Here is a 57,671-nt window from a genome sequence, read left to right on the forward strand (position 1 = left end):
GCCTGCACCTCGCCGCGACGAGCGTTCATGCCCGCAAGCCCGATCGGCGCGAGCGCCACCGGCAGCGCCATCTTGCGCCCGAACAGCTCGGTGGAGGGGTCCAGCGTGCCGATGTCGCGCAGCACCCGCTGGCGCAGTTGCACCTCGCGCAGGTCGGACAGGTTCCGGCCCAGCGTCGTCTCGCTATACGATCCCCCATCGATATACTCGAACAGGAACGGCGGAAGGCGGCGGTGCGCCAGTTCGCGGAAGTCTTCGGTCGAGGCGACGATGCTCATGCACTCGAACCCACTTATTGCAGGTTCACGAAGGCACCGCCGTCCACCAGCAGCGCCGCGCCCGTGACGTAGCGCGCCATGTCGGACGCAAGAAACATGATCGGCCCCGCCAAGTCTTCGGGCTCGCCCAAACGGCCCAGCGGCACGCGCGCCGCCATGCGGTCCCGCTTCTCCGCATCCGCGAGGTCTTCCCGATTGATCTCCGTCAGGATGGTGCCGGGTAGGACGGAGTTGCACCTGATCCCATGGCGGCCGAGCGCGATCGCGGCGGATTGCATGAGCGAATGCACGCCGGCCTTTGTAGGTGTGTAGTGGGTCTGGAATTCACCGCCGACGAGCGCCGAAATAGAGGACACCGCCACGATGGAGCCGCCCTGCCCCTGCTCCACCATCCGGTTCGCGGCAGCCTGGACCATGTAATAGGCGCCATGCAGGTTGACGCGCATCGTGCGCTCGAAAGTCTCGGCAGGCATGTCGAGAAAAGAATGAAACGGGCAAATGCCGGCGTTGCTGACAAGTGTGTCGACCCGTCCCAGCGCCCCCACGGCGGTCTCCACGAACGACTCAGCCGTACCGCGCTCCCCGACGTCGCCCTTCAGCGCCAAACCGCGGCGGCCGAGCGCCTTGATCTCGGCCACGCACGAATGGGCGGCATCGTCGTTGCCGAGGTAATTGATTGCGACATCCGCGCCCTGACGCGCCGCCTCGATCGCGGCAGCACGACCGATGCCGGTTGATCCGCCAGTAATCAGCACCGCCTTGCCATCAAGCAGCCCCATATTCGCCTTCTCCTTTATCCCGACCAGCCGAGTTCCCGGCTGACCGCGCCCGCCGCGTCCCGCACGTCCTGGGCAAGGTCCGCCATTCGATCATCGGACATGTACTGCGCGGCGCTGGACACGCTGATCGCCGCCACGATTGCACCCCCGGCGCCCCGGATCGGCGCCGCCACGCAGCGGATCAGGTCTTCATTCTCTTCCAAGTCAAAAGAATGACCAGACTGCGCATAGGCCCGCATCCGACCCTCCCAGACCGCATAGTCCATTGCCGGCGCCCCTGCGGCCTGGTCCTGCGCAAACAGGACAGCCCAGTTCTCGGGCGCGTGGTCGATCAACAATGCCTTGCCAAGTCCGGTCGAGGTCAGCGGGTGACGGTCGCCGACGCGGCTGCGGATATCAACCCGGCGGCGCCCAGCAATCTTGTCGAGGTAAAGCGCGCGTTCGCCGTCCAGCACGCCCAGGTGGACCGTGTCCTCCGTGGTCGCCGCTAGTTCCTCTAGGTGCGGGCGCGCAACCTGGACGATGTCCGTCTGTCGTTGTGCCAGGAAACCAAGTTCCAGCAGCTTTGGTCCGAACTGGTATCCGAGCCGAGGCGTGAAGGTGAGATAGCGGCGTTCGATCAGGGCGGTGGCCAGCCTATGAGTGGTGGATCGGGTCAGGCCCAGCCGCACGGCGAGATCGGGCAGGGTCACGGGCCCATCACCCATCGCCTCGATTACATCCAGTCCGCGCAGCAGCGTCTGACTGCCAGTGGACGCCTTGGCTTCGCCCTCCACGGACGCGCCGGCAACCTTGCGGGCGACCAAATCAGGATTTGACGGAGCGTTTCTCATCTTATAACACTCTTTCCCATAATATGGAATTTCAGTGACGGCAAGGATCACGGACATCTGGGAGACGGCATGAACCATCGCCGGGAACCGAGTACCAGATAGTGGTACGGATGCCGCTTGTCTTTGCGGTCACTGAAGGAGGGGGTCGATGACGCTACCCAAAATCAGGCATGTGCGCGCCTTCACGGTGCGCGGCGGCGGCGCTGATTATCACGACCAGGGCGCGGGTCACTGGATCGACGACCATATCGCGACCCCGATGGCGCGGTATCCTGAGTACCGGCAATCGCGGCAAAGCTTCGGGATAAACGTACTCGGGACCCTTGTGGTCGAATTGGAGGCCGATGACGGCACGATCGGCTTTGCCGTGACGACCGGCGGCGAGCCTGCCGCCTTCATCGTCGAAAGGCACCTCGCCCGCTTTCTCGAGGGCCGCAGCCCGGTCGACGTCGAGAAGATCTGGGACCAGATGTACTTTTCCACCCAATATTATGGGCGCAAGGGTCTGGTGGTGAACGCCATTTCAGGCGTCGACCTGGCGCTTTGGGACCTGCTCGGCAAGTTGCGGGGGGAACCCGTCTACCACATGCTTGGCGGTGCGGTACGCGACGAGCTCACCTTCTACGCCACCGGCGCGCGGCCTGACGTCGCGAAAGAATTAGGCTTTGTCGGCGGCAAGCTGCCGCTCCACCATGGTCCAGCCGAGGGCATCGAGGGGTTGCACAAGAACATCGCAGCCCTCGCCGACATGCGCTCCGGCGTGGGTGATGATTTCTGGCTGATGCTCGACTGCTGGATGAGTCTCGACCTTGATTATGCGACCCGCCTTGCAGCGCGCGCATGGGACGAGTGCGGGCTGAAGTGGATCGAGGAAGCGCTCTCCCCCGATGATTACTGGGGATACGCCGACCTGAAGCGCAACGTTCCGCCCGGCCTGCTGGTCACAACGGGCGAGCATGAAGCGACGCGTTGGGGTTTCCGCATGCTCATGGAGATGGACTGCTGCGACATCATCCAGCCGGACGTGGGCTGGTGCGGCGGGATTACGGAGCTGATCAAGATCGCCAACTATGCCGACGCGCGCGGCGTACAGGTGATCCCGCACGGCTCCTCTGTCTACTCCTACCACTTCGTGATTACCCGGCATAACAGCCCGTTTGCCGAGTTCCTGATGATGCATCCCGGACCGACCGAGGTGGTGCCGATGTTCGCACCGCAGTTGCTGGGCGAGCTGGTGCCGGTAAATGGCCGCATCCGCGCGAGCGAGCTGGACCAGCCCGGCTTTGGCGTCGAGCTGAACCGCGACATTCCCCTTCACCGCCCATATACGCACTGAGGACCGTTATCCCATGAAGCTTTGCCGCTACGGCCCGCGCGGCGCCGAGAAGCCCGGCATCCTCGACCAGCAAGGCCGTATTCGCGACCTGTCTGGTACAATCGATGATCTGACACCCGCCACTGTCACGCCCCAGCAGCTGGATCGCCTCCGCGCGATCGATGTGGAGGGTCTGCCGGTGGTCGAAGGCCAGCCCCGCCATGGCGTTCCGGTTGCCGGGATAGGCAAGTTCATCGCGATCGGCCTCAATTATGCCGACCACGCGCGCGAAGCCGGACTGGAGCCCCCGCCAGAACCGATCTTCTTCACCAAGGCGATTTCCTGCCTATCCGGCCCGAACGACCCGGTGATGATCCCGCGCGGGTCCGAGAAGACGGATTGGGAGGTGGAGCTGGGCGTCGTGATCGGCCGCACCTGTCGCTATGTCGAGCAGGCGAGCGCGCTGTCCCATGTTGCCGGCTATGTGCTCGCCAACGACTTGTCCGAGCGCGCGTTCCAGAAGGAGCTCGGCTCGCAGTGGGACAAGGGCAAGGGCTGCGATACCTTCGGTCCAGTCGGCCCCTGGCTGGTGACGCCGGACGAGATCGGCGACCCGCAGGCGCTCGACATGTTCCTCGATGTGAACGGTCGCCGCATGCAGACCGGCAACACCGCCACCATGATCTTTCCAGTGGCAGAGTGCATCGCCTATGTCAGCCGCTTCATTACCCTGCATCCGGGTGACCTGCTGATCACCGGTACGCCGCCAGGGGTGGGCGAAGGGCAAAAACCCGACAAGATCTTTCTTCGCCCGGGTGACACGATGCACCTCGGCATCGCGGGCCTTGGCGAACAGCGCCAAGAGGTCGTCGCCTTCGACCTCGATCGCCTGAACGATGGGGCACGGGCGTGATCACTTTCGAAGGCCGCTTCAGTGGACGGGCCGCCATCGTCACCGGCGGCGCATCGGGCCTTGGGCGAGATGTCGCAGCCCGGATCATCGCCGAGGGCGGGCAGGTTTCACTGTGGGATGTGAACGCGGAAGCCCTAGAAGCTGCACGCCAGGAAACCGGGGCCGCTCATAGCCGCGCCATCGACGTCTCCGACCACGCCGCAGTCGCACATGCCGCGGCGGAGACCGTCGCCGCACTGGGTCGGATAGACGTCCTAGTCTGCTCGGCCGGCATCACCGGCGCGACCGCGGCCGTGCAGGACTATCCGATCGACAGCTGGCTCCGGGTATTCGACATCAACGTGAACGGGCTGTTCTATTGCTGCCGCGCGCTCGTGCCGCACATGGTGGAAGCGGGATATGGCCGGATCGTCAACGTGGCTTCGGTCGCCGGCAAGGAAGGCAATCCCAACGCGTCGGCTTATTCCGCGTCCAAGGCGGCCGTGATCGGCTTCACCAAGTCGCTCGGCAAGGAGCTGGCCGACAAGGGCGTCGTCGCCAACACGCTCACACCCGCCACGTTCGACAGCCCGATCCTGGAGCAGCTGCCGGCAAGCCAGGTCGACTACATGCGCTCCAAGATCCCGATGGGGCGGCTCGGCAATGTCGAGGAGTCGGCCGCCATGGTCTGCTTCATGGCATCCGAAGAGTGCAGCTTCACCACAGCCGCGACCTTCGATACGTCCGGGGGACGGACCACCTTTTGATGACACCGGGTGGGGTCCCCTTTGTCGATGCGCACGTCCACCTGTGGGACCTGTCGCGGCACCGTTATGCATGGCTGACCCCGCCTTTCGCGGACGACGGGCCGAACGGCAACGTATCGACCATTGCCGCCACCTACCTGGCAGCCGACTATGCGCGGGAGGCGGCGAACTGGCCGGTTGCAGGCTATGTCCACGTCGAGGCCGGTGCCGATGCTACCCAGGCACTGGACGAGACGAGCTGGCTTGAAAGCCTGGACGACGGCCCTGCCGGCATTGTCGCCTTTGCGGCGTTGGACCATCCAGACCTGGACAGGTTGCTGAGGGCGCAAAGCGCTCACCGCCGGGTGCGCGGCGTGCGACACATCGTCAACTGGCACCGCGATTCACGCCGGACCTACACACCCCGCGACGTGACGGGCGACGAGGGCTGGCAGCGTGGCTTCTCAATGCTCGCGGACCACAATCTATCCTTTGACTGCCAAGCCTACCCCGGCCAGTTCCGGCGCCTCGCCTCGCTGTTCGATCGTCACCCGGACATCCCCGTGATCGTGAACCATGCCGGCATGGGCGTTGAGATCGACGCGCAGGGTGCCGCCGAGTGGCGGGACGGCATGATCGCCCTCGCCGCCCTGCCCCATGTCGCGGTAAAGATTTCCGGTCTTGGCTTCGTCTGGCGCCCGATGGATCGGTCGGCCGCCCTCGGCCGTGTGCGCGAAACGATCGACTTCTTTGGTGCGGACAGGGTGCTGGTCGCCAGCGATTTTCCGACCGACCGGCTCTTCGGCAGCTTCGATGACGTCCTAGGGCTGATAGCCGAAGCGACCGTCGACCTGTCCGACGCCGACCGGCGCGCCGTCTGGGGCGGTAACGCCAACCGCCTGTACCGCCTTGGCCTGAGCATCTGAGGAACACGCCGTGACACCCAATCCCCTGACCGGCGTCGCCTTTCACTGGCTGGGTGGCCTCGCCTCCGCCAGCTTCTATGTACCCTACCGCGGCGTGAAGCGCTGGTCGTGGGAGATCTACTGGCTCACCGGTGGGATCGTCTCCTGGCTGGTCGCGCCCTGGTTTTTGGCCAGCCTGCAGACCCGCGACCTGCTCGGCGTGCTGTCCGCCGCGCCGACGCCTGCGCTGGTCTGGCCGATCGTTTTCGGGGTGCTGTGGGGATTTGGTGGTCTCACCTATGGGCTGACGATGCGTTATCTCGGCCTGTCGCTCGGCATGGCGGTGGTGTTGGGGCTGTGCACCGTGTTCGGCACGCTGATCCCGCCCATCTTCCAGGGCGATTTCGCGTCCAAGCTGCTGGACACGCCGAGCGGCAATATCATCCTGCTCGGCCTTGCCATCACGCTCGCCGGCATCATCGTCGTAGCGCTGGCTGGCGCGGCCAAGGATCGCGCCGTTTCCGCAGAAGAAAAGGCCGCGGCCGTGGCGGAATTCGATTTCCGTCGTGGTGTATGGGTCGCGGTCTTCTCAGGCATCATGTCTTCCTGCTTCGCTTTCGGGTTGGCTGCGGGCGAGCCGATCAAGGCCCTGTCCGCGGCTGCCGGGACCGGACCGCTCTGGACCGGGCTGCCGGTCCTGTGTCTGGTCATGTTCGGGGGCCTGCTGACCAACGCGGCCTGGTGCGCGTACCTGATCGTGCGCAATCGCAGCGCGGGTGAATGGTTCGGCCGCGTGGCCGCGGACGAGAACTCCCCCGCTGGCGCCAGCACGACTGCGGACCGCCCTACCCCATTCGAGCCTGCTTACCTCGGCGATAGCACGGTGACGCCGGGAAAACCGCCGCTCGCCCGCAACTTCCTGCTCTGCGCAGTGGCGGGCGCCGCCTGGTATTTCCAGTTCTTCTTCTACACCATGGGCGAAAGCCAGATGGGGCGCTTCGGCTTTTCCAGCTGGACGCTCCACATGGCATCCATTATCATCTTTGGCACCCTCTGGGGCTTTGCATTTCGCGAGTGGCGCGCCGCCGCACCCCGAGTGCGCGCGACCGTCTGGAGCGGCGTCGCGCTGCTGGTCGGGGCGACGGTGGTGATCGGCTATGGCAACATGCTGGGGGCCTGAGTCATGCGGTCTCGCCTCCTGCTCGCCGCTGCCGCTCTCGCGGCCAGTTCCGCACCGGCCTCTTCTGCACCAAACGCCGCGGCCTATACCAATCCCATCCTTTACGCCGACTATTCGGACCCAGACGTGATCCGCGTTGGCCGTGACTATTATCTCGTCTCGTCCTCGTTCCATTTGTCGCCGGGCATTCCCGTGCTGCACTCGCGTGACCTGGTGCATTGGCGGATCATCAGCCACGTCCTGCCCCGCCTGACGTTCGCGCCCGAGTACGACATGCCCGGCCCGCACACGCTGAACGACAGCATATCCAAGCCGGTCGGGGGTACGCGCTATGCGGGCGGGGTCTGGGCGCCGTCGATCCGGTTCCACAAAGGCCTGTTCTACGTTTATTGGGCGACGGTCGACGAGGGCATCTTCATGGCGACCGCCAAGGACCCTGCCGGTCCCTGGAGCAAGCCGGTCAAGGTCGTCGACGAGCGCATGCTCGAGGACCCCTGTCCCTTCTGGGACGAGGACGGCACCGCCTGGCTGGTCCATAGTCGGCACGGAGCAGGTCCCCTGATCCTGCATCGCATGAGCCCCGACGGCCGCCGCGTGCTGGACGCGGGAAAGGTGATCGTGGAGGACAAGGCCAATCTGCCGATCCTGGAAGGCCCCAAGGTCTATAAGCGCAACGGGTGGTACTATATTCTCGCCCCGTTCGGCGGGGTCGAGAAAGGCGCGCAGGCAGCACTCCGTTCACGCAGCATCCAGGGGCCCTATGAACAGCGCGTTGTCCTGGCCCAGGGCAGCACAGCGCTGGCGGGCCCGCACCAGGGTGGTTGGGTGGAGACACCTTCGGGCGAAGGCTGGTTCATCCATTTCAGTTCAACCGGCGCCTTTGGCCGGATCACCTATCTGGAACCGCTGCGTTGGGTCGATGACTGGCCGTTTATCGGCGATCCGGTGCCCGGCCAGACCTATGGCCAGCCGGTCGCGACCCACGCCATGCCCAATACGGGATCTTCGCCCACCGCAGATGCCATCCAGACGTCTGACGAGTTCTCGGACGCGCAGCTGGGGCTGCAATGGTCCTGGAACCACAACCCCAACGATCGGGCCTGGAGCCTGACCGAACGGCCCGGCTTCATGCGGCTGACCGCACTGCCTGCTCAGCACCTGGTTACGGCGCGCAACACGCTGACCCAGATATTGCATGGGCCAGCCAGCCGCATCACCACGCGCCTGGACGCAAGCCGGATGGTGGACGGGCAGCGCGCGGGCCTGACCCTGTTCGGCGTTCGCCCGAGCTGGATCGGCCTGGCGCGCGAGGGTGGCGCAACCCGTATCACGCTGGCGAGCGAGGGACGGGAAACGCCCGGCCCCATCCTCTCCACCGCCACCGTCGTCCTGTCGGCCGAGGTCACGCCCGACCAACACGTTCGCTATGCCTATAGCCTGGATGAGGGGAAAAGCTTCGTGACGTTGGGCGAGCCGGTCCAGCTTGCGCGCTTTTCCTGGTGGAAAGGATCACGGCCGGCGCTGTTCACCTTCACGCACGGCAAGACCAGCGGGGTCGTGGATGCCGACTGGTTCCGGGTGGCGCGATGATCGATCGCCGCTTCTTTCTCGCTGGATCGGCAGCGCTCGCCGCCTCGGGACCGCTGCGGGCCGCACAGCAGGCGAGCGAGCCGACCACGGGCAGCGTCGTGTCGGACGCCCCCGTGTTCCGCACCGGCAATGCGCGTTGGCAGGCGGCTTATGACAAGGCGCTGGACGTGCTGGCCCGCAACGTGCGGATCATGCCCTATGTCAGCAAGCCAGTGCTGATCGAAGGGTCCGTCTATCGCGGCGTCTGGCAGGAGTGTGGCCCACACGAAGCCCTGCTTTACCGTCATTGGCGACCCGATGTGGCGGTGAACAGTCACATGACCTTCTTCGACCTGCAACGCGCCGACGGCCAGCTGCCCGCAAACAACAAGGAGACCGAAACCGGCTTCGGCCAAATCCAAATGGTGGTGCCGATCGCCGCCACCGCGTGGGACCTGGCGCGCGCCACCGGCGACGAGGCGCTGCTCCACGCAGCCTATTCCGCCTGTTCCGCCTGGGACGCCTGGCTGATGCGGTACCGCAACACGCTCGGCACCGGGTTGGTTGAGGGCTTCTGCACCTACGACACCGGCCACGACAACAGCCCGCGCTGGGCTGGACTGCCCAACCAATGCCCAAACAAGAACGCCAAGCAGCACCATGCGATCGCCAGCCTACCCCGGCTCTGCCCGGACCTGTCAGCGACGGTCTACGGTGCCCGGCGGGCGCTGGCGGCAATGGCGCGCGCACTCGGCAAAGGTGCCGAGGCGGACCGGTGGGAGGACCAGGCGAGCGCGATCCGTCGCACGATCCTGGCGCGGCTCTGGTCCGAAGGGGATGCCGCCTTTTACGACCGTGACGCGACGGGACAGTTCGTGCGCGTCCGTGGCGACGTGCTGACCCGCATGTGCGGGGAACATGTGCCGGACCAGGCAATGTTCAACGCGATGTGGCGGCATCAGCTGGGCGACCCGGCCGCCTTCTGGACCCGCTTCCCCCTCCCCTCCATCGCCGCGAACGACCCCGCGTTTGTCCGGCCCATCCCCGCCAACAGCTGGGGCGGTGCATCTCAGGCACTGACCGCGATGCGGGCGGGACGATGGTTCGACCGTTACGGCCGCTCCGCGGAGTTCGGCCACATGATGACCCGCTGGTGCGAGGCGATCATGGCCGACATGACCTTTCGCCAGCAAATCGACCCGAGCACCGGCGTGTTCACAGGCGGCGAGGACCGGCCGGACTATTCGCCCTGCGCGCTGGTGATGGTCGAAAACAGCTGGCGCCTCGTGGGCATGACGGAGGAAGATGACGTCATTCATTGGAACATCCGTCCTCGCCACCTCGCGGCTCGAGAGGCGTCCCTGTCGCGCCGAACAGGAAAAGGCGGTCGTGCAGCGATGCACTATAGGGAAGATGCCGCTGAATTGAGCATCAATGGACGTGCTCTGGCGCGTGTCACGGGCCATGCCCGGCTCGTCACCGACGTTACCGGCCATCCCGTGCAGCTGGTCGGCATCGAGCGCGGGACGGAGCGGGTCACGGTTCAATTGGCCGACTCCGCGCCGCGCACCTTCCGCCTGCGGCCGAACAAGCATGTTCCGCTTAACTAATGGTCCCGCTGGCATGAAGGATGGAAAGGGCGAGAGCCCTGCGGCGAACACGTTGGCCGCCACGACGCGCATGGGCCGATACCGCTGGACGGTCTGCGCCCTGTTGTTCGCGGCGACCGCGATCAACTATGTCGATCGGCAGATGATCGGCGTGTTGAAGCCGACGCTGAAGAATGAGTTTGGCTGGTCCGAAGGGGATTTCGCCACGATCATCTTCTGGTTCCAGCTTGCCTATGCAGTCGGTTATGTCGGCTTCGGGCGGATCGTCGACGTGATCGGCGCACGCGCCGGCTACACCGTTGCGATCCTGATCTGGACGGTCAGTCACATGGCCCATGGTCTCGCGACGAGCATAACCAGCTTCGCCCTGGCACGCGCCGGATTGGGAGTTGGTGAAGCAGGCAACTTCCCCGCGGGCATCAAGGCCGTGACCGACTGGTTCCCTCAGCGCGAGCGAGCCTATGCCATCGGACTGTTCAACGCGGGTGCCAACATCGGGGCAATTGTAACCCCCCTGCTGGTCCCGTTCCTGGTCCTGGCCTTCAACTGGCGCGTCGCTTTCTACCTGACCGGGGTATTCGGCCTGTTGTGGCTGGTGGCCTGGCGCATTCTCTATCGGCATCCCGACGAGCACCCGCATGTTTCGGCGGCAGAGCTCGTCCATATTCGCCAGGATCCGCCTGACGATGTCCAGACACTATCCTGGGCGAGGGTCGCCACCTATCGCGAGACATGGGCTTACGCACTGGGCAAGTTCTTCATCGACCCGATCTGGTGGTTCTTCCTCTTCTGGCTTCCCGGCTACCTGTTCGAGCGATACGACATGGACCTGAAGACCTTCGGTCTTCCGCTCGCTGCCATATACCTCATCTCTGATGTGGGCAGCATCGCTGGCGGGTGGCTTTCGTCCCGACTGATCGCAAGTGGGTACACCTGCAACGTGGCGCGAAAGGTCACCATGCTTCTCTGCGCGGTTTGCGTCCTTCCCATCTTCTTTGCGCAGAGCATCGGCAGCGTGTGGGGCGCGGTAGCCGTGATCGGACTGGCCACGGCCGCACACCAGGCCTTCTCCGCCAACCTTTATGCACTGCCCTCCGATATCTTCCCGCGCAGCGCCGTGGGGTCGGTGATAGGGATCGGAGGCACTGTGGGCGCGATCGGCGGCATGGGGATGGCCCTGTTCACGGGCCACGTTCTGGATGTGACGGGCAACAACTATTCGGTCCTTTTCGCCATCGCAGGCAGCGCTTACTTTCTCGCCTTGCTTGTGGTTCATCTGCTTTCTCCGCGGTTGTCACGCGTGCGCGCCCGGTGAGCGGTAGATAGAGCGACGGCTTACCTCGGATCGGTTCGCTTCCCGCCTCTGGCGGCCGTCTCGCGAAGCTATTTGACGCCGGTGATCTGAAGGGTCGAGAACCGGAGCCTGTAATCGGACCAGCACTCGGCCAGTGCTTCGGCCACAAGTCCCTGGTAGGCTGAGGAGCATCGTTGGCGAGGTCGTCCTGCGAACCACCCATCGCATTCAGCATCCACGAAACGAGTAATAGAGCTTGGTCCTGTGACATGCGGCAGGAATATGCTGGCACGGCGGTTGGCCCAAGCAGCCACCTGATTAGCCGCCCGTCTGCTATTCACCCACATGGCGCGTTCGAGGCCTCGCCCCGCATCGATCAGATCGGCTCAACGTTCTCGATGAAATCAGGCAATCATTTGGAGGTTCGAGGTGAGCCCGTCCTGACCGACGGTCCTGAATGGACGAACCGGCGCTGCGCTTGGCCCGGTTTGACGGCGGCTGGTCGGACGGTCATCTAACTTCGATGACATGCCATATTTCCCGCCGAGAAACCCTGGTCGGACTAGTCGCCATGAGCGCAGCCGCGGGGGCGGATGGTGTTGTTCGCGCAGGGGACGCGGCGACCCTGCTCGATCGCCTGTCGTGGGGCTTGCTAGAGCTCGGACCCGAGCGCGCGACCTCGCTCGGTGTCGATACTGGCGCACATGCAAATCTTCGCCGAACGCTGGAAGATCGCTCTCCCGAGGGCGTGGCGGCTCGCAGGCGGTTCCTGACCAAAGCGTTGGCAGATCTGGCGCGGCTTCCGCGCACGGGCCTCGATCCTGCAGTCCTCACCAGCTTGGCAGTAACCGAGAGTGCGTTTCGGACCGCGCTTGATGGTATGGCGCTGCCCTACGGTGTCGCTACGATCGGCGACTGGCGCAACACTCCCTATGCCGTCATTCAGAACGTCGGCTCCTGGCTGGACGTGCCCCAGATGCTCGATGGCGACCAGCCGGTGCGAGACGCCGCCGATGCCGAGGCTTACCTCGTACGCCTCGCCGGGACCTCACAGCAACTCGATGGCGAGACGGCGCGCATCCGCCTTGCTCGCGAGCAGGGGTTGGTGCCCCCCTCCTTCCTGCTCGACAAGACGATCACAGGAATGACGCAGACCATCGCCAACGCAGCGAAGGTGGACGGTCCCTTTGTCGGACCGTTCGCACGCAAGGCGGCGACTATTCACGGGGATTGGACCGCGCGCGCGACGCGGATCGTCACCGCCGCCATCGTGCCGGCGCTCCAACGGCAGCTCGCCGAGTTGCGAGCGGAACGAGCGACAGCGACCGACGCGGCCGGGATGGCGACGCGGCCGCATGGTCCGGAATGGTACGCCTGGGGCTTGCGCGCGGGCACCACCACTCGGCGGAGCGCCGCCGATCTCCATGCCGCCGGTCGCGCGAGGCTGTTTGAGCTGCAAGCGCAAATGGATGCGATCCTCCGCCGTGAGGGGCTGACGCAGGGCAGCGTCGCAGAACGCGCGATCGCGTATCAACGCCGCCCCGGAATCGGATTTACTGGTGGGGACGATGGCCGCAGACAGATCGTTGCTTATATGCAGGGCCGTATCGACGCGATCCGCCCGCGCCTGCCAAACGCATTTCGCCGTTCGGTCCGGGGCAACCTCGAGATTCGGCGCATGCCCCTCGCGCAGGAGCCTGGGGCGCCCGCGGCCTATGGCGGCCCTGGCACGATCGACGGGAAGGTGCCGGGCAAGATCTGGGTCAATCTGGGCGATCCCTCCATCCACAACCGGGTGACCATCCCCGACCTGGTCTTTCACGAAGGTATTCCGGGCCATGTCTGGCAGGGCGAATACGCGCAGCAGCTACCGCTGATCCGCTCCATCCTGGCCTTCAACGCCTATTCCGAAGGTTGGGCACTTTACGCCGAGCAGCTTGCGGACGAGCTTGGCCTTTATGACGGAGATCCCGCCGGCCGGCTCGGCTACCTTATGGGCCTTGCCTGGCGGGCGGTGAGACTGATCGTCGACACCGGCATTCATGCAATGAGCTGGACGCGCGAGCAGGCGCTGGCAGAGTTCATCGCCGCCACTGGCCTACCGCGCCCAAATGCCGAAAGCGAGGTTGATCGCTACTGCGCCTGGCCGGGCCAGGCGTGCGGCTATGAGGTTGGCCGTGCCGAAATCGTCGCGCAGCGGGCCCGTGCACGGGCGGCGCTTGGGTCCCGCTACGACCTGCGCGACTTCGATCAGGCGGTGGTCGATGGGGGCAACGTCCCGCTCGACGTGCTGACAGGCAACGTGTCGCGATATGTCGAGCAGGTTCGCGCAGGAGCGCGCGCTTCATAGCGACCATCTGGCGACGGACCTATTTGGGTCAAGAACCTCAGCCGGAAACCCACAAGCGACGGTGCCATCAGAGCGGGGGCTGGATCATGTTGCCCATTCATTGGTCGGCAGGGGCGACACAAGCGTTTCAAGTCATGCGTCCAAGCTCGCAGCATCTGAGCGATGGCTCAGCGACCGACAGACATGTTGTGCGTGGGACGTTTGGGGCGCGGCCATTACTGCGGAGTGGCGACTCTCGGCAGGCGATCGATCGTCATCCGCGAGACAGGCCCCCGCTCGATCCTTCCCACCGACCCGATCCTTCCCACCGAAGAGAGTGCGATGCCGGCAAAGGCCGTCGGCGGGTATCCGAGTTGCCCGACCCTCAGAAACAGGCAGATGAGCCTTCCACCATCAGACCCAGCCGCTGCCTGTTCCTTACCTCGTGACACTACCGCGCCGGCTCACCCATTCGCGTGCACCACCGCGCCGTCGCCCCGAACGACCTGGCTGTTCTGCCAGCCCAACGCCGGGGCAACATGGGTGAGAATGCTCTCTATCACATGGGTATCATAATCCACGCCCAGCTGGTTGGGCACGGTCAGCAAGAGCGTGTCGGCCTCCGCGATCGCCTCATCCGCGAGCAGTTGTTTGATGAGTTGGTCCGGCTCCGCAGCATAGGATCGTCCGAAAATCGCGCGCATGTCGTCGAGGATGCCAACCTGATCCTGACTGTCGCCCCGCCCGAAATAGGCGCGGTCAGTGTCGTTCGTGAGGGCAAAGATCGAACGCGAGACCGAAACGCGCGGGGTACGCGCGTGCCCCGCATCATCCCACGCCTTGCGGTAGGCACGGATCTGCTTTGCCTGCTGAACGTGGAAAGGTTCGCCCGTCTCGTCCGCCTTCAGGGTCGAACTCTGCAAGTTCATGCCCTGCTGCGCTGCCCAGACCGCCGTGCCGTTGGAGGCCGACCCCCACCAGACGCGCTCGCGCAAGCCCGCTGAATACGGCTCGATGCGGAGCAGCCCGGGCGGGTTGGCAAACATCGGACGCGGGTTTGGCTTGGCGAAGCCCTCGCCTTTCAGCAGCTCGAGAAAGGTTTCGGCATGTCGGCGGCCCATGTCCGCGTCACTCTCGCCGTCGGCGGGCGCATAGCCGAAGTGCCGCCAGCCCTCGATCACCTGCTCGGGCGACCCCCGGCTCAGGCCCAGCTGCAGCCGTCCGCCGCTGATGAGATCTGCAGACCCCGCGTCTTCCACCATGTAGAACGGGTTCTCGTACCGCATGTCTATGACGCCGGTGCCGATCTCGATGCGGCTCGTCTTCGCGCCGACAGCGGCCAGCAGCGGGAAGGGTGAGGCCAGTTGGCGTGCGAAGTGGTGGACACGGAAATAGGCGCCATCCGCGCCAAGCTCCTCGGCCGCAACGGCCAGGTCGATCGATTGGAGCAGGACGTCAGAGGCAGAGCGCGTCGCCGAGCCCCGAGCGTCTGACCAGTGGCCGAACGACAAAAAGCCAATCTTCTTCATGTGCGGCCTCCCGAACCAATCGGAGCAACACGTGGTTGGCTCATGGTGCGGTCACAAGGTCAGCTTTGGCATCTCACCGTTTCCGGGCAGCTGCAATGCGGGACGCCACAGGACGCCTTTCTCCTTGCCGACCTCAGTCGTCCTTTCATCCCGACCCTGGGGCGCCCACCACCTGAGCAGAGCGGCGGTTGCGTGCCGATGCACCGTGGATTGACGACCGTCACGGCATGAGCTTCGTTGGGCAGCATGCAGCTTTGCGAGGACATGATGGCGTACCCGATTGACCGACGTTCGCTGATGGCCGGTGCCGCTCTCGGCAGCATTACGCTGTTAAGCACGGAGGCGGAGGCTCAGCCGCATGCCGCGGCAGCAACCCCCGAGATTTACGAGCTTCGCACCTACCATCTGGTCAACGGCCCGATGAAGGAGCGCCTGGACGCTTATCTGAAGGACGCGTTCCTCCCGGCCGCGCGCCGTGCGGGCTGCGGACCCGTGGGAGCGTTCACCGTCGCGATCGGAGCTGGAGCCCCGAGCGTTGTTGTTCTGGTTCCCTATCCCTCGATCGCCGACTACGCTGCCCTGTCTGGAAAGCTCAGCGCTGACCCGAGCTATGCCAGGGCGGCCGCACCGTTTCTCGAGTCCAAACCGGAAGGGCCGCCTTACGTTTCACTGGACGTGAAGCTCATGCGCGCGTTCCCGCACTTCCCCCGCCTTGAGCTTCCAGGCGTCGCGGGCAGTGCCAAGTCGCGCATCTTCGAGTTGAGAACATATTACAGTCCTAGCGAGAAAGCGGGAACGACGAAGATTGGAATGTTCGACACCGGAGGGGAGGTCGACATATTCCGCCGCACCGGCCTTACGCCAGTCTTCTTCGCGAAGGATCTGACGGGGCCTCGCCTGCCAAGCCTGACCTATCTGCTGACGTTCCCGGATCTTGCGACTCGTGAACGGAGCTGGAGCAGGTTCGGTGCAGATCCAGACTGGCGCCGGCTGAGCGAAACGCCGGGCCTGACCAATAGCGAGATCATCACAGGAATAGACAATCAAATCCTGAGTCCAACGCCTTATTCACAGATCTGAGCGATCGAATGCGGGTTCGCAGCGTCGAAGCACGAGCTTTGGCGTGTTCGCAAGGTTGCCGCCCGTCGCATGCGGGTGCCTCACGCAGAACCGAACGGTTTCCGCGTGGAACATGGCGCAGGCGCGCGCAGTGCATTTCGACTGGCGATGAGATTCTTGAGATTGTCGCAGCGAAAGCCTGTTTGCGCGACGAACCCTTCTCTTCAAGCGGCCGCTGCATTCCGTTCTGTCAGGAAAAGAAGAAAGGCCGTTGCGACCAGTCCGGCGCCTACGGAAGCCGTTGCGGTCCATCCTCCCTGATCGAAACTCAGAGTGGCGAGCGTCGAGCCGAGCGCTCCGGCAAGAAAGACGACCGTCATGTAGACCGCGTTGATGCGTCCGCGGGCATCGGGCGCGATCGAGAACAGTATGCGCTGGCCGAGCACCTGGTTCATCTGGGTCGCCGCATCGAGGAGCACCGCCGCTGCACCCAGCACGATCAATGCGTGCGCGACCGCTGCCCAGCCGGCGATCAGGAAGGCGATGGTTGCCGACGCGAGCGCCACCGCTGTCCCAACCCTGACATGCCCCCGATCGCCGAGCCGCCCGGCAACAGGAGCGGCGAGAGCACCGCCCGCTCCGGCGAGCGCGAACAGCGCGATGCCCCCCTGCCCCAAGCCGAAGCGGCTGGCGAGAAGCAGCGGTATGGCCGTCCAGAAAAGATTAAACGAAGCGAAGAGCAGCGCCTGGTAAGCGGTCCTGCGCCGGATGGCCGGTGTACTGGCGAGCATCGAAAGGCCCGACAGCAGAAGCTGGCCATAGCGCAATCCGGGCTTGGGCCGTCGTTCCGGAACGATGCGCGCGAGCACAACCGCCAGCACCGCCATCATGATCGCAGACAAGCCGAAGATCGCACGCCAGCCCGCCACTGCAGCAAGACCGTTCGCCACGGGACGGGCAAGCATGATGCCGGTGATCAGGCCGCCCATGATGTTGCCCACTACCCTGCCCCGGCTCTGGTCAGGGGCAAGGTGCGCGGCAAGCGGCACCATGATTTGGGCGCCCACCGAGCAGAAGCCGGTCATGAACGAGAACAGGAGGAAGCTCGCCGGTCCTCCCGCCATCCAGGTGCCGAACTGTCCCATGCAGGCGCCGCTCGTCAGCAGCAGGATCAGGCGCTTGTTCTCGACGCGATCGGCGAGCGAGACAACGAAGAACAAGCCCGCGCCATAGCCCAATTGGATGGAGGTGACGACGAGACCCGCCACCCCGCCGTGCAAGCCCAATGCCGGCGCGATCTCACCGATCAATGCCTGGGTATAGTACGTGTTCGCCACCAACAGTCCGCAGGCGAGAGAGAACATGGCGGTAAGGCCCGGGGTGATCCCCCCGGAATGCGCTTGTCTGGTCATCGCCGTCGCATACGGCGTCACATCCGATGCGTCGCCTGAGTTATCGCCGTCCATGCGGCTTGCTTTCAGCCCGGATTTGACAGCCCAAGCGTTCTCGACGCCTGCCCGGGCTCTGGAACTCGGCCCGTTCACAGCGGAGGACGTGAGGAGCTGGTCGAACCCGTCACCTCGACGCTCGCGAGCCTGTCAGTGAGACTACCTGGCCCGTGCAGATCGGCTCCTTCAAGTTGGCGTAAGCATAACCTGGCGGAATTCCCGGAGCGTTGTCTTGCGCAGCTGCATAAAGCGAAGCTCGGCCGCGCTTTTCCACTTCTCGTGCATCGAGCGCGATCAGGCGGTCATTAGCTTGGCCGAAACAGTGCATCTGTTCGGCTGAGCGTTCCCCGCTCACCCGTCCGGCAAAGCGGTCGCGAGGTCGAGCAGAACAGTGGGAATTAGCTCCGACACGGTTGGATGGATCGGCACCGCCCAGCGCAACGTGTCGATCGATTGGTCAGCGTTCATCATGTCGAGAATGCCGTGGATCGCCTCGTCGCCACCCGTGCCAAGGATTGCTGCGCCCAGAATGCGGCGGGTATCCGCATCGGCGACCATCTTCATGAAGCCTTGCGTTTCACCTTTCTCCACCGCGCGGCCAACGCGGGTCATGGGTCGCTTGCTGAAGAGCAGCCGGCGTCCGCTCCGGCCGGCCTGCTCGTCGGTCATTCCCACGCGGCCGAGCGGCGGGTCGATGTAGAGGGCGTATCCCGGCAAGCGCTGGCTGACGCGACGGTCCTCACCGTCAAGCAGATTGGCCGCCACGATCTCGAAGTCATTATACGCTGTATGGGTGAACGCGCCGCGGCCGTTGCAATCACCCAACGCCCAGATACCGGGGACATTGGTCTGCAGATAATCGTCGACGGTAATGAACCCTCGGCTGTCGACGGCAACGCCGGCTGCGTCGAGGCCGAGGTCGTCCGTGTTGGGCCGGCGACCGACCGCCATGAGTACATGTGTGGCCGCGATCGGGCGCGCATCATCCGCGCAGTCCACCGCAACCGCGATCCCCTCCCCAGCCCGCGCAAAACCGATGCAATCGGCGCCCGTGCGCACGACGACACCTTCGGCTTCAAGGATCCCTCGCACCGCGGCCGAAACGTCCGGGTCCTCCCGAGCGATGAGTCGATCCTGGCGCTCGACGATGGTCACCTCCGATCCGAAGCGGCGATACATCTGGGCGAATTCCAGCCCGATGTAGCTGCCACCCACGATGACGAGCTGCCGTGGCAGGACGTCCAAGGCGACCATGTCGGTGTTCGTGAGGACGGGCACGTCGCCCACGCCGGGCATCTCGGGCACGCTGGCACGGCCGCCCACATTGATGAAGAAGCGTGGCGCGGTCAGGCGCTCACCATTAACGGCGATCTCCGTGGCGCTTTCGAATCGGGCCTGACCGCGGATCAACTCAACATGGTCCATGTTCGACAACCAGTTTTCGTTGCCCTCGCGTGAGTCGACGATGACTTTTGCCGCCCGCGCGGCCACTGCCTTCATGTCGACGGTGATCGGCCCCCCGACGGAGAAGCCATAATCGCCGCCCCGCCGCGCAGTGTGGGCTGCATAGGCGCTGGCCACGAGGGTCTTGGTGGGCTTGCACCCGGTATTGACGCACGTTCCGCCGACAAGGTGTCGTTCGATGATGGCCACGCTCATGCCCGCATCGTTCAGCCGCCCGGCGAGAGGCGGGCCGGCTTGACCGGCCCCGATGATGATGGCGTCGAAGTTGCGCATCGTATCTTCACCTCGAAATCGCATCTTGGCCGGTCGTGAGAACGGCGGAGTGCTGGGACGGGCCTGCACGATGCAGGCCCGTTCCGATCAGACAAGGGCCAGCCGAACGTCCACGTTACCACGGATGGCGTTCGAGTACGGACAGACCTGGTGAGCGGCCTCGACCAGCCGTTCCGCGTCCGCCTGGTTGAGGCCGGGCAACGCTACATCGAGCGCAACGTCCAGCCCAAACCCGCCCTCGGCTCGCCCACCGATGCCTACCGTTGCGGTGACAATTGCATCCGCCGGGACCTGGACCTTCAGTTTCGGGCTGACCGCCTTCATCGCGCTGAGGAAACAAGCTGAGTAGCCGGCCGCGAACAGCTGTTCGGGGTTGGTCCCATCGCCTCCCGCGCCGCCAAGCTCCTTTGGCGTGGACAACTTCAGGTCAAGGGTCCCGTCCAGCGTCCGGGTCTGGCCTTCGCGGCCCCCGGTCGTCGCGGCCGTCGTGCGATATTTGACATCAATGGGCATGATCCATCCTTTCAGTGATGACGTTGCGAGCTGCTCAAGGGGCGCTGTCCGGCGCCCGCCGATGAGGGCAGCTCAAGTTCTTGAAGACGACAGCGACTTAGGCGGCGGCGGTTCCGACGCTGCGGCGGGCATCACTTACCGTCAGCCAGATCGCCGACACGAAGAAGTAGAAGGCGCCAAAGGCTGCATAAGGCGCGATATTGGCGATACCGACCGGTTCGGTGCCACCCGCCATCTTTAGCATGAAGGCACCTGCGAGGATGGACTGGGCTCCGCTGAGGATCATCGCCCATTGCGCGCCAAAAGATGCCCAGCGCCGGACAGCGGTCACGAGTTGGAACAAGCCAGCGAACGCGGCCCACACACCAAAGACCTCCAGTACGGCGTAGTTGCTCTGACCGAGCGCCACGGCAACGACGATCGCTGTCACGATGCTCACGACGAAGTTCAGCATCTGGCTCTTGTTTCGCGCCAGGCCTCCACTGCGGCCAGCGTCAACATAGTTCGCGACCGCATCCCATAATGGATAGCCGACGAGCATCACGGCCGCGAGCGTCGGCACGTGCCTGGCCACGGTGAACGCGATTGCGACCCAGATCGCCGAAAAGGCAAACCGGGCAAAATAGTAGCTCTTGAGCCAGGCCGAGGATGATGGACTCGGGCTGTTTTCGACGGTGCGTGACAACATGGCTGTTCTCCTATCTTCGGCACCTACCTACTGATAGGTAGTCCACTCTGTCAACAGCTTTCGCCAAGCATGGCTCCGGCTTTCGGATCACCGATGGTACTGCAAAGGCCAATCCTGTCCGGCTGCCGAGCGCGTTGCGGTCCATGGCGATCGGCCTATATCTGACCTATCAGGAGGTAGGCTTAGTGATCGCTGCGCAAGGCAATACTGCGGAAAAGCTGGTCGATGGCGCACGCCAGTTGATCATGCTCGGCGGCTATAATGGGTTCAGCTATGCGGACCTTGCCCAGCGCTATGGCATTCGCAAGCCGAGCATCCACCATCACTTCCCATCGAAGGTGGACCTTGTGGTCGCCGTGGTTGAGCAGGGACGCGCAAGGATCCGCGAGCAGATCGCCGCGCTGGAGGATAGCTCGCCGGCGGCCATGGACCAGTTGCGAATGTACACGGGCTATTGGGAACGCTGCATAAAGGATCAGAGCGCTCCGTTTTGTCTGGCAGGGGTGTTGGCCGCGGAGCTACCCAGCCTTCCCGACCAGATCGCGACGGCGGTGCGCGGCCACTTCGCCGATCTTGCCGAGTGGCTCCGGAACGTGCTGGCCCTTGGCACTCACCAGGGAACGATGCGGCTCGAGACGTCGCCGGAGATGGAAGCCGAGAACTTCATGGCCGCAGTTTACGGCGCGATGCTGGTCGCTCGGGCATTCGACGACCCCGATCGTTTCGCTTCGATTGTCGAGTCCCTTATTTCACGCATTCGAGTGGCTGAACCGCAGGGCCGCTAGCCGGCATGGTCGGCCAGCAAGACGCCCGCGACCGCCTGCGCCGTTAGCGCGAGGGGCCTCACCCTGAAGCTCGCCGGCAGTTCAACGTTTTGGCTTTAATCCCCTCCGAGGCCCGGCTCGAACAATGGCTTCGGTCGATGCCTTATCTTGTTCAACCCGCCCTGAGCAGCGGGGGTAGATACCGGCTTGTCGGCTCTCGGAACTCGACATAGCCTCACCCGCCACTCTGATAAGGTCCGGATTTGTGAAGCCAGGAAACCGGTTCGACGGCGGCCCTGACAGGAACCGATCAGCGCCGCGGCTGGCGAGTGTCGGCCGGCCTCGAGGTCTGCTGTTCCTGCTCGCAAGCGCCTTGGCGTTGGTCGCCGGCCCTGCGAGCGGGCAGCAAGCGTCGCCTCAGGACACCTATGGTCCGCTGTTCGTCGCTGTCCAAACCGCGCGAGTGTTCCCCGACGGCAAGACCTTTGTGGATGCGGTGCCGAAACGCGACCCCCAGGCGATCCTGGCTGATTATCGCCGTGCCAAACCGGCCGCGCCGGACGCATTGCGTGCCTTTGTACTCAAGAACTTTACTGTCCCAGGGGTGAATGATCGCGGCGCCGCGGACCTGCGCCGCCATATCCGCACGCTCTGGCCAAAGCTTGTCCGCCAGCCCGAACCTCCGGTCACGGGATCTTCGGCGCTGTCATTGCCGGCTCCCTATGTCGTCCCCGGCGGTCGGTTTCGGGAGATGTACTATTGGGACAGCTATTTCACCATGCTGGGCCTGGCCGTCGACGGTCAACAGCCGCTGGTGGAATCCATGCTCGCGGACTTCACCGCAGTTGTTGAACGATACGGCCACATCCCGAACGGGATGAGGACCTATTATCTTGGCCGTTCGCAACCGCCCTTCTTTGCCCTGATGCTCGCCTTATCCAAGGACAACAGCCCAGAGCTTGCTGCAAGGCGGCTCGCCGCCCTCCGGCGCGAGCATGCTTACTGGATGAGCGGCGCTTCCTGCCTCGACGCGACCGGCGCATGCGCCCGCGTGGTGCGAATGCCGAACGGAACGCTGCTCAATCGCTATTGGGACGATCGCCCGCTCCCCCGCGACGAATCTTATGCGGAGGACCTTGCCACCGCTGCGCAGGACCCGTCACGGCCACCTGCGATCATGTACCATCATTTGCGCGCAGGGGCGGAAAGCGGCTGGGATTACAGCAGCCGTTGGCTTGCCGACCCTAAGAGCCTCGCCAGTATTCGCACGACCGATATCGTCCCGGTCGACCTCAACAGCCTGATGTACCTGATGGAGCAGGCGATCGCACAACGATGTGGGGCGGCCGGAGACGTCGCTTGTTCAACGCGTTTCAATGAACTCGCCCGCAATCGTGGCGCAGCCATCAATCGCTATTTCTGGGTCGGACGCGAAGGCCGCTATGCCGATTGGGACCGCGTCACCCGAGGTCCAACTCCGCGCCAGTCGGCCGCCATGCTGTACCCGCTCTTCGCCGGGCTCGCGTCTCCGCAACAGGCACGGGCAACTGCAGCGACCGTTCGCCGAACAATGCTGGCGACGGGCGGCCTGCGGACCACGCCCTTGCGCACCGGCCAACAATGGGACGCGCCAAATGGCTGGGCGCCGCTGCAATGGATCGCTGTCGCCGGCCTGGAGCGAGCGGGACAGCGGGCGCTTGCGCGGGAGATCGCCAGGCGCTGGATGGGCACGGTTGCCGCGGCCTATGGCGAAACGGGAAAGATGCTCGAAAAATACGACGTCGAGGAACGCAAGCCCGGCGGCGGTGGCGAGTACCCGACCCAGGATGGCTTTGGCTGGACCAATGGCGTCGCGAGCGCGATGCTGGAGCGGTATCCGGACCTACTGGAGCGCTGACCACGCTCTTGACCTTTATGCTGCTCCGACCACCTCGGAAGCCCGGGCCGAACTCAATCCAGACGCCAAATACGGATTGCCGGCACCGGGAGGGGTTTAGGTGTCAAACACCCGCGTCGGCGTGAGCACTAATTGTCACCGGCCCGCGCAAGGGCAATTTTGCCTGCTGTTACGCCACGGCAACACACGCCCGCAAAGCGGCCGGACCAGGCTACCGGTTGATTGAAGCTGTCCCGAAACGGGACTAAGCTCCCGGATAAGTCCCGAAGGAAACAGGGACATGGGAGAGTGTTGATGCGCACACTGGATCATGTCGCGTTCAGGGCGGCATTACTCACCGGCGCGACGTTGCTGCCCGCAACCGCTTTTGCCCAGACCGTGCCAGGCGACACGCCCGGCACCACTCAGCAACCCGGCACCACCGACACCAATCCAGCTGTCACCAATGAAAGCCTCGACGATGTTGTCGTCACCGGACAGACCACGCGCGACCGCCCTCTGATTACCGCGTCGGCCGACATCACCTATGCCGACCGCGGCGCGATCGACCGGCGCGCGCCGCGCTCCACTGCGGACCTGCTGGAATTGGTGCCCGGCATCTTTGTCGAGGGCACGGCGGGCCAGGTATCGAACAATTACTCGGTGCGCGGCCTCCAGGGCGGCGGTCAGCGGTTCGTGCAGTTGGAAGAGGACGGCATGCCGATCCTGTACGGCGGCGGCGGTGCCGACTTCTTCTTCGACCAGGATCTGACGATCGACCGGTTGGAGGCCGTGAAGGGCGGCTCGTCCGGTGTCCTGACCGTGAACGGCGCGGGCGCGACCATCAACTTCATCTCGCGCCGCCCCAACTTCAATGAACCGGAGGGATCGGCACGCTTCACCCTTTACGATTACGGGCTGAAACGCGGCGAGTTCTACTATTCGCAGCCCTTAGCAGACAAGCTGGCGTTCAGCGTCGGCGGCTATGTCCAGTCCAATCCGGGCGTGCGCAAGAACCCGTTCGATTATGCCGGGTGGCGGCTGAAGGGCATTCTTGAATACCGCTTTGACGGGGGCGGCTCCATCCGCCTGTCGGCGCGCGGTGGTGATGTCGAGAATGCCTATTACGCCACACAGCCCTATCGCTACGACAATGGCAAGCCGGCGGAGATCCCGGGGCTCGACACGCAATTCGGCAACATCGGCGGCGATTCCTTCACCAACATTGCCGTGCCCGTCTCCACCTTCGCCCACTCCTCGGGATTTCGCGAGTTCCGCGGCCGTGACGGGATCAAGGCAAGGACGGCCCAGGTCCGCCTCGACATCGACAAGCCGATCACCGATACCATCGAGCTGTTCGCCCGGGCGCGGTATCTGAAATATTCCTATGACTTCAACGGCATCTTCCCAGGATCGGGTACCGGCAATGCGGGCCTGACCAGCGCGGTCAATTACATCACGCCCGGGACGAATTCACCGATCAACGACCTGCTGACACTGGGCACCGCGGCATTCCCCACCCTGACACGGTTCGGCATCAAGAACCTGCGCACCGGCGTGATCCTGGGGTCCGATCAGGTGGCGGAGCTGAACGCTCTGAATGGCAACGGTTTTCTTCAGCGCACCACCTTGAACCACGACTTCGTCGACGGCCGGGACTTCGGCTCCAACGTCGGCGCGCGTTGGGAATTCGAGAGCGGCAGGATCAAGAACTCGCTCACAGTGGGCGCGATGTACTACAACTCCAAGCGCGCGCAGGACCAGTCCGCAACCGCCAGCGTCGTCAACGACGTGCGGTCGAACAGCGACATCTACGACATCGTCGCGCTCAATGCGCCGAACCAGGAAATCGGCGTCCTATCGGACAACGGGCTCGTGTCCTATGGCGACTGGGGAGCGGGGATTCGTGAACGACTGGACTCCGCCGTGTCGCTCTACGCCAATGACGAGATTGCTATCGGGGACCTGCGCATCGACGGCGGCATTCGCTGGGAGAGCATCGATGGCGAGTTCCGCGATGGCCAGGCGGCTGCGGTGAACCAGCCAGTGCCGGCGGGCACAGCCGGCGTGGTCCGCACCGTTGGCTCGACCTTCAACGGCCAGTACGCGATCACCAAGCGCACGCAGGACAAGATCGCCTGGACCGTGGGCGCGAACTACCTGATCACGCCCAGCCTGGCGATCTACGCTCGTTATGCAAACGGGTTTCAGACCAACAACACCGACCCGATCACCACGATCGAGCTGTACGAGGCGGGCGTCCGCTACCAATATGGCCGCTTTTTCAGCGGCACCGCGACCGTTTTCCGAACCAATTTCAACGATCAGAACTACAATTTCGCCAACCCGACGAATCCCTCGCAACAACAGAACTTGAACGCCGACCTTCGCACCGAAGGTGTCGAGATCGATGCGGTGGTACGGCCCACCAGTTGGTTCGCCGTGAACTTCCAGGGTGTGTTCCAGAAGCCCAAGCTGAAGAACCTGCAGCTCGACGGGGTGGACCAGGGTTCCGCCTTTGAGGGGAACCGGCCGGAGCGGACCCCAGCCCAGCTTTATTCCATCACGCCGACGCTTACGCTGCCAAACGGGTTCGGCGAACTTTATGGCCGATACAAGTTCGTCGGGAAGATCTTCGCCGACAACGGCAATGGCGTCGCCCTGCCCTCCTATGGCGTGACCAGCGTCGGCGTGACGCTGAACCTGACCGACCGCCTGCAACTCAACGTCAACGCCGAAAACGTGTTCGACGTGATCGGCCTGACGGAAGGCAACCCGCGCCAGGGCCAAACACAGGCGATCACCGACGGCTATTTCTACGCTCGCGGGATCGTTGGCGCCACCTTTGGCGGCCAGTTGACCTTGCGCTTCTGACAGGGCGAGGCTGGTGAGCAGGCGGGGCGCGGCGGCCGACGGGTCTGTCGCGCCCTGCTGGTCGATACGGGAGTTCGAACATGAAGCGGATCGGGATCACGCTACTGGCGGCAGCGCTGGTGACTGGCGTCGGCCGCGCTGAGCCCGAAACGCGACAGCCGGAACTCGCCTATCAGCTGACCGAAGGGCAAAATCTCAACGCCTTTGTTCGTGACGGACAGGTCGCGGCGCATCTGTTGCTGCGGAACGGAACGGACCCGCGGATTCTGGTCGCCTTTCCCGCCGGCAACAGCGGCGTGGGCCTGTGGTTCGCCCCGCTCACTAAGCCCGCGACGTGGCAGTTGGAGCAGGCTCCCCGGCCCCTCACGCTGCGAGTGCCCAACGGGGCCGCTGGCACGCTGAACGGTATCGTCACCGTCGCCAGCATCGATGCACGCCAACTGACACTGAAGCAGCAATTACTCACGAGCATTCGCTTCCTGCGCGACTACCAGTCAGTTGGACGCTATCCGCCCGAGGTCGCGGCCAAGCCGATCGTCGCGGGCGACACAATCAGCCTTTACCGCGAGCGGCTGGACGGCCGACCCGGTTTTCTGATGAAACTGGAGGTGCTGGAGGGTCGGCTGACCCAAGCCACCATCGTTGCCGGCCGGAGTGGACGCATACGGTTGCGCCTGACCGCCGCGACGGGTGAGCCGCCGCTGACGGGGCTTGCCGAGAGCGAGTTGCTGAACGGGCACGCCGGCGCGGATACAGGCGCGCGCAATGCGCTGCGGTTCCTCAGCTATCGCGAGAAATTCCTGGCCGGGTCGTGGCGTTTCCAGACCTATTTCGGGCGCGACACGCTCATGTCGATCCGGCTGCTGATGCCGGCGTTGCGCCCGGCCGCGATAGAGGCAGGCCTCGGCTCGGTACTGGCCCGCCTGAACGAACGCGGTGAGGTCGCCCATGAGGAGGGCATCGGCGAGTTCGCCGCGGTCGAGCACCAGCACGATCGTACCGGTGGCGCGACGGCGACGCTCGATTTTGGCATGATTGACGACGATTTCATGCTGGCGCCGGTTGCGGCCGATTACCTGCTCGGCCCCGCCGGAACGGAGCAGGCCCGCGCGTTCCTCGCCCGTCCGATTGACAGCGAGTCACGACCCGGAACCAGCGAACCGGCCGGTACCGCGCTGGTCCGCAATCTGCGCTTCGTGATCGGGCAGGCACAACCATTCGCACGCGACCCCGGCTTCCGGCGTCTGGTCGCGATAAAGGCGGGACGGCTGACGGGCCAATGGCGCGACAGCGAAGAAGGTTTGGGCCGGGGCCGATACGCTTACGACGTCAACGCCGTGTTCGTGCCTGCGGCGCTGGAGGCCGGGGCACGGCTGCTGCGCTCGGGTTTGCTGGAGCCCTACATGGCCGTGGCGGATCGCGCGGCGGTGGCCCAGGCGGCGTGGCTGGCGGAATCATGGCATGCAAAGGCACCTGCGCTGTTCCGAAACAGCGTGCCCAATGCAACAGCAGCTACCGCGATACGCAGCTATTCGGCTCGGCTGCGCGTGCCGGCACAGCCCGCCTTGGCGGCGCTCGCGGGGCGCTCCCTCACCTTTCATGCCATTGCGCTGGATGACAGCGGGCGCCCGATCCCGATCATTCACTCTGACGAAGGTTTCGCGCTTCTGTTCGGCCACCCCAGCGCGGCCGATCTCGACGTGTATCTGGCGGCCGTGGCGCGACCGTTTCCGGCTGGGCTGATGACGCCGGTCGGCATGCTTGTCGCCAACCCGGTCTTGGCCGATCGCTCTGTGCAGGACCGCTTCGCTCCGACTGCTTACCATGGCACTGTGGTGTGGTCGTGGCAGCAAGCCCTGATGGCTGCCGGGCTCGAACGGCAGATCGCCCGGACCGATCTGCCCGCCCCGACACGCGCTGCGCTGGTCCGCCAACAGGCGGAACTATGGAGAGCCATTAGCGCCACGCAGGCGACCCGGAGTTCTGAGCTTTGGTCCTGGGCGTATCGCGGCGGTCGCTATCAGGTCACCCCCTTTGGCGTGGGCAAGCAGGACGTCGACGAGTCAAATGCGGCCCAGCTCTGGAGCACGGTGTACCTGGCAGTCCGCCCGCCCCAGCTTAGCGCACCAGCAAAAAGGCGGTGATGGTCAGGCGGCCCGCCTGCGGGTCTGCGGATAGCGAGGCGGCTAGGGGGATCGCACCGCTGTGCAGCATGGCGCTGCGATAGATCACGGCACGGTTGTAGCGCGCCTCGATACAGGCCGTGCATTCGAAGCGAGGATCGTCCTCGCCGACATAGCCGCTCGGTTCGGCGCCTTGGGCCAGTTCGCCGTTGAGGGCCTGAAAGTAAGGTGCGCTCCGGCTTGCATCGATCAGCTCGAAGCCGGTTTGCCGATGCCGGAAGAACGCTGTGCCAGCACGATCCTGCGGCGACAGATAGTGCACCAGCGCGATCCGGGTCAGCTCGACCGCGTCCACATGCGGCAGCCTTTGTGACAAGGTCAGGTCGGTAGGCGGGGTGGTCACGATCGAGAAGCTGGCGTCGATCAGGTCGATTGCGCCCGTCGCTCCAAACGCGTCGCGCAGGACCAGGGTAAGCGTCGCCCTGACGGCGCTGAAGTAGGTGGCAGGCAACGGGGCCCTCATTCCGGGATAATGGCGCTGTGCCGCGCTGAAGTGGGCGCTGCTCGCTGCCGCCCGCAGGCTGTCCGGGTCGGGATGGAACCCGTCCACCACGATCACCGGTTGCGCTTCCCTGCCCACTTGTAGTGCGGTGATGGCCGGCTGTATCCCGCCTCGATCGGTGTCTTCCGCGGTCATCGCGCGGCGTCCATCGCCCGCGCCAAGGCGTCTTCATGCAGTGGCAAGGTGGGCGCAGCACGCGCAATCACCTGAGCTACCTGCTCCACCTGGGCCCGGTTCGTTGCGGGATCGAGCACGTCTGCGACCGGGTTGTAACCCTTTGCCCGGATACCCTGCCCGTTGAGCACGGCCAGCCAGCTTGCCTCCCGAAACAGCTCATCCGCGTCGAGCATCAAGCGGCCCGATCGACGGTAATGCTCCTCCCGCAGAGCGAGCGAGTCTGGCAGGGTCATGTCACGGCAATGGCTCCATAACGGCTCCGGTCGGCCGCTGGTGGCATGGTAATGCAGGATCAGGAAATCCTTGATCGTGTCCATATCCGCCATGAACAGCCGGTTGAACCGGTCGGCGAGCGCCGGGTCGCAGTCGCGATCGGGGAACAGTGCCAGCAGCTTGGCGATCCCGCTCTGGATCAAATGGATGCTTGTTGACTCCAGCGGCTCGAGGAAGCCGGAGGACAGGCCGATCGCGATCACATTCCCTTTCCACGGTCGCCGTCGGGCGCCGGCCTTGAAGCGCAGCAGCCTCGGCTCGCCAAGCGCCTCGCCATCCAGCCGGCCGAGCAGGGTCGCAGCCGCCTCGTCGTCGCTCAGGTAACGGCTGGCATAAACATAGCCGTTGCCGGTGCGATGCTGGAGCGGGATCCGCCATTGCCAGCCGGCACCGAGCGCGGTGGACCGGGTAAAAGGTGTCGTGGCCGCCGCCCGCGCGCTGGGCACCGCCACGGCCCGGTCGCACGGCAGCCAATGCGACCAGTCCTCGAACCCGGCACCCATGACGCCATCGATCAGCAGCGCCCGGAAGCCCGAGCAGTCGACGAACAGGTCACCCGCCAGCCGCTCGCCCCGCTCGGTCGAAAGCGCGGTGACAAAGCCGGTTTCGCTATCCCGATGCACATCGCGGAGCTTGCCCTCGACCCGAACGACGCCAGCGCTTTCGGCAATGTTGCGAAGATGCCGGCCATAGAGGGCGGCGTCGAAATGATAGGCGTAGCCGAGCGTGGACAGGATCGACTGTCGCCCGCCCTCGGGCTTGGCGAACCGACCCTCTGCCGCCAGTCGGGCGGCCAGCGACAAGTCCGTCAGCGGAATATTCAATCCGTCGGCCTGCGCCTTCAGCCAGCGATGGTGAAACGGAACGCCGGGCAGCGTGACTCCATAGCTGCCGAAAGGGTGAAAATAGCGAGAGCCGGGCGCCGCCCAATCCACGAACTCGATCCCAAGCTTGAAGGTCGCTTTCGTGGCGCGGAGAAAGGCTGCCTCATCCAATCCAACCAGGTCGTTGAACCAGTGAATGGTCGGGATCGTCGCCTCCCCGACCCCGACCGTGCCGATCTCCTCGGACTCGAGCAGAGTGATGCGCAGCGCGTTCCGAAACGTTCCGGAAAGTGCCGCCGCTGTCATCCATCCGGCGGTGCCGCCGCCCAGGATGACCACCTGCCTGACTCGCTGACCCTGTTCGGGAGCATGGGGCACCGCCATGTCGCCAGCGACCGACTGCTTCTGCATGGCAATACTTGTATGCCTCTGTCGCGGGAGCGCAAATCACCCGACAGGCGAACAGCGTCCTTCGCCTGGGCAGCAGACTGAGTCCGCCATGTTCATTCAGCGATTAGCTCCCCGGAGCCACCCAGCTCCGCCGGGAAGTCCCGTAATTTCGGAAGGCCGTCCTTCATGGGCAGGACGGTTTCCGCGTAGTTGACATGCACTCCCGGTACGAAATCGTGGGACGGGATAGTCGCTGCGTAGACATCGACCAGTCCAACCGTTGGATGGCGTGTCATGACGTGGCCGCCGCACTGCGCGCAATATTGGCGCTCGCTGAACGCTGTATTCGAGAACGTGGCCAGCAGTTCCTCACCCGCAGTAACGCGAACGGCGTCGACGGGCCAAAGAGTAAAGGCGTTGAGCGGGGCGGCCGACCAGGAGCGGCATGATTGGCAGTGGCAATAGCCCATCGCTTCCGGTTCACCGCTCACTTCGATCCGGACCGCGCCACAGAAACAATGACCCTGATGAGTCATGATCCATCTCCTAACCGATCTCACGCCCCGGGCTGGTATACATCAGCAGGACGGTCTTGAGGAGCAGTGGGGGTTTTCAGCTACCTGTGCTCACCGGCAAAGCCAGTACGCGGATGAACGATGTCGGCCGACACCTCATCCAGCGCGCGACGCTTCGTCTCCGGGAAGAAACGCCAGACAATCACGGCTTGGGCCAGCATCGCTGCACCGAAAAGCCAGAACGGCCCCGCGCGACTCCAGCCGGCCAATACTGGGAAGGCGAACGAGATGATCGCGTTCGCGGCCCAATGCGTGCTGCTGCCCAGGCTCTGGCCGCGCGCGCGAACCGCGGCGGGGAAGATCTCGCTCAGATACACCCAGATGACGGCACCCTGCGATACGGCAAAAGCCAGGATGAACAGCGCTAGCAAGGGCAACAGCAGCGCGGAGGACCATACCCCACCGAAGACGAGCGCCACCCCGGCCAGAGCCGCTCCGGTCACGAGCCCGCCGCCGATCAGCAAGGGCCGCCGTCCTACCCGGTCGATCAGCAGAACGCCGGCTACGGTGCCGAGCAGATTGGCGAATCCGACAACCACCGCCTGTCCATCGGCCGAGAGTTGCCCAAACCCCGCGGCTGCAAAGATGTCGTTGAGATAATAAAGGATCGCATTGATGCCGGAGAGTTGGTTGAACAGGGCGACCGTCACAGCAAGCAGCATGGGGCGCCGATGCGCATGCCATGACAGGCGAGCGTCGCCCGCGAATGGCGCGATTGGCTGCTGCACCGCCACCCCCAACCTGACGGCTGCCTGCTCGGATTCCTCCGATCGCCCCCGCGCAGCCAGCCATGCGGGGCTCTGCGGAACGCCCAGGAGTAGGAGCAGGAACAACGCCGCGGGAAGAGCCGCGGTCGCCAGCTTCACCCGCCACACGATGCCTCCTTCCAGCGCCTGCCCGACCAGGAAGTTGGAAAGGTAAGCGACCAGGATTCCAATCACGATGTTGAGCTGAAACAGCCCAACGAGGCGCCCTCTCCGCTCTGCAGGACTGATCTCGGCAATATACACCGGCACCAGGACCGATGACGCGCCGATCGCCAGTCCACCGATGAAGCGAAAGGCGGTAAAGGGCAGGGGTGCCGATGCCAGCGCGCAGCCCGCGGCAGATACGATATAGAACAGGCCCACGCCCCGCAGCACGGCCAGGCTGCCGTGACGATCTCCGGCCTGCCCGGCGAACAGCGCGCCTGCGAGCGTGCCCCAGAGAGCCGCAGACACGAGCGTGCCAAGCTGGCCGGGCGATAGCGACCAGGTCTGACGCAATGCCTCGGTTGCGCCTGAAATCACCGCGGTATCGAAGCCGAACAACAACCCGCCTAGGCTTACGGCGCCGATCGCGCGGGCGTGCATGGTCCTACGTGCCGGCATCCTGCCCCTCCCCGCTGATCTTGGCCGCGGCCTGCTTGACCGTCGCCATTGCAGTATAGCGGATCGTTGCCGTCCAATGCCAGCAAGGGTTCGCCAGGATGGTTTCACGGCGCTGTTGGTGGGGAGCGTCCTTTCGGTTTAGCACCTGCCCATGAAGCTTTACCTTGCCGCCGCGCTCGCGCTCGTAGCGCCGACCCTGATTGCTTCAGGCTATGACAAGGTCGACACCTTTATCGGGACCGGTGGTGAGGGTCATACGTTCCCCGGCGCCGTCGCCCCGTTCGGCATGGTGCAGCTGAGCCCGGACACCGACACCAGCTGCCAGATCCGCGACTGCTACAGCCATGCCGCGGGCTATCGCTATGACGACCCGACCATTCAGGGGTTCAGCCACACTCATTTCTCGGGCGCGGGGCATTCGGACCTTGGCGACTTCCTGGTCATGCCGGTGTCGGGCGATGCGGTGCCGCTGGAGCCGGGCGACCCCAAGGTGCCGGGTTCGGGCTACCGGTCGCGCTTCAACCACGCCGACGAGGTCGCGCAACCTGGTTACTACGCGGTGACGCTGGCGGATGCGGGCGTGCGCGCGGAGATGACGGCGGGGACCCGTGTCGGCGTCCATCGTTATGCGTTCCCGGCAGGCAAGACCGCGCATCTGGTGCTCGACCTGCGTTCCTCGCTTTACAACTACCCGGGCAAGATCCTGTGGTCGTCGCTGCGGCTGCACGCCGACGGCACCCTCACCGGCACGCGCCAGACGCGCGGCTGGGCACCCGACCGGCAGCTCTTCTTTGCGATCCGCTTTTCGGCGCCGCTGACCGGCCATGCGTTCGTCAGCACGGAGAAGGACGTCACCTACAAGGGCTTTCAGGGACCGGGCCGGGGCAGCGACGCACTCGCTGAGCGGGCCGGGCGGGCACTGGTGGCGCGGCTCGACTTTGGACAGCTTTCGCAGCCACTAGAGGTGAGGGTCGCGCTCAGTTCGGTCGATGAAGCGGGCGCGCTAGCCAATCTCGACAGCGAGGCGGGCGGCTTTGACCAGATCCGTGCCGCAACCCGACAGGCCTGGACGCAGGCGTTGGGCGCGGTCGACCTGCAGGGGCCCGCGCCCATGGCAAAGAGCCTGTATACCGCGCTCTACCACAGCCTGCTCGCACCCTCGGTCGCAGGGGATGCGGACGGGCGCTTTCGCGGGCCGGACAATCAGGTCCACAGGGCGGACGGTTATACCTTCCGTTCCACCTTCTCGCTGTGGGACACCTTTCGCGCCGAGCATCCGCTGCTGACCCTGGTCCAACCACAGCAGACCACGAGCGAGATCGTCCGATCGCTGATCGACAGCCGCCGCTACAGCCCCGACGGCATCCTGCCCGTCTGGCAGTTTCAGGGACGCGAGACCTGGACCATGATCGGCTACCACGCCGTCCCGGTGATCGCAGACGCGTACCTGAAAGGCATTCGCGGCTTCGATGCGAACGCGGCGCTCGACGCCATGGTAGCGAGCGCGACCTATGCTCCGTACGGCGGCCTTGGAGACTATCAGCGCCTCAGCTACGTCCCGATCGACCGCGAGCCCGAGGCCGCGTCCAAGACCGTCGAATATGCGTATGACGACTGGACCATCGCCCGCATGGCACGCGCGATGGGCCGCATTGACGTCGCCAAGCAGTTCGAGGCTCGCGCAGGCAATTGGCGCAACAGCTTCGACCCGAAGACCGGCTTTGTCCGGGCCCGGCTGGCGTCGGGCGCGTTCCGCACGCCATTCGATCCCACCGCCATCAACTATGGCTCCGACTACACGGAGGGCAATGCCTGGCAATATAGCTGGTTCGTGCCGCAGGATCAGGAGGCGCTGTTCCGCGCCATGGGCGGCGACAAGGCGACGGCGCGGAAGCTCGACGCGATGTTCGACTTCGACAATTCAAAGCTCGACTACAGCCATGCCGAGGACATTGCCGGGCTGATCGGGCAGTATATCCACGGCAACGAGCCGAGCCACCATGTCGCCTATCTCTACGACCATGCGGGCGCGCCGTGGCGGACACAGGCGCGGCTGACACAGATCGTCGCTTCGCAGTACAAGCCGACGCCGGATGGCCTGTCGGGCAACGATGACCTCGGCCAGATGTCGGCCTGGCTGTTCTTCACCGGGCTCGGCTTCTACCCAGTGACGCCCGGCAGCCTGCAATACGCGATCGGGCGTCCGTTCGTGGAACGGGCGGCGCTGAACCTGCCCGATGGCAAGCGCTTCACTATCGTCGCGGACGCGATGGCGCCGGGCAACGACTATGTCGGGCAGGTCACGCTCAACGGTCGGCCGCTGACCCGCAGCTACATCACCCATGGAGAGATCATGGCAGGCGGCGAGCTGCGCTTCGTCATGCAAAGGGCGCCGAACAAGCGCTGGGCTACGGCCCGATCAGCGCGGCCCTATTCGATGAGCAGCGCGCGCGAATAATCTCGGATGCGGGGCTTGGGGGCTCCGGCTGGTTCCGCGCTGCTCGGACGTTCACTCGAGAGTTCGTGGCGAAGGCAGAGCGCCAACTCAGCCTATCACCAGGAGGTGCTCTTGATCCGCCTTCGCCAGTCGAACTGCCGGGAGTTGACCGCTCACGCCCCGCGCTTCGCTTCACCCATTCGATCAGTCCAGTTCGCGTATCCAGATCGAGCGAAAGCTGATCGGTGCGCTCGGGTCACCATGGTCCTGCAGCTTGATGGGCGCCGCACCATGGGCGGTATAGCGCGGTGCGCCAATATAGGCGGTTTCACCCTTCAGCGCGACATGGTCCTGTATCAGCAAGCCATTCCAGTATGCGGTGACATAGGCGGGAGCCCGCACATTGCCGTCCGAGGCGAAGACGGGGGCGGTCCAGACCACGTCATAGCTTTGCCATTCCCCCGGCTTGCGGGCGGCGTTTACGCGCGGGGCTTGTTGCTTGTAGATGCTGCCCGCCTGCCCGTTGACGTAAGTCGTGTTGGCGAAGCTATCCATGATCTGCAGCTCGTACCCGGCATCGCCGTCGCCCGTGGAGGCCAGGAACAGCCCGCTGTTGCCGCGCGCCTGCCCTTCCCCGGTGATCCCGGGCGGAATGCGCCATTCGAGGTGCAGTTGATAGTTCCGGAAGCGGCGCTTGGTTTCGATGTTGCCAGTGCCCTTGCGGACGGTAAGCACCCCGCCCGCAACGGTCCAGCGGGCGGGCGACTTGTCCTTGGTTGACACCCATTCGTTGAGGTTGCGCCCGTCGAACAGGACCACGGCGTCTGAGGGAGCAGCGGCGGCAGGACCCGCCGGGGCGGGCGTGACCACCCGCGGCACGGGGCTCCATACCTCCGTATCCTCAGGCTTTGGGCCCGGGGTCGCCTGCGCAACTAGGGCGCCGATCAGCGCGACGGCAGCTGTGCTCATATGGTCCATCCTGGCCGATACTCCCGATCGAGAAACTGGTTGGCGTCAGGCAAGTTCGTGATCCGCCCGGTCGTGCCGTCATACTCGATCGGCTTGTCGGCCCGCAGCGCCACCATGCCAAGGATCATGGTTTCGTTCAGCGGCACCGCGACGGAGAAGGGCGACGAGATCGCTTCTTCGCCGCGGATGGCGCGAATCCAGTTCATCTCATGCGCGTCACGCCCACCCAGGATGCGCGGCAGCGTCACCGGCACCGCCGCTGCACGGGCCTCAACGCCATCACCGATCAGCACCGGCTTCTCGCCGTAGGTATCGTGCATCATCAGTCCCCGGTCGCCGACATACAGCACGCCGCCGTCCGGGTTCATACGGGCGCTCGCCGGCATCGCTGCGGGCGTTGGCGGCATCAACCCGCCGTCATACCAGGTCAGGGTCAGCGGGCCGCCCGGCGCACGGCCGAACTGGTAGGTGGTGATATTGGCGAGCGGATAGCTGCCGAGGTCAGCAGGTGGCTTGCCGTCCCAGATGTCGCTGTCGCCGCCCCAGCGGCTGTGGCGCGTCTCCACCCGCGTCGGCAAACCCGGTTGCAGTGCCCAGATCGGGAAGTCGATCAGGTGTGCGCCCATGTCGCCCAGCGAACCCACGCCAAACGGCACCCAACCGCGCCAGTTGAAATGCGCGTAATCGGGGTTGTAGCCCCAGTTCACCGGCGCGGGCCCCAGCCAGAGATCCCAGTCGAGGGTCGCCGGCTTCGCAACAGGTGCCGGGCGCGCCTCTCCCTGCGGCCAGAGCGGGCGATTGGTCCAGACGTGCACCTCACGGACCCGGCCGATCACCCCGCCCCGGATCAGCTCCACGGCGCGCCGGCCATCATCGCCCGAATGACCCTGGTTGCCCATCTGGGTCACCAGCTTCGGATTGCGCCGTGCGAGGTCGAGCAGCACCCTGCCCTCGCGTACCGTGTAGGTCAGCGGCTTTTGCACATAAACGTGCAGGCCCCGCTCCATCGCGGTTTTGGCTGCAATGGCATGATGGTGGTCGGGCGTTGCGATCACCACCGCGTCGATGTCCTTGCGGGCATCGAACATGCGCCGGTAGTCCCCGAACTTTGCCGCGCGATCATAGGCGGCCTTCAACTCCACCCGATCCGGCCGAGCCGCGCCTTTGTCGTCGACGAAGGACTTTGCCACATGAGCGAAATCGACATCCGCCAGCGCGACGATGTTCTGTCCCGTCAGCTTGGCCATGTTCTGCGCGCCCATCCCGCCCGCGCCGATCACCGCGACGTTGACACGGTCGCTGGGACGTATCCGGCGTTTGGCAGCCGCACTGTCCGGCAATGCGAAAAGCCCCACGGTTGCTGCCGTGCCGCCCAGCCAGTCGCGCCGGGTCATCCCCGCGTCGATCCAGCGGTTCACTTGGTCATTCTGCCGGTGTCCGACAGCAGGCAACAGGGCCACGCGTCACGATCAAGCCTCATCGCTTCACTCACTTTCTGAGTCGGAACAGCAAACTAGATCATTGCTGAACAGCCCGCACCCTTGAGATTGCCGGCAGCGAGCCGGCATATCGAGCCTGGAGCCAGTCAGAGGCAGAAACCAATCGGGCACAAAGCCCAGGAAAGGCCACGTCTGCCGCTCCGGTGTTCCGCCCAAGAACTACCTTCCGAACGCAAGCTTTGCCCGAACAGGGAAATGGTCGGACGGATAAACGTCGCCGACGTGGGACGTATCGGTCACGACTTCCTCCGCCCGGAAACCGCGAAGAAACAAATAGTCGATGCGCTTTTCACCAACGCCGGTGAAGTCATGGAAGGTCTGTTCGGGTCCCTGCCGGCTCCGGGCGGTCGTCCAGGTATCGGTCAGGTTGCTCGCCAATGCAGAATAGGCAGCGCTTAACGGGGTGGCGTTGAAGTCGCCAGCCAGAATGACGGGCAGACCAGCGGCTATTGTCGGCAGGCGCGCCAGGATCAGCGACACGGATCGCTCCCGCGCCTGCTCGTCCTGCGGCCGATGCGCGAAATGCGTATCAACGAAAACAAAGCGCCGTTTTTGGCGACCGAGCGTCTCGAACACGCCCCAGTTCGCCAGCCTGGGCAGGTCGGTTCCCCAGCTCATGCTCCCTGGTTCGTCTGGCCGCTCGGATAGCCAGAAATCTCCCTGGGATAGCAACCGAACGCGATCCGATCGGTAGAATATTCCCATGTGTTCGTCGGAGTGCCCGCCCCGGCGATCGCGACCGAACCAGGTGTAACCCGGTAGTGCGCGGGTCAGGTCGTCACCTTGCCGCTGCAATAGCTCCTGCGTTCCGATCAGGTCAGGTCGAGCGTTTCGGATCACCGATGCCATGACGGGGCGCCGTTCGCTCCAGCGATGGGCACCTTCTTCCGACGCGTACCGGACATTGAAGGTCATGACCCGCAAGGACGGCGCGCACCCGATAAGGGTGGCCAAGAACAGGGCGGCGGCGCAACGATGAAAGAGCCGAACCATCAACAGTTCCCCTCAATGCTCCAACTGGCCCTGTTCGGACTGGCCCGGCATGTTCGATCGGCTTGCCTGCGTCAGTCCCGGTTCTTTTGTCGAGCATGTCTTCCATCGTTGCAAGGCCGGTAGGGGCCGCCGAACCTGCGGGGCATGCCCCCCCTTTTTCGATGCGCGCTCAACCGCCAGCCGGTACGACTTCCAGCGCCGCTGTTGCTGAACTGCTGCGATCGAACCAGGCGTTGTTGCGGGCGGCATCGGCTTGCAGCTTGGCCAGCCGGCGACGCGTGTCCTGCTCTGAGTTTGTATACAGGACACGGATGATGATCGCCTGCTGATGCTTCATCCCCGCGGGAAGCGGGTGAAGCGTTGCGATCCGCCGAACCGCCCTCAGCGTAGCATTGTCGAGATCCCGATGGCCGGACTTCTCGACCAGCGTCACGTTTTCCGGAGCGCCGCTCTCGCTGCAGTTGAACTTGATTCCCACGACCCCTTCCGGAGTCGGTAGATTGCCGATCGCTGCCGGGTACTTCGTGACCTTGCCGAGGTCATCGAAGACGCGGCTGGACCATGCGGCCAAGGTCGGTGCGTTCTTCTCTTGTGCATGGGCCGGTGCGTCGGTGCTGCCGAGCATGAGGATCGTGCCGATGGCAAACCCAAGGCAATACAGCTTCATGGTCTTCCTCCTGAATGGGCCGGGTTAATCGCCGGTCAGGAGATGCTTAGGTCCGCCGCGGCTCTCGATCCTGACGAGACGCTGGAGAGATGCTGAACCAGAACCTTTCCACCGAGCCAGTTGGCCTCGCGATGGATCATTGCCTACCGTTGCGCGCTCGCCTTGCCGCTATAAGTTTCCGCAGTTACCCTGACCGTGCTGCGAGCAGGAGACTGAGCCTGTGGCCGATGCCTCGATCCATCGTCCCGTCCGGTTCGGGTCGTTCACCCTGGACCCTTCCGATGAGCGGCTCTCGGACGCCCGTGGGCCGATTCACATCGGCCATAAGGCGTACAAGGTTCTGCTCGCGCTGATTGGCCAACGCGGCACGCTTCTTACGAAAGACGCACTGTTCGAGATTGCGTGGCCCCAGACGATTGTCTCTGACTCATCGCTGACGTCAGCCATAAAGGAACTGCGACGCGCATTGGGCGACGAGGCCCAATCTCCTCGGTTCATAGAAGCCGTCTACGGACGAGGCTATCGCTTCATCGCGGAGGTGTCGCAGGACGTCCCGGATCAGGCACCATCGCCAAAGGTGCAGCCGAACCACGTGGTTGAGCTTGATGGGCGCGGCGCGGCGCCTTCTCTCGCCGTGCTGCCATTCAAAAGCCGCTCGGGCCTTCACGACGACGACGTCTTCGCAGAAGGCATGGTGGACGACATCATCAGCGCCTTGTCGCAAGGCCTGAACGTGATGGTTCTGGGCAGCGCCGTTACGGCGGGGCTGCGACTCGCGCCGATCGGCGACATCAGAACGCTGGGTCAGCGCCTTGGCGTGCGATATCTGCTGGACGGCAACGTACGCCGCGCGGGCGAGCAGCTCCGCGTGACGGCACAGATACTCGATGCGTCTAGCGGGATCGTTCGTTGGTCCGGGCACTTTGATCGGCCCTTGAGCGAACTCGCGCAGTTGCAGGAAGACCTGGTCACCGATGTCGCGGCAAGTCTGGACGTCCAGGTTCAGGATCTCGAACTACAGCGCATCTTCGAAAAACCAGCCGATCTGACCGCATGGGAAGCGCTGATCCGAAGCAATGCGTTCTACCAGCGCCTTGATGCGACCAGCCTCCACAACGCGCTCGCACAAGCCCGTCTTGCTGCCGAGATCGCGCCCAATTACGCGGCAGCTCATGCACAGGTGGCGTCGGCTTCAGCCGTCGCCTACTTCATCACCAGTCCCCACAACCCCGCCGAAGAGAAGCGGATTGGCCACCTCGCCGACCGTGCGCTAAACCTCGGGCCCGACGATCCGGTGGTGCTCGCCGGGGCTGGTTGCGCGTTCAACTATACTGGTCGCCCCGAGGACGCGCGCCGACTGCTGCTTCGTGCAATCGAGAAAGCCCCCGCTTACGGGATGGCGCGTTACCATCTCGGCGTGTCTCTTTGCCTGCTGGACCGGAGCGACGACGCGATTGCCTGTCTCGACAAGACCGTGCGACACTTCACCGGCTCACCTTTGCTGTACCTGCCCGTCGCCTGGAAGGCAGGCGCCCTGATCCGCGCTGATCGGTGGGACCAGGCAGAGGCCGTGTTCGATGAGGTCATGGCGCTTAATCCGGCGTTCCTCCTCGGCCGTCTGCAAAAGGCAGTGTGCTTGGCGCGCCGCGGAGAACTGGCGGCAGCCCAGGCGATCTACTCGAGCCTGGAGGTCAACCCTGATTTCGATCTCGCGCAGTGCCAGACGATGCTGGAACGCATCATGCGAGGCAGTCGGGCAGAGGCCCTGATCCGCACCGGCGTGCGTGACCTCAACGTTGCGAGTGCGACAGCTATACCCGGCGCTCGTGAGGTACGCTGAGTCGATCATGGTGCTCCGATGCGGGTAAGCGCCATGCGCCCAGCATCGCGGCAGATCGGCTAGTCGGGTCCGCATTGCTTCCGGCATCGGCCGGAACGCAGCAGAGGACGGGCTGCGTGTGGATGCCGCCCCGCCGAATCGTTGCACATGGCGGCCGTTATCGTCAGGCGGATCGCATGACGGCCAGCGAACTTCAGGATCTACTGATCTCCTCCATGATCAAGCGGGTCGGCGGCACTCGTCGCCGGTGGCGGATCGTGATCGGACCTGTGAAGGTCTACGACCGGTCCACCCACCCGCATTGCAATTGGTCCGTCTCGCCATCGGGAGACAGCCGGGAGACATCTGCCGTCGAGGATTTTCTTGACGAGTTCAGGACGCGCCATTCCATCGTCGCACGGGACTAGCCAATCCAAGCTGACGGGATGCTTGCGCCGAGTGCAGCGCGTTAAACCCCCGCGCTTCAACGCTCTCTCCTCACTCCGGGCGAGGCAATGTCTCGCCTGCGTCGTTGGCGCCTTCGTTCTCCAGCGGCGGAGACAAGTCCTCGCTTTCAGGGCTGGGCGCTGTCGGGCTAGCTTCCGGCACAGCGAGCGGGCTGGCACTCTCGCCCGGCGGCTCGCGGGAAGCCGCGGGCTGGACCTCCCGTGGCTTGGGAGTTGTCGTCCCTTCCGCCTTCGGGCCGAGCGTCGCAGGCTTGGGTTTGCGCCCGGCAAGTGCAGCCACAAGCTTCTCGTCCAGCATATACGGATCGCCGACGTCGCTGATCCCTCCCGCCCCGTCCGGGACGAGGGTAAGATAAACCACGTTGGCCCGAAGGTTGGGACGTGCTGGCAGGCTGCGCGTGTTCGCCCCCGCAAGCGCCTTGGACAGGCGTTCCGGATTGCTGACCACCTGGCCTGCGAGTTCCTCGATGTCCTGGACGCGAACACAACCATGGCTGAACGTGCGATCGCTCGCGCCGAACAGGGACCGGCTGGGCGTATCGTGAAAGTAGATCGCGAGCTTGTTGGGGAACTCGATCTTGAGCTTGCCGAGCGCGTTTCCGGGCCCCGGCTTTTGCCGCACCCGCAAGGTTCCGTCGGGACGGGTCGAGAAGCTATACCGGCTTGAGGTGCCGGGGCGCAGCTTGGACTTCCTGACGATACTCGCCGGGACGATCCAGTCGGGATTAGCGATGACCTGTCGCACAGGCGCAGAAAGGACCGGCGTCGGCATGTCGGTCGCGCCGATCACGGCCTTGTAGCTTGCGACCCTTTCTCCCGCACGGATCAGGTCAACCCGATAGGTCGGCAGGTTTATATAGAGCTGGTCGCCGCCGCCAAAGTCGCGCGGCAGCCAGCGCCAGCGTTCGAGGTTCGCCTTGATCCTGTCGCGACGGTCCTCATCCTGCGTGTTCGCCAGGGCATCGCGGAGAGCATGGTAGGCCGGGTCAGTCGGCAGCAGGCTAGCCACCCATGACCGAAGGTCACCGCGTTCGCGAGCGGCCATCGCCTGGGCGGTAAGCTGGGCAAGATCGGGGCCCTGATAATCGATGTACCAGTTGAACGAATGTCGGTTGCGCACTCGGCCAGCCGCAAAGTCATGGGCGATTGCGGCCAGCGTCTTCTCGGCCAGAGCGTCGAGCTTGGGCCCAAACTGGCGCTGCGCCACCTCGCGCCCCAGCGCGTCGAGATTGTAGTCGGCTGGCCTCAGCCCTTCAGCCTCGGTTGAGGCGACGACGCTCAGCAACTCCTTGATCTGAGCCGGCGACCAAGGCGGTGGTGGCTGGGGCAGGCTGGACGCCCGTGCAACTTCCGGAACCAGGGAAGACGAAGGGTGCGATCGAAAGAACAGGTACAAGCCCCCGCCTGCCAACATGGCAATCATCAGAACGACAAGTGCACGCCTGCGCGTTGATCCGACCGCCACGACCTCATCCAGCAAACCCGACAACCATGATCCGTGGCCCAAAGCCGTCCACTCCGCAACCGGACTGGCAAGCCAGGCACCTTCGTCACGCGGGCGCCTGCCGCTGATCCGCCGCACCGCAGCAAATGCTGGATTGCATCTCGGGCGGCGAGGACCAGATAGCGGGCCCCATGCAACTGCGCTTCCCAACCCAACTGCGCCCCCGGCGCCGTGGTATCGCGTCCGTCAATGCCGAGGTTCGGGACGGCATCGTTCCGGCGGGCGACCGCATAGCCCAGACCTTCGAACAGGAGGGCGGTGCACCGCCCGGCGCCAATTACCGCACGGTGGCGCTGATCATTGCCTGTGCCATGTTCATGGAAAACCTGGACGCGACGGTGCTTGCCACCGCACTGCCGACCATGGCGCGCGACTTCGGCGTACGCGCGCCTGAGATGAGTGTTGCGCTCACCTCGTATCTTCTCGCACTCGCGATGTTCATCCCCGCGTCGGGCTCGGTAGCGGACAGGTTTGGAGCGCGGCCTGTGTTCCGTGCCGCAATCGCGCTGTTCATCGTCGGCTCGCTCGCGTGCGGCCTTGCCCCAACGCTGCCGGCGATGGTCGCCGCACGCTTTGTCCAGGGGATCGGTGGGGCGATGATGCTGCCGGTGGGCCGCCTGGTGCTGCTCCGCTCGGTCGCGAAGCGCGACATGGTATCGGCCATGTCCTGGTTGATCATGCCCGCACTCATCGGCCCGATCCTGGGGCCGCCAGTCGGCGGGCTGATCGTCACCTATCTCGACTGGCGGTGGATCTTTTGGCTCAACCTGCCGATCGGGCTGATGGGCATCGTCCTGGTCGGCAAGTTCATCGCGGACATCCGTGAAACCGCGTCCCACCCGTTTGATGGTCGCGGCTTCGTCCTGTCAGCACTGACGCTCGGCTGCTTGTTGTTCGGTTTCGAGATGGCGAGCCGTACGGGCGGCGCGCGCCTTGCAGTGCCGCTGATCTCGGTCGGACTGGTCGCAGGCGTGCTCTATCTCCTGCAGGCGCGCCGCGCGGACCACCCGATCCTGGATGTTTCGCTGATGCGGATCTCCACCTTTCGCCTGTCGATGATCGGGGGATCGCTGACGCGCATCACGCAGGGGGCCCAGCCTTTCCTGCTGCCGCTGATGATGCAGCTCGCCTTTGGCATGTCGGCAGCGGAAAGCGGCACAATGACGGTGGCGACCGCGATCGGATCATTCGGAATGAAGGGTGTCGCGCCCCGGATGCTGCGCCGGTTCGGTTTTCGATCCAGCCTGATCGTCATGGGGCTGCTGGCAACGGCGGCTTATGCGACCTGCGGACTGTTTCGGCCGAACTGGCCGGTGCCGGCTGTCTTCGCGGTGTTGTTGGTGTCGGGGTTCCTGATGTCCTTTCAATTCACCGCCTACAACACCATCGCCTATGATGAGATCGGCAAGGAGCGGATGAGCGCGGCAACCAGCTTTTATTCGACATTTCAGCAGCTGATACTCTCGCTCGGCATCTGCACGGGCGGGGCGGCGCTCCATGCCTCCATGCTGCTGGGCGGCAGAAGCTTGCCCGCCTTTTCCGACTTCGCGGCAGCATTCTGGACGGTGACCGCGATCTCGCTGACCGCGGTGTTCGTCAACACGCGTTTCGACCCGAAGGCCGGCGCCGAGATGAGCGGCCGCAGTGGATAGCCAGAGGGTGAAGTGCCTTAATGATGGAGGTGGCTGGGCGTCCTCGGTTCGGGCATTGGCCGAACCTTCGCTGCCTTAACACAACCGGCCCCAGGTGACGCCAGCACCACTAGCGCGCCCGATCGTAGTGACCGATACGTGCCCCATGCCTTCGACCCTCACTGACCGCCGCCAGACCGCCCGCATCCTGCTGGCCAGCCTGGTCGGAACATCGGTCGAGTTCTACGACTTCTACATCTACGCGACCGCAACCAGCCTGGTGTTCGGCCCCCTGTTCTTTCCGGCCAGCTCTGCCTCGGCACAGCTCCTGTCATCCTACGCCAGCTTTGGCCTGGCGTTCCTGGCGCGCCCGCTCGGCGGCGTGCTTTTCGGGCATTTCGGCGACAGGATCGGGCGTAAATCCACTCTCGTCGCCTCACTGTTGCTGATGGGCGGATCAACGGCGGCGATCGCCTTTCTGCCGACCTACGCCATGATCGGCTGGCCCGCGCCGGCGCTGTTGTGCCTGCTCCGCTTTGGCCAGGGGCTGGGCCTGGGCGGCGAGTGGAGCGGCGCCGCGCTGCTGGCGGTCGAGAACGCCCCGCCCGGTTGGCGCGCCCGCTATGGCATGATGCCGCAACTCGGCGCCCCGATCGGGTTCATCGCCGCAAACGGCTTTTTCCTGCTTCTCGGGGCGACACTCAGCCCCGATCAGTTTCGGGATTGGGGCTGGCGAGTGCCGTTCCTGGCCAGCGCCCTCCTGGTCGGGCTGGGACTTTGGGTCAGGCTCAACCTTACGGAAACCGCCGCATTCGCGGCTGAACGCCGTGAGCACGCGCCTGCGCGCGTCCCGGTGACGCTGGTGCTGAAACAGTACCTTGGCGTGACGATTGCCGGCACGCTGGGCGTCGTTGCCTGTTTCGCCTTGTACTATATCGCGACCGCCTTCGCGCTTGGCTATGGGACAACCCAACTCGGCTATCCGCGCCAGGCGTTCCTCCAGGCACAACTCGGCGCGATCCTGTTCATGGCAGCGGGCATAGTCCTGGCGGGCTGGCTAGCCGACCGGACGAGCCAACGCGGGGTGTTGCTCGGCGGGTGCCTGGGTACGGTTCTGGCCGCAGCGTTGCTCCCGTCCCTGCTGGGGAGTGGCTCGATGGCGGGCGTGTTCGCGTTCATGGCCGTCGCCCTGCTTGCGATGGGCTTCGTCTATGGCCCGCTCGGCGCGTGGCTGCCCGGGCTGTTTCCCGCAGGCGTGCGATACACAGGCACGTCGCTGGCGTTCAACGTGGGCGGGGTGATTGGTGGCGGGCTGACCCCTGCCCTCGCTCAGCTGATGGCGGATCGGGGCGGATTGCGCCCCGTCGGCCTATATCTTGCCGGGGCGGCGGCGCTTAGCGCTATCGGCCTGCTCGCAGCCGGCCGCACCAGGCCCGAACACGAGGTTCTCGGCGCGCCTGAGCTGTAACAGCCAGCGCCCAACCGCCGAGGTGCGGGAGGTAGCTTCAGGCCCCGCCGCTATGGGCGGCCAGTTGCCGGGCGGCCAGTTCACGTGCGGCCTGTCGCAGGCGGCACCATGTGTCATACTCGCCCTGTGCATCGGCAAGCGCCCGGTGGGCAGGATGTGTCTCCTTGCCCGCGTTCGCCGCCGACACGAGCGCGCGCACCTCCTCATCCAGTCGCGCTTTCGGGAGGACGGCACGAAGGATCTCGGTGGCCGTCGCCCTCAGCGCCTCGTCCGTGTCTCGCAATCGTAGAGCATGGCGGGGGAGCCCGGCCCCGCGCAGGAGAACGCTCAGCCATTTGCCATCCGACGATGGCGCGCTGGCGAAGAGGTCGTGCTCGCTTAGCGCCTCGACCATGCGGGCGGCGACGATGTCGTGGGATTCACCCTCGCTCGCCAGCGTCTCTCGGCTGATGCCATGAATCGCCTGCGAAGCGTCATCCCAGTCGGTCCACTCAGGCGCCGGCCTGATCAGGTGACTTTCCGAGCGGCCATCCTGGAACACCCAGGCGACCTCCACGGGAAAGCTCTGGTCAAACAGCGACGACGCTTCGAAATCCAGAAAGACGTTCACGCGGCCGATCTGGCCCAGTCAGAGGCGTTCGCCAAGCTATGATCGTGGACGACCCGCTCCTCTGGCAGGGCGCTACCCTGTCCTGCTTACCGGCTCACCTGCGCCGAAACAGGTTGTCATTGCGTCACCACCCCGCGTCGATCGCTCACCTCGATCCAGTAGCCATCCGGGTCCTGAACATAGATCTGGCGCACACCGTCGAAGCGGGTCTGCATCGTGCTCGGCTTGCCGGCAAGGTTGGTCCACGCACGTCCGTGCCGGTCGAACCAGGCCGTAACGGTCGCCAGGTCGTCGACATGGATCGCAAGATGCTCGTCCCGGTTGGACGGTTTCGGCGCGACCCGCCCATTCAATATATGCAAGGCAACGCCGTTCCCCAGGTCGAGCCAGCGGCGGTTTTTGAGCGGGGTGGGAATGAGCCGGAGTCCAAAAGCCTCGTGGTAGAACGCCGCACTGCGATCGAGATCGGCCGCCTGGATCGCCACATGCTCCACCTGCGCCACGGTTCCGCTGCCCGCCTGGGGTGTTCCGGCCAGCAGCAAGAGAAAGGCCCAGGTCATGATCGATCTCCGGTCACGGGTTGGAATATGGACGAAGGGCGACGGTGCAGGGGCGCGACCTGCCGACCGCCTCACCTTGTTTCTGTCTCTCCGATGCGCGGCAGCAGCACGTGCATGATCGCAAGGGCAATCAGATAAGCGCTGCTCGCCCACACGAAGACTGGCCAATAAGAGCCGAGGGACTCCAGCGTCCGACCGACATATTGCGCCATGATCATGCCGCCGATCGCTCCCGCCGCGCCACCGATGCCCATGACCGAAGCAACTGACCCGTGTGGAACGGTGTCAGAGACAACAGCATACAGGTTCGACGACCACCCTTGATGCGCGGCCGCCGCCAGGCCCAGGATCGCAACCGCAGTCCACAGGTGGGAGGCGCCGCTCGCGAACAGGATGGGGACGACGCACAGGGCGCAGACAAGCAGAGCAGTCTTGCGCGCCACGTTCACGGTGGAGCCACGCTTGATCAGAGCCGACGAAAGCCAGCCTCCTCCAATGCTGCCCGCATCGGCCAGCAGGTACACGGCGATCAAGGGTGGGCCGAAGCTCTTCAGGTCGAGATGGTACTGCTTCGACAGGAAGTCGGGCAGCCAGAACAGAAACAGGTACCAGACCGGATCGGTCAGGAACTTGGCCGTGGCGAAGGCCCAGGTCGGACGCTGCATGAACAATCGGCGCCAGGGTACGCTCTTCTGTGGCTGCGTGGCGGCGTCCGCCTCGATAAGCGCGCGCTCGGATGCGCTGACGCGGGGGTGTTCGGCAGGCGGACGATAGAAGGCCAGCCACGCCAGCAGCCACACGAACCCAAGCAATCCGGTGACGATAAAGGCCGCCTCCCAACCGAAGCGAATGGTTAGAAGCGGCACCACAATTGGGGTGGCGATCGCCCCCACATTGGCACCGGCGTTGAGGATGCCAGCGGCCAACGCGCGTTCGCGCCTCGGGAACCACTCGGTGACTGTCTTGATAGCGGCGGGGAAGTTGGCGGACTCACCCAGGCCAAGAAGGAAACGCGCGCCGGAAAAGCCGAACGGCGTCCGCACAAAGGCGTGGAGCATGGCGGCAAAGCTCCACAGGCCGATCGCGGCCGCATAGCCCAGCCGCGTCCCGATGCGGTCGATCACCGGGCCGCAAGCCAGCAGCCCTATCGCATAGGCCGCCTGGAACCAGAACACGATGTTGCCGTAGTCGATCTCACTCCAGCCGAGTTCCGTCTCCAGCGTCGGCTTCAGGATGCCGATGATCTGCCGATCGACATAGTTGATCGTGGTCGCCAGGAAGAGAAGCGCGCAGATGATCCAGCGGACATTGCTGGACGGGCGGGCAAGCGCCGCTGCCGGACTATTCTGCGACGCCATCGTGTCCCTCTCCCTTGTTCTTTTGTTGGCCGCGGCATGGGCATTGAACCTCTCGTGCCGCGCCCCGTGCTACGCTGCGGCGTGAGCGATGCCGCGTTCCAGCCCACGCAACTCGGCCAGACCGCGCATGCGGCCGATCAGCGAGTAGCCGGGGTTGGTCTTCTTGGTCAGGTCGTCCATCATCTGGTGCCCGTGGTCGGGGCGCATCGGCAGCGACCGGCCTGATTGACGTTGTAGCCGGAACAACGCGTCGACAATCTGCGCCATGCGGGCATTGCCCTCCAGATGCGCCGCCTCATGGAAGGAGCCGTCCGGCTCGTGCTGGACCGAACGGAGGTGAACAAAGCCGATCCGGTCGCCCAGCCGTTCGACCATGCCGGGAAGATCATTGTCCAGCCGCGCACCGAAGGAACCGCTACAGAAGCACAAACCATTCGCGGCGCTGGGCACCCGCTTGAACAAGGCGGTCACGTCGGCCTCGGTGCTGACAACGCGTGGCAGACCGAAGATCGGGAAAGGTGGATCGTCCGGATGCACCACCAGTTGCAGGCCGACCTCCTCAGCAACCGGGCATACCGCCTCCAGGAAGGCGGCGTGGTGTTCGCGCAGCCGGTCGGCGCCCACGTCCGCATAGCCGTTGATCGCGCGCAGGAACTCGGCGGAGGTGAAGCTTTCCTCGCTGCCCGGCAGCCCCGCGATGATCGTCCGCTCAAGCCTTTGGCGCGCTTCCTCGTCCATCTCGTGAAAGCGCTGGTCGGCCGCAGCGCGCAGCGCGTCATCATAGTCGCGCGCGGCATCGGGCCGGCGCAGGATGTGCATGTCATAGGCGGCGAGCGCGACCGGCTCAAACCGCAGCGCCAGCGCCCCGTCCGGCAGTGCCCAGGCAAGGTCGGTGCGCGTCCAGTCAAGCAACGGCATGAAATTGTACGTGACAACCTTCACGCCCCCCGCGGCAAGGTGGCGCAGGCTCTCGCGATAAGCATCCAGGTACCGATCGCAATCAGGCGTGCCGAGCTTGATGTCCTCATGGACCGGCAGGCTCTCCACGACTGTCCAGCCCAGGCCCGCGCGCTCGATCTCCGCCCGGCGCTCACGAATGGCTTCCAGGCTCCACACGGCGCCGTTCGGCACCTCGTGCAGGGCCGTTACCACCTCGGTCGCACCGGCCTGGCGGATGTCGCGCAGCGAGACCGGGTCGGCGGGTCCGAACCAGCGCATCGTCTGCGTCATCAGCACCGGGCTGCCCTGTTCTTCTGTCACCACTTCCCTCGATTCATCGGATCGCCCCTCAACGCTTGGCACACCCGAACTTTTTTCCACACAATTCCGATCAGCCAGCCGCCGACATCATGCGTTGGTCGCCCGCGTCGCCCTGGCCTGCGCGGTCAGCACCAGTTCGGCCGCCAGTAGGGCGCCCTCCTGGTCCTGCGCCACTGACGTGCGTTCGACGATATCGGTGATGAACTGCGGCCCGAACGGCAGCGGCACCTTTGAACAGTCCATGTAGCGCATGCCCTTCTTGTCGGCGATGAACAGGTGGTTGCCACCCGGCCGCCCCGCGACATCGACATATTTGCGAAGCTCGATGTAACCCTCGGTCCCCAGGATGAAGAGGCGGCCGTCGCCCCAGGTTGACAGCCCGTCGGGTGTGAACCAGTCGACCCGGACATAGCCAGTGCCGCCGTCCCCGTGCAGCACCATGTCGCCGAAGTCCTGGAATTGCGGGTGTTCGGGATGGGCGAAGTTGCCGACCTGTGACGCCACGACCTGCGCGCGCTTCGTCCCGGTCAGATAAACGAACTGGTCTGCCTGGTGGCTGCCGATGTCGGTCAGGATGCCGCCGTTGCGGGCGGGATCCCAGAACCATTCGGGTCGGTTCGGCGCGCCCAGGCGGTGCGGAGCGAGGTTCACGGTCTGGATGACGCGCCCGATCGCTCCGTCATGCACCATCTGCCCGGCCTGGACCGCCGCGGGTACCTCCAGTCGCTCGGAATACATGATGCCGAACTTCTTGCCCGTGTCCCGGATCGCGGCGCGCACCTGCGCCAGTTGCTCCAGCGTGACGATCGCTGCCTTGTCACCCAGGTAATCCTTGCCCGCGCGCATCGCCTTGATGCCCAGCGGCGCGCGCAGGGCAGGAACCGCCGCGCTGCAGATCAGCTTGATCTTGGGGTCGTTGATGACCTCGTCCTCGGACCGGGCCAGCCTGACGCCGGGATAGCGCTTCTGGAACGCAGCGACTTGCGAGGGCACGGCGGAGTAGAAGCTGGTCAGGACGCCGCCGCCCCGGATCATCGCGTCGGTAATGGCATAGATGTGGCCGTGGTCCATCCCGACCACGCCGAACGGCACGCGATACTTCGCCTCCGGTGCCGGTCGCGCAGGGGCACTTTCGGTGGGCGCGTCGCCGCGGGACGTCGATTGGGCAAGCGCTTCACCGGCGATGCCGGTCAGGCCGGCGGCGGCGGCAAGGCCCAGGAGAGTGCGGCGGTCGGTTTGGGTCACGGTCACTCCGTCGAGCATGTGAGAGGGTGGGACATGGGCGGGTCAGACCTCGACCAGCGATGTCGGCCAGGTCATCGCCTCGCCCCGGTCCATCGCTTGTTCGCCGAGCAGAGATGCGACGCTTGCCCGGTACGCCTGCGCAAGCAGGCCGGGCAGAGGCTTGCCGGATCGAACCGCCTCCCCGAACCCTTCGAACTGAAGCATCGTCTCGTCATACTCGCCCCAGCCAAGCGACTCGCCGGGCGTGGTGACGGGCAGTTCGGGGAACCAGGTCGCCCCGCCGATCGGCACCGTCCGCTTGCTGCCCCGCGCTACGTCCTGGTGCATGCGCTGCAGCGCCAGCACCTTGGGCGGCACTTCTGCATAGATGCGGCCGAGTTCGGGTTCGATCGTCCCCTTGCTGCCTTGGATCTGCTCTTCGCAGCCATAGCGCGCGTTGTTGAGCAGCGAGGTGTAGATGAACTTTCGGCCGCCGCTATATTCATAGATCAGCGCGACATGGTCATAGACCTCGCGCCCGTCCTTCCAGAAACAGATGCTGCCTGATCCGATCACTCGCGTCGGCACCGCGTCCAGGAACCAGTTGCCGACCTGAAGCTGATGGGTCGCGAGCTCGGTCATCAGCCCCGCCGAGCTCTCCCGATACAGCCGCCAATTTATGTGGCGATCGTCGGTGCCGGCCGGAACGGGGCGACGCCAGCTGTTGTTGCGATGCCAGCTGGCGCGAACCTGGGTGATCTCACCGATCTCACCTGCCTTCACCCGCTTCAGCGCGTTGAGGTAGGTGGGGTGGAACATGCGCTGATGCCCGATCTGCAGGACCTTGTTCGCCGCCCGGGACTTGGTGATCATCGCACCGCAATCGCTGATGGTGCGGGCCATGGCCTTCTCGCACCACACATGCAGCCCGGCATCAAAGCCGTCGGTGGCGTGGCGCGCGTGCTGGTTGAGCGGCGTCGCGATCACCAGCGCATCGATGCCGCGAGCGTCCAGCATGGCACGGTGATCGGCAAAGGCAGGGACGCTCGCCCCGACGATCTCGCGCCCCTTGGCAAGGTGAGGCGCGAAATTGTCGCAGATGGCCGCCACCGTACAGTTGCGCGACTTGGCGATGTTGCGGATCAGCGCGCGGCCACGGTCGCCGGTGCCGATCACGCCCAATCGCACGCGATCGCCTGTGGCGGGCATCATCGGCGCCGCTGATGCAGCGTTGGCAGCACTGACCGCCCATGGCGCCGCCGCCGCAACGCCCGCGCCGGCGGTCGCCATCAAGACACGATCGAGGAAAGACCGACGCGTGAGGTCGAAGGCCTGGTCGGACATTACGCACATTTCCTTGAGTGTTCGGTCGCCAGCCTGAGGTCGAAGCGGAAGCGACGCCCCACTCTGTCCCTAAGCAGGCGTGCAGCCGCCTGCTGGTCGGCAACCAGTAGCGCAGTGCTCATGATCTCGGCGAGTGTGGCGTTCGGCTCGACCGAAACGGCACAAGCGGGCAGCGTGACAGCGGCCCCCAACCGAGAATGGACAATCGCGGCGCGTTCAGGCGCCCGCGTGCCGGCCCCGATGGTGGCGGAAATGGACAGGGCCTGATCGCAAAGCTCAACGGCCAGCAGCTCCACGTCGGGCTGTTCGGGATGCGGAATCGAAAACGGCCACAGACCGCCGAGCGGATGCTCCCCGATCACCGCGATCGAGCTTTCGCCCGCTGTCAGCAATGCCGATCCTACCCCGGCTTCGCGCAGCGCGGCGCTGGCCCGATCGAGGGCGAACCCCTTCCCCAGGCCGCCGAAGTCCAAAGCGATCGGCCGCTCCGCCGCAATTCGGCGAGCGGCATGGTCGAACGTGACCATCGACCAATCGGTGCCCGTTCGCAGGTCCGCCGCGACGTCGAACAGCCCCTCGGTTGCGGCATGACCGTCGGCCGCCGCCTCTACCGCGCGGAACAGCAGCTCGTCCTCCAGCGCGGCGGTGCGGCCGGCCAGCAGTGCTTCGTTCATCGCCGTCGCGGGCGAAGGCCGGTGGATCGTCAGCGCATCATCGACCGCCTCGATCGCGCGGCGTGCGGCGGCGAGCGCGGCGTCGGCGCCGTCGCCGAACCGGTGCAGTTCAACCCGCGTACCCATCGCCGCGAAGCGCATGATGTCGGCCGACCCCGCCATGTCGGTCAGACCTTGACCTCCCAGCCGGGTTGGTAGTCGACCGACCACAGCTTCATCGCCTCGGCGCTCGACGGCTTGCCGGTGGCGGGATCCACCGTCAGCGCCTGGTCGGTACGATAGGCCATGTTGCCGAGGTGGCAGATGGTGGTGCTGACATGCGCTTCCTCGATGGGGGAGTTGAGCGTGCTGGTCTTGCCCCGGATCGCATCAACCAGGTTGCCGGCATGATAAACGTCGAGCACGCCTTCCCCGACCGTGCCCGTCGTCTCCGACGTCGCAGCGGCGGCCACCACCTTGGTCTGCTTGCCGGACAGGTCGTACAATTCGAAGCCGTTCCGGTCGACCACGGCCGATCCCTTGGTCCCGAGCAGCAGCACGCCGCGTCCACGGCCGAAGCGGGGCATGGCGTTTCCGCTCTGGCCGTCCCAGCGGATCGTGCGCCCGCCGTCATAGGCGAGCTCCAGCGCCATGGTGTCGTACATCTCCCAATCATCGTTGTTGAAGAACTGGCGAGAACCCCGCGCCACGACCTGCTGGGGATAGGCGAGCCCCATCAACCAGCGCGCGACATCGATTTCGTGCATGCCGTTGTTGCAGATCTCGCCGGTGCCGTACTGCCAGACCCAATGCCAGTTATAGGGCACCAGGTTCGCCCGGTATGCCGCGCGAGGACGCGGGCCCTGCCACAGGTCCCAGTCCAGGTTAGCGGGGGGCGCAACCTGCTGACCACGGCCGATCGGCTTGCGCGCCATGCCGTACCAGCACTGCGCTTCATAAACTTGGCCAAGCTCGCCGGCCTTGATCAGCTCGCCAAGCTGACGTGTCTCAGGGCTCGACCGCTGCTGGTTGCCGATCTGCAGCTTGCGCCCGGTCTGCTTCTGCACGGCGATCATCGCCTCGCCTTCCGACGGCGCGAGGCCGACGGGCTTCTCACAATAAACGTGATGGCCCGTGTGCATGGCATCGGTTGCAATCTTCACGTGCGAGAAGTCGGGGGTGGCAACAGTGACCACGTCCACGCTCTTGCGATCGAGCAGGCGGCGATAATCCCGTTCCGTCTTCACGGCAGGATTGCCACGTCCCGCGAATTCCGCAGCGCGCTTCGCCAGCACGGCACTGTCGCAATCGACGAAGTGCGTGATCTGGACGTTCGGCACCTTGGTAAAGGCGCCCATATGCGCCTGCCCGCGCCCGTTCACGCCGACGATCGCAACCTGGATGCGATCATTGGCGCCCTTGATCCGCGCATAGCTGCTTGCCGACATGGCGACGCCCAGCGTGGCGCCAGCGCCCTTTATCATCGTGCGACGGTCCAGCATCGGCCCTCCCCTCCAGTTAGAATTGACGGATCTTGATCGAGCGGAAATCCACCCGGTCACCATGGTCCTGCAGCAGGATCGGGCTTTGCGCCCAGGCCCCAAAACCCTTCTGGCCAGCAAACTTGCTCTGCGCGACAGCCTCCTCGAAAGCAGGGGAACCGCGCTCGAACTCGACCATCTTGAAGCCGTTCAGCCAGTGCTCGACATGGTTGCCCCGCACCACGATAACGGCCCGATTCCATTCGCCCGGCGGGTTGATCCGCTTGCCCGGATTGGGCGGGTCAAGAAGGTTGCGCGGCGTGATCAGGTCGTACAGCGACGCCAGGGTGCGGTTGCCATCGCGGCCCATCTTCGCGTCCGGATGACGGTCATCGTCCAGCAACTGGTACTCCAGCCCGACCGAGGACGTGCCTGGGGCAATTCGGTACTTGATGCCGCTGTTCGCGCCGGGGGTCAGCCGGTAGTCGACGGAAAGCTCGAAATTCCGGTAGCTGCGGTCGGTGATCAGGTCGCCGCCGCCGCCCGTCGTCGACAGTGCACCGTCGGCGACGGACCAGCCACGCTGCGGAAAGCCGCCGCCCTTGTTGCTGCGCCATCCCTTGGTGCTGCTGCCGTCCCACAACAGCGTCCAACCATCCCGGCGTTCCCCCGCGCCCAGCTTGTTGGCAAGCCACCCCTGCTGCTCCAGCTTGGTTTCGGGCAAGGCGTAGCGGGCGGGATCCTGGGTGATGAGGCGCACATTGCGGAAGCGGGCTTCGGGTCCCTTGCGTGCCTGCTCGTCGGGGATGGCATGGACCTGGAACGCGATGAATCCGCGCGCATCGGTGTCGTCGGCTATGTCGGCCGCCGGAACACCGTTGATCCAGGTACGCAGGCGATTACCGATCGCCTCGATGCGGTAATGATTCCAGTCGCCTGAGCGGAAGGCCCGGCGTGCAGGGTCATTGCGGCCAAGGCTGTACAGCCACAGGCGGCGCTGTTCGTCATACAGGCCCGCGCTCCAGGCCCGCGCCGACGGATCAATCTCCGCCTGGTAACCGTGCACGACGCCGTTGCGATAATCTGGCCGACTCTGGCCGCGCACCATGACCCCGGAATTGAGAACCGGGTCCGTCCTGGCGTCGAACTCCATGATATAGTCGCCATAGGTGGCGTCCGACACGAGCCAGCTGTTCGTCTTGCCCGGCACGGCGCGGCCGACCAGTTCGCCGTTCACTACCTCATAGGTCGCGCTGCCGCCCGTGCGGTGCCAACCCTGCAAGCCCGCGCGCGGAGTGATGTCCTGCCACGGCGGCGTCACCTGTGCCACCAGCGGGGCGACGGGAACGGCGGACCCGGCCAGCGCAGCGCCGGTCCAGACGGCCGCCGTCAGCAACGCCCTGGTCATGCCGCGTCCAGAACGGTGGACGAATATGTTCGCGTTTCCCGTCGGTCCTGCCATCACCCTCATCCCTGCCTGCGCTTCGGTCGTTGCCGCCGCGCTTATCTGCCAAGAGCGTAGAAGGTGGTCGGGCCACATGCAATAGCCTGTCAGGCACTTCTCTGCTGGCCTGCGAAAAGCCGCAGGGCCAAAGGCTTGACTAGGCGCACTCACGGCAGGATGGCAGCGGTAACAGGCCATCCAGGCCGCACGCAGATCACTTCCGGGAAAGAACATGTCAGGCAGAAGCGGCGGCAAGCTGTATCGCACGATCGTGCAGGCCATCATCGCGGATATCTCTGCCGGCGTGTATCCCATCGGGTCGCGCCTCCCCGCGGAACGTGACCTGACGGAGCGATTCGGGGTCAGCCGCCCGACCATCCGCGAGGCGATGATCGCGCTGGAAATGCAGGGCCTTGTTGAGGCGCGCAAGGGATCTGGGGTTTTCGTGCTCGCCTCGTCCAGCGATGAGGCTGGTGAGGAATTCGACATCGGCGCATTCGAGATCACCGAAGCGCGTCGCTTGGTCGAGGGCGAGGTTGCCGCGGTTGCCGCGACCGAAATCGACGATGCCCAGCTGGCGGTTTTGCGCGGATTGCTGGACGAGATGGCAGTAGAAGACGTTACCGCCGCAGAGGACGCCGACCGCCGATTCCACATCGGGATCGCAGAAGCGACCGGCAACGCAGTGATAATCAACGCGGTCACGGATTTCTGGGACATGCGCTTCCGCTCGCCACTGGCCCGGCAGGTGCTGGTCAAGGCAGGCAGCCTTGGCACAAAGGAGCGGCTGGAGGAGCATGGCCGCATCCTGCGCGCACTGGAGGCGCACAATCCGGCAGAGGCGCGGCTTGCGATGCGCGATCACCTGTCCCGCGTCATCGACCATCTGCTCCACGTCAACGAGGCGGAAGCCGTTGAACGCGCGCGGGCAGAAACCGATCTGCGGCGCCGCGCTTTCGCTCGTCGAGCTGTCTGACTTCCGTCCTTACGGCTTGTCTCGCGCTGCCGATAGCGGCGTGAATACCACACCATGCCTGTTGCTGGCAGGAGATGATGCCCGACCAATTACGGTCTATTGTCTTACACCTTTTCCGATGTTACTCGACTCCCGGACAGATGCCGACAGCCGGCACGTCTAGCGCCACAGGCTTCCAGCAAAGGAGGTCGGGCACAACAGGGAGAGGGCGCGTGAAGCTTTACCGCGGCAATCGACATCGTCTGCTCGTATCGACCAGCCTGGCGGCAGCGCTCTTGGTGGGAATCACTGGGGCGCAGGCGCAAACCGGCACAACCACCAACCCATCGGACGTGACCAGCCAGGTCGGCGCGCCCCAGGCGGGCCAAACCGATCAGACGGGCGCACCTGCGCAAGTACCGCAAGAACGTACCGAGGAGTCACAGCAGCCAGACGTGGTCGTCACCGGGTTCCGGGCCTCGCTGAACAGTGCGCTGAACGCCAAGCGCAACGAAACCGCTGCGATCGACAGCATCGTCGCGGAGGACATCGGCAAGTTCCCTGACTCAAACCTCGCCGAATCCATGCAGCGCATCCCGGGCGTCGCCCTGTCGCGCGGTGATGGCGGCGAGGGGCGCAACATCTCGGTCCGCGGTCTCGGCTCCCAGTTCACGCGAGTCCGAATCAACGGCATGGAAGGCGTGTCGCAGGTCAGCGGCAGCGACATCCGGGGCGGCGTCGCCACCGGGCGCTCGTTCGACTTCGTGACCTTCCCGACCGAGATCTTCTCATCCCTGGCCGTGCGCAAGACCCTCT

47 protein-coding genes (1 of these 47 running past the window's edge) are annotated in these 57,671 nt (G+C 64.8%); 21 read left to right on the top strand and 26 right to left on the bottom strand.

All coding sequences use genetic code 11. From position 1 onward, the window contains the following. The 3 genes from FHS94_RS17355 to FHS94_RS17365 all read right to left on the bottom strand — a co-directional run. On the bottom strand, nt 1-278 hold a 278-nt coding region (locus tag FHS94_RS17355; protein ID WP_184060248.1), incomplete at its 3' end, for an alpha-hydroxy-acid oxidizing protein. 14 nt (nt 279-292) lie between these two features. After that, the gene (lra1, locus tag FHS94_RS17360) at nt 293-1,057 is read right to left on the bottom strand and encodes an L-rhamnose 1-dehydrogenase Lra1 (RefSeq protein WP_184060250.1); all 765 of its coding nucleotides are present in this window, start codon (nt 1,055-1,057) and stop codon (nt 293-295) included. Between the two features lie 14 nt (nt 1,058-1,071). Next, a complete protein-coding gene (locus tag FHS94_RS17365) occupies nt 1,072-1,890 on the bottom strand; it encodes an IclR family transcriptional regulator (protein ID WP_184060252.1) in 819 nt (272 codons plus the stop codon). 148 nt (nt 1,891-2,038) lie between these two features. Between FHS94_RS17365 and rhmD the strand changes: the two genes are divergently transcribed. The 9 genes from rhmD (at nt 2,039) to FHS94_RS17410 (ending at nt 13,751) form a co-directional block, all read left to right on the top strand. Then, on the top strand, nt 2,039-3,226 hold the full coding sequence (gene rhmD / locus FHS94_RS17370; RefSeq protein ID WP_184060254.1) for an L-rhamnonate dehydratase: 1,188 nt from the start codon (nt 2,039-2,041) through the stop codon (nt 3,224-3,226). Nucleotides 3,227-3,239: 13 nt separating this feature from the next. Beyond that, complete coding sequence (locus tag FHS94_RS17375; RefSeq protein WP_184060256.1) at nt 3,240-4,118, top strand: 2,4-didehydro-3-deoxy-L-rhamnonate hydrolase; 879 nt, start codon at nt 3,240-3,242, stop codon at nt 4,116-4,118. After that, entirely contained in the window at nt 4,115-4,864 is a 750-nt protein-coding gene (locus FHS94_RS17380) for an SDR family NAD(P)-dependent oxidoreductase (protein WP_184060258.1), read from the top strand. Before FHS94_RS17375 ends, FHS94_RS17380 begins: the two co-directional genes overlap by 4 nt. Next, nucleotides 4,864-5,769: an amidohydrolase family protein gene (locus FHS94_RS17385; RefSeq protein WP_184060260.1), complete on the top strand. Its 906-nt coding sequence runs from the start codon at nt 4,864-4,866 to the stop codon at nt 5,767-5,769. Before FHS94_RS17380 ends, FHS94_RS17385 begins: the two co-directional genes overlap by 1 nt. A 10-nt stretch (nt 5,770-5,779) precedes the next feature. Continuing rightward, entirely contained in the window at nt 5,780-6,928 is a 1,149-nt protein-coding gene (rhaT, locus tag FHS94_RS17390) for an L-rhamnose/proton symporter RhaT (protein ID WP_184060262.1), read from the top strand. 3 nt (nt 6,929-6,931) lie between these two features. Beyond that, the gene (locus tag FHS94_RS17395; RefSeq protein ID WP_184060264.1) at nt 6,932-8,518 is read left to right on the top strand and encodes a glycoside hydrolase family 43 protein; all 1,587 of its coding nucleotides are present in this window, start codon (nt 6,932-6,934) and stop codon (nt 8,516-8,518) included. Further along, nucleotides 8,515-10,107 (top strand): MGH1-like glycoside hydrolase domain-containing protein, encoded by a 1,593-nt coding sequence (locus FHS94_RS17400; protein WP_221234858.1) that lies wholly within the window; start codon nt 8,515-8,517, stop codon nt 10,105-10,107. The genes FHS94_RS17395 and FHS94_RS17400 overlap by 4 nt, the downstream gene beginning before the upstream one ends. Before the next feature lie 13 nt (nt 10,108-10,120). Continuing rightward, nucleotides 10,121-11,422, top strand: a complete 1,302-nt coding sequence (locus FHS94_RS17405) for an MFS transporter (RefSeq protein ID WP_184060266.1) — start codon at nt 10,121-10,123, stop codon at nt 11,420-11,422. Nucleotides 11,423-11,972: 550 nt separating this feature from the next. After that, a complete protein-coding gene (locus FHS94_RS17410) occupies nt 11,973-13,751 on the top strand; it encodes a DUF885 domain-containing protein (RefSeq protein ID WP_246348826.1) in 1,779 nt (592 codons plus the stop codon). Between the two features lie 443 nt (nt 13,752-14,194). On the opposite strand, the gene FHS94_RS17415 is transcribed toward FHS94_RS17410, so the two are convergent. Beyond that, nucleotides 14,195-15,259, bottom strand: coding sequence for an LLM class flavin-dependent oxidoreductase (locus tag FHS94_RS17415; RefSeq protein ID WP_184060270.1), 1,065 nt, complete (start codon nt 15,257-15,259; stop codon nt 14,195-14,197). A 246-nt stretch (nt 15,260-15,505) separates the two neighbouring features. Here FHS94_RS17415 and FHS94_RS17420 point away from each other — a divergent pair, with 246 nt between their 5' ends. Next, on the top strand, nt 15,506-16,339 hold the full coding sequence (locus FHS94_RS17420) for an NIPSNAP family protein (RefSeq protein WP_221234859.1): 834 nt from the start codon (nt 15,506-15,508) through the stop codon (nt 16,337-16,339). A 203-nt stretch (nt 16,340-16,542) separates the two neighbouring features. Here the strand turns inward: FHS94_RS17420 and FHS94_RS17425 are convergent, their stop codons facing one another. The 4 genes from FHS94_RS17425 to FHS94_RS17440 form a co-directional block, all read right to left on the bottom strand. Beyond that, complete coding sequence (locus tag FHS94_RS17425) at nt 16,543-17,784, bottom strand: MFS transporter (RefSeq protein WP_246348829.1); 1,242 nt, start codon at nt 17,782-17,784, stop codon at nt 16,543-16,545. A 333-nt stretch (nt 17,785-18,117) separates the two neighbouring features. After that, nucleotides 18,118-19,503 carry an FAD-containing oxidoreductase gene (locus tag FHS94_RS17430; RefSeq protein WP_184060274.1) on the bottom strand — a complete coding sequence of 462 codons (1,386 nt, stop codon included), beginning with the start codon at nt 19,501-19,503 and terminating at the stop codon, nt 18,118-18,120. A gap of 87 nt (nt 19,504-19,590) precedes the next feature. Further along, nucleotides 19,591-20,016: an organic hydroperoxide resistance protein gene (locus FHS94_RS17435; protein WP_184060276.1), complete on the bottom strand. Its 426-nt coding sequence runs from the start codon at nt 20,014-20,016 to the stop codon at nt 19,591-19,593. Nucleotides 20,017-20,113: 97 nt separating this feature from the next. After that, the gene (locus FHS94_RS17440) at nt 20,114-20,704 is read right to left on the bottom strand and encodes a DUF308 domain-containing protein (RefSeq protein ID WP_184060278.1); all 591 of its coding nucleotides are present in this window, start codon (nt 20,702-20,704) and stop codon (nt 20,114-20,116) included. 143 nt (nt 20,705-20,847) lie between these two features. On the opposite strand from FHS94_RS17440, the gene FHS94_RS17445 reads away from it, so the two are divergent. From FHS94_RS17445 to FHS94_RS17460, 4 genes are all read left to right on the top strand, one after another. Beyond that, the gene (locus FHS94_RS17445; RefSeq protein ID WP_184060280.1) at nt 20,848-21,489 is read left to right on the top strand and encodes a TetR/AcrR family transcriptional regulator; all 642 of its coding nucleotides are present in this window, start codon (nt 20,848-20,850) and stop codon (nt 21,487-21,489) included. A gap of 244 nt (nt 21,490-21,733) precedes the next feature. Further along, nucleotides 21,734-23,365 (top strand): alpha,alpha-trehalase TreF, encoded by a 1,632-nt coding sequence (gene treF, locus FHS94_RS17450; protein ID WP_343055344.1) that lies wholly within the window; start codon nt 21,734-21,736, stop codon nt 23,363-23,365. A 294-nt stretch (nt 23,366-23,659) separates the two neighbouring features. Then, nucleotides 23,660-26,218 (top strand): TonB-dependent receptor domain-containing protein, encoded by a 2,559-nt coding sequence (locus FHS94_RS17455; RefSeq protein WP_184060282.1) that lies wholly within the window; start codon nt 23,660-23,662, stop codon nt 26,216-26,218. 80 nt (nt 26,219-26,298) lie between these two features. After that, the gene (locus tag FHS94_RS17460) at nt 26,299-28,362 is read left to right on the top strand and encodes a hypothetical protein (protein WP_184060284.1); all 2,064 of its coding nucleotides are present in this window, start codon (nt 26,299-26,301) and stop codon (nt 28,360-28,362) included. Here the strand turns inward: FHS94_RS17460 and FHS94_RS17465 are convergent. The 4 genes from FHS94_RS17465 to FHS94_RS17480 all read right to left on the bottom strand — a co-directional run bounded on the left by FHS94_RS17465 (nt 28,337) and on the right by FHS94_RS17480 (nt 32,512). Continuing rightward, on the bottom strand, nt 28,337-29,038 hold the full coding sequence (locus tag FHS94_RS17465) for a DUF6445 family protein (RefSeq protein ID WP_184060286.1): 702 nt from the start codon (nt 29,036-29,038) through the stop codon (nt 28,337-28,339). The genes FHS94_RS17460 and FHS94_RS17465 overlap by 26 nt on opposite strands. Continuing rightward, the gene (locus FHS94_RS17470) at nt 29,035-30,588 is read right to left on the bottom strand and encodes a tryptophan halogenase family protein (protein WP_246348840.1); all 1,554 of its coding nucleotides are present in this window, start codon (nt 30,586-30,588) and stop codon (nt 29,035-29,037) included. Before FHS94_RS17470 ends, FHS94_RS17465 begins: the two co-directional genes overlap by 4 nt. A 92-nt stretch (nt 30,589-30,680) precedes the next feature. Further along, nucleotides 30,681-31,103 carry a GFA family protein gene (locus FHS94_RS17475; RefSeq protein WP_184060288.1) on the bottom strand — a complete coding sequence of 141 codons (423 nt, stop codon included), beginning with the start codon at nt 31,101-31,103 and terminating at the stop codon, nt 30,681-30,683. An 80-nt stretch (nt 31,104-31,183) separates the two neighbouring features. Further along, complete coding sequence (locus FHS94_RS17480) at nt 31,184-32,512, bottom strand: sugar porter family MFS transporter (RefSeq protein ID WP_184060290.1); 1,329 nt, start codon at nt 32,510-32,512, stop codon at nt 31,184-31,186. A gap of 151 nt (nt 32,513-32,663) precedes the next feature. Here FHS94_RS17480 and FHS94_RS17485 point away from each other — a divergent pair, with 151 nt between their 5' ends. Then, nucleotides 32,664-34,970, top strand: coding sequence for a GH92 family glycosyl hydrolase (locus FHS94_RS17485; protein ID WP_184060292.1), 2,307 nt, complete (start codon nt 32,664-32,666; stop codon nt 34,968-34,970). A gap of 183 nt (nt 34,971-35,153) precedes the next feature. On the opposite strand, the gene FHS94_RS17490 is transcribed toward FHS94_RS17485, so the two are convergent. From FHS94_RS17490 to FHS94_RS17505, 4 genes are all read right to left on the bottom strand, one after another. Then, nucleotides 35,154-35,918 (bottom strand): 3-keto-disaccharide hydrolase, encoded by a 765-nt coding sequence (locus tag FHS94_RS17490; protein WP_184060294.1) that lies wholly within the window; start codon nt 35,916-35,918, stop codon nt 35,154-35,156. Then, entirely contained in the window at nt 35,915-37,336 is a 1,422-nt protein-coding gene (locus tag FHS94_RS17495) for a Gfo/Idh/MocA family oxidoreductase (protein WP_184060296.1), read from the bottom strand. Before FHS94_RS17495 ends, FHS94_RS17490 begins: the two co-directional genes overlap by 4 nt. A gap of 240 nt (nt 37,337-37,576) precedes the next feature. Further along, complete coding sequence (locus tag FHS94_RS17500; RefSeq protein WP_246348843.1) at nt 37,577-38,332, bottom strand: endonuclease/exonuclease/phosphatase family protein; 756 nt, start codon at nt 38,330-38,332, stop codon at nt 37,577-37,579. 247 nt (nt 38,333-38,579) lie between these two features. Continuing rightward, the gene (locus FHS94_RS17505; RefSeq protein ID WP_184060300.1) at nt 38,580-39,077 is read right to left on the bottom strand and encodes an energy transducer TonB family protein; all 498 of its coding nucleotides are present in this window, start codon (nt 39,075-39,077) and stop codon (nt 38,580-38,582) included. Nucleotides 39,078-39,297: 220 nt separating this feature from the next. On the opposite strand from FHS94_RS17505, the gene FHS94_RS17510 reads away from it, so the two are divergent. Together FHS94_RS17510 and FHS94_RS17515 are read left to right on the top strand one after the other, a co-directional pair. Continuing rightward, nucleotides 39,298-40,917, top strand: a complete 1,620-nt coding sequence (locus FHS94_RS17510; protein WP_184060302.1) for a winged helix-turn-helix domain-containing protein — start codon at nt 39,298-39,300, stop codon at nt 40,915-40,917. Between the two features lie 176 nt (nt 40,918-41,093). Beyond that, nucleotides 41,094-41,324 carry a hypothetical protein gene (locus tag FHS94_RS17515; RefSeq protein ID WP_184060304.1) on the top strand — a complete coding sequence of 77 codons (231 nt, stop codon included), beginning with the start codon at nt 41,094-41,096 and terminating at the stop codon, nt 41,322-41,324. 70 nt (nt 41,325-41,394) lie between these two features. On the opposite strand, the gene FHS94_RS17520 is transcribed toward FHS94_RS17515, so the two are convergent. Continuing rightward, nucleotides 41,395-42,852, bottom strand: a complete 1,458-nt coding sequence (locus FHS94_RS17520) for a L,D-transpeptidase family protein (protein WP_221234860.1) — start codon at nt 42,850-42,852, stop codon at nt 41,395-41,397. Nucleotides 42,853-42,998: 146 nt separating this feature from the next. On the opposite strand from FHS94_RS17520, the gene FHS94_RS17525 reads away from it, so the two are divergent. After that, nucleotides 42,999-44,519: a DHA2 family efflux MFS transporter permease subunit gene (locus FHS94_RS17525; RefSeq protein WP_184060308.1), complete on the top strand. Its 1,521-nt coding sequence runs from the start codon at nt 42,999-43,001 to the stop codon at nt 44,517-44,519. Nucleotides 44,520-44,664: 145 nt separating this feature from the next. After that, the gene (locus FHS94_RS17530; protein WP_184060310.1) at nt 44,665-45,966 is read left to right on the top strand and encodes an MFS transporter; all 1,302 of its coding nucleotides are present in this window, start codon (nt 44,665-44,667) and stop codon (nt 45,964-45,966) included. Nucleotides 45,967-46,003: 37 nt separating this feature from the next. On the opposite strand, the gene FHS94_RS17535 is transcribed toward FHS94_RS17530, so the two are convergent. The 9 genes from FHS94_RS17535 to FHS94_RS17575 form a co-directional block, all read right to left on the bottom strand. Next, on the bottom strand, nt 46,004-46,576 hold the full coding sequence (locus tag FHS94_RS17535) for a transcriptional regulator (protein WP_184060312.1): 573 nt from the start codon (nt 46,574-46,576) through the stop codon (nt 46,004-46,006). Between the two features lie 116 nt (nt 46,577-46,692). Beyond that, a complete protein-coding gene (locus FHS94_RS17540; protein WP_184060314.1) occupies nt 46,693-47,136 on the bottom strand; it encodes a VOC family protein in 444 nt (147 codons plus the stop codon). 71 nt (nt 47,137-47,207) lie between these two features. Further along, complete coding sequence (locus tag FHS94_RS17545; protein ID WP_184060316.1) at nt 47,208-48,494, bottom strand: MFS transporter; 1,287 nt, start codon at nt 48,492-48,494, stop codon at nt 47,208-47,210. 69 nt (nt 48,495-48,563) lie between these two features. Continuing rightward, the gene (gene uxuA, locus FHS94_RS17550) at nt 48,564-49,754 is read right to left on the bottom strand and encodes a mannonate dehydratase (RefSeq protein WP_343055346.1); all 1,191 of its coding nucleotides are present in this window, start codon (nt 49,752-49,754) and stop codon (nt 48,564-48,566) included. 87 nt (nt 49,755-49,841) lie between these two features. Continuing rightward, nucleotides 49,842-50,999, bottom strand: coding sequence for a Gfo/Idh/MocA family protein (locus tag FHS94_RS17555; RefSeq protein ID WP_343055347.1), 1,158 nt, complete (start codon nt 50,997-50,999; stop codon nt 49,842-49,844). A 42-nt stretch (nt 51,000-51,041) separates the two neighbouring features. Then, nucleotides 51,042-52,322, bottom strand: coding sequence for a Gfo/Idh/MocA family protein (locus FHS94_RS17560; protein WP_184060321.1), 1,281 nt, complete (start codon nt 52,320-52,322; stop codon nt 51,042-51,044). Continuing rightward, on the bottom strand, nt 52,322-53,158 hold the full coding sequence (locus FHS94_RS17565) for an FAD:protein FMN transferase (protein ID WP_184060323.1): 837 nt from the start codon (nt 53,156-53,158) through the stop codon (nt 52,322-52,324). Before FHS94_RS17565 ends, FHS94_RS17560 begins: the two co-directional genes overlap by 1 nt. Nucleotides 53,159-53,163: 5 nt before the next feature. After that, nucleotides 53,164-54,477 carry a Gfo/Idh/MocA family protein gene (locus tag FHS94_RS17570; protein ID WP_184060325.1) on the bottom strand — a complete coding sequence of 438 codons (1,314 nt, stop codon included), beginning with the start codon at nt 54,475-54,477 and terminating at the stop codon, nt 53,164-53,166. A gap of 16 nt (nt 54,478-54,493) precedes the next feature. After that, nucleotides 54,494-55,918: a 3-keto-disaccharide hydrolase gene (locus tag FHS94_RS17575; RefSeq protein WP_246348846.1), complete on the bottom strand. Its 1,425-nt coding sequence runs from the start codon at nt 55,916-55,918 to the stop codon at nt 54,494-54,496. Between the two features lie 214 nt (nt 55,919-56,132). Here FHS94_RS17575 and FHS94_RS17580 point away from each other — a divergent pair, with 214 nt between their 5' ends. Together FHS94_RS17580 and FHS94_RS17585 are read left to right on the top strand one after the other, a co-directional pair. Continuing rightward, on the top strand, nt 56,133-56,876 hold the full coding sequence (locus tag FHS94_RS17580) for a FadR/GntR family transcriptional regulator (protein ID WP_184060326.1): 744 nt from the start codon (nt 56,133-56,135) through the stop codon (nt 56,874-56,876). Nucleotides 56,877-57,088: 212 nt separating this feature from the next. After that, on the top strand, nt 57,089-57,671 hold the 5' end (the start) of the coding sequence (locus FHS94_RS17585) for a TonB-dependent receptor (RefSeq protein WP_184060328.1). Its footprint extends 2,489 nt past the window's final position; only the first 583 of its 3,072 coding nucleotides appear in the window; the start codon lies at nt 57,089-57,091; its stop codon lies beyond the right edge, outside the window.

This window comes from Sphingomonas aerophila (assembly GCF_014199305.1).
GTDB classification, from domain to species: Bacteria; Pseudomonadota; Alphaproteobacteria; order Sphingomonadales; family Sphingomonadaceae; genus Sphingomonas; species Sphingomonas aerophila.

Bases quoted from the DNA above. Each gene is read 5' to 3' on its own strand.
- lra1 (WP_184060250.1), bottom strand. From the start codon at position 1,057: ATGGGGCTGCTTGATGGCAAGGCGGTGCTGATTACTGGCGGATCAACC.
- FHS94_RS17365 (WP_184060252.1), bottom strand. From the start codon at position 1,890: ATGAGAAACGCTCCGTCAAATCCTGATTTGGTCGCCCGCAAGGTTGCC.
- rhmD (WP_184060254.1), top strand. From the start codon at position 2,039: ATGACGCTACCCAAAATCAGGCATGTGCGCGCCTTCACGGTGCGCGGC.
- FHS94_RS17375 (WP_184060256.1), top strand. From the start codon at position 3,240: ATGAAGCTTTGCCGCTACGGCCCGCGCGGCGCCGAGAAGCCCGGCATC.
- FHS94_RS17385 (WP_184060260.1), top strand. From the start codon at position 4,864: ATGACACCGGGTGGGGTCCCCTTTGTCGATGCGCACGTCCACCTGTGG.
- FHS94_RS17395 (WP_184060264.1), top strand. From the start codon at position 6,932: ATGCGGTCTCGCCTCCTGCTCGCCGCTGCCGCTCTCGCGGCCAGTTCC.
- FHS94_RS17400 (WP_221234858.1), top strand. From the start codon at position 8,515: ATGATCGATCGCCGCTTCTTTCTCGCTGGATCGGCAGCGCTCGCCGCC.
- FHS94_RS17405 (WP_184060266.1), top strand. From the start codon at position 10,121: ATGAAGGATGGAAAGGGCGAGAGCCCTGCGGCGAACACGTTGGCCGCC.
- FHS94_RS17410 (WP_246348826.1), top strand. From the start codon at position 11,973: ATGAGCGCAGCCGCGGGGGCGGATGGTGTTGTTCGCGCAGGGGACGCG.
- FHS94_RS17415 (WP_184060270.1), bottom strand. From the start codon at position 15,259: ATGAAGAAGATTGGCTTTTTGTCGTTCGGCCACTGGTCAGACGCTCGG.
- FHS94_RS17420 (WP_221234859.1), top strand. From the start codon at position 15,506: ATGCAGCTTTGCGAGGACATGATGGCGTACCCGATTGACCGACGTTCG.
- FHS94_RS17425 (WP_246348829.1), bottom strand. From the start codon at position 17,784: ATGGACGGCGATAACTCAGGCGACGCATCGGATGTGACGCCGTATGCG.
- FHS94_RS17430 (WP_184060274.1), bottom strand. From the start codon at position 19,503: ATGCGCAACTTCGACGCCATCATCATCGGGGCCGGTCAAGCCGGCCCG.
- FHS94_RS17435 (WP_184060276.1), bottom strand. From the start codon at position 20,016: ATGCCCATTGATGTCAAATATCGCACGACGGCCGCGACGACCGGGGGC.
- FHS94_RS17440 (WP_184060278.1), bottom strand. From the start codon at position 20,704: ATGTTGTCACGCACCGTCGAAAACAGCCCGAGTCCATCATCCTCGGCC.
- FHS94_RS17445 (WP_184060280.1), top strand. From the start codon at position 20,848: ATGGCGATCGGCCTATATCTGACCTATCAGGAGGTAGGCTTAGTGATC.
- FHS94_RS17455 (WP_184060282.1), top strand. From the start codon at position 23,660: ATGCGCACACTGGATCATGTCGCGTTCAGGGCGGCATTACTCACCGGC.
- FHS94_RS17460 (WP_184060284.1), top strand. From the start codon at position 26,299: ATGAAGCGGATCGGGATCACGCTACTGGCGGCAGCGCTGGTGACTGGC.
- FHS94_RS17465 (WP_184060286.1), bottom strand. From the start codon at position 29,038: ATGACCGCGGAAGACACCGATCGAGGCGGGATACAGCCGGCCATCACC.
- FHS94_RS17470 (WP_246348840.1), bottom strand. From the start codon at position 30,588: ATGCAGAAGCAGTCGGTCGCTGGCGACATGGCGGTGCCCCATGCTCCC.
- FHS94_RS17475 (WP_184060288.1), bottom strand. From the start codon at position 31,103: ATGACTCATCAGGGTCATTGTTTCTGTGGCGCGGTCCGGATCGAAGTG.
- FHS94_RS17480 (WP_184060290.1), bottom strand. From the start codon at position 32,512: ATGCCGGCACGTAGGACCATGCACGCCCGCGCGATCGGCGCCGTAAGC.
- FHS94_RS17485 (WP_184060292.1), top strand. From the start codon at position 32,664: ATGAAGCTTTACCTTGCCGCCGCGCTCGCGCTCGTAGCGCCGACCCTG.
- FHS94_RS17490 (WP_184060294.1), bottom strand. From the start codon at position 35,918: ATGAGCACAGCTGCCGTCGCGCTGATCGGCGCCCTAGTTGCGCAGGCG.
- FHS94_RS17500 (WP_246348843.1), bottom strand. From the start codon at position 38,332: ATGACCTTCAATGTCCGGTACGCGTCGGAAGAAGGTGCCCATCGCTGG.
- FHS94_RS17505 (WP_184060300.1), bottom strand. From the start codon at position 39,077: ATGAAGCTGTATTGCCTTGGGTTTGCCATCGGCACGATCCTCATGCTC.
- FHS94_RS17515 (WP_184060304.1), top strand. From the start codon at position 41,094: ATGACGGCCAGCGAACTTCAGGATCTACTGATCTCCTCCATGATCAAG.
- FHS94_RS17525 (WP_184060308.1), top strand. From the start codon at position 42,999: ATGCAACTGCGCTTCCCAACCCAACTGCGCCCCCGGCGCCGTGGTATC.
- FHS94_RS17530 (WP_184060310.1), top strand. From the start codon at position 44,665: ATGCCTTCGACCCTCACTGACCGCCGCCAGACCGCCCGCATCCTGCTG.
- FHS94_RS17540 (WP_184060314.1), bottom strand. From the start codon at position 47,136: ATGACCTGGGCCTTTCTCTTGCTGCTGGCCGGAACACCCCAGGCGGGC.
- FHS94_RS17545 (WP_184060316.1), bottom strand. From the start codon at position 48,494: ATGGCGTCGCAGAATAGTCCGGCAGCGGCGCTTGCCCGCCCGTCCAGC.
- FHS94_RS17560 (WP_184060321.1), bottom strand. From the start codon at position 52,322: ATGTCCGACCAGGCCTTCGACCTCACGCGTCGGTCTTTCCTCGATCGT.
- FHS94_RS17565 (WP_184060323.1), bottom strand. From the start codon at position 53,158: ATGGCGGGGTCGGCCGACATCATGCGCTTCGCGGCGATGGGTACGCGG.
- FHS94_RS17570 (WP_184060325.1), bottom strand. From the start codon at position 54,477: ATGCTGGACCGTCGCACGATGATAAAGGGCGCTGGCGCCACGCTGGGC.
- FHS94_RS17575 (WP_246348846.1), bottom strand. From the start codon at position 55,918: ATGGCAGGACCGACGGGAAACGCGAACATATTCGTCCACCGTTCTGGA.
- FHS94_RS17580 (WP_184060326.1), top strand. From the start codon at position 56,133: ATGTCAGGCAGAAGCGGCGGCAAGCTGTATCGCACGATCGTGCAGGCC.